Genomic DNA, 57,671 nt, shown 5'->3' on the forward strand with positions numbered 1-57,671 from the left:
ATGAAAGAAATAGTTTATAATAATAAGAGATAGAAAAAGAGGGATCGTATGAAAATAGGAATATTGGTGGACTCTTCGTCAGGTATCTTAACGCAAGATCTTGTTGGTACAAACATTGATTTAATAAATCTACACATTATCAAACAAGATGAAGAAGATTTTATAGATACACCAGAAAATGTTGAGAAACACAAAGTGTTTGATGCAATAAAAAATAACGAAAAAATATCTACAAGCCAAGCTTCTCCAGGAGAATTGATGGTGAAATATGATGAAATGTTAGGAAAGTATGACCATATAATACATATAACAATAACACCTAACCTTTCAAGTATGCACGCAACAGCATATGGGGTGGCTAATGCTCCCGAATACAAGGGTAAAGTGTCTGTTTGAGATCATGGATTAGCAGCAAATGTAATCAAATCATTAGTTTTTAAGTTCAATGATATGATAAACAACAACGTCACAGATATAACTTTGTTTGAAAAAGAATTAAGATTATGAGAGAAAAAAACTTTAGTAGTAATTGTACCTGGTGATCTTTCGAAACTAGCAAAAAGTGGTCGTGGTAAGGCTGTGCTACTTGCCTTGATGAAGATGTTTAAAACAAAAGTTGCTATTCACTGATGTGGTAAACCGAAAAAAATAGCTATGGGTAGAACAGTAGCATCAGTATTAGAAAAGGTTGCTCAATATTTTAAAAAAACTTTGGGCAATCATTTAAAAATAACCTTTTTACACACACAAGAAACCTCAAATAAAATAATAACTCAGATAAAAAATGTCATGAGTGAAAATAAAATCGAATTTGACACAGACATAGTGCCCCCAATTTATGCTTGCCATGCTGGTGTAGATACTATTGGTTTCGTCGCTTATGACGAAAAATTATTTAAAAAATAAGGCTATTATTCAAATAATATACAAAAAAACACTCAGTACGGTAGTTAACCACGAGTGTTTTTTATATGCTTTTGCTTTTTAATATTTTTTTAAAGTTAAACAAATTAAATTTTAAACTAAATTTATATCCGATCAATAACTTAAATAAGTCTTTTTTAGTAAGTTACTTTACTAATTACTGATTTTCTATATTGGCAGGGGTAGCAGGACTTGAACCCACGACACTCGGATTTGGAGTCCGATGTTCTACCAACTGAACTATACCCCTAATAAAAAAACCTTCAGTTGAAGGTTGTATTCTATATTGGCAGGGGTAGCAGGACTTGAACCCACGACACTCGGATTTGAAGTCCGATGTTCTACCAACTGAACTATACCCCTATTTTTCAACCTTTTTATTATACATTAAATTAAAAAGATTGAAGACGATTTTTTAATTCTTACTACAATTTTTACAAGTGCCGTGCATTTCTAGTTTGAAATGATCGAGTTTCATATCAATAGATGAAGCTATTAAACTAAACTGTGAAAACAAATCATTAGTTAATGAAGAACTTTCAATATGTTCGAAACTACCGCACTCATGGCACTTTACATGTATAAGTTGTGGAGCAACTGCTTCATAAATAATTTGTTTCCCGTTGATAGTATTTGCAAAAAGTAAATGCATTTCAAGAAGTAAATCAACGTTATTATAAATAGACATCACATTAACTGACCCCATTTTATTTTCAACATCACTTACAAGTTCGTTAATTGTAAAATGCTTACTTGTTGCAACACATTCAAGAACTGCCAAACGAAGAGCAGTTAATTTAATTTTTTTTTCTTTGAAAATATTAACATATTCTTCATAAAGCTTTGTGTTCATTTTATTTTACCAATGCCTCTACTGTATTCAATAAATCCCCTACGGTTTTCATATTTAATAATTGATCGTCTGATAATGTTATATTTAATTTATCTTCTAAAATTATAACCATATCCATAAGGTCTAAGGAATCCAAACCCATTGACTTAAATTCACTTTCTTTAGTTATAGACCCTTTAGCACCTTTTTCAACAAGTGCTTTTTTTATTTCTTCAAAATAATTCATTTTATCACCTTTATAATTATATATTTATAATAGTATAATTTCAATCATATATTTTAGCTGCACCCTGATAAGTAGCTTTGATGCTTCGGGTTTTATTTGGTGAATCAATACTGAAAACTAGAGATATATTTTCGTTAGTGGGTCCAAGTTTTTGAAACTCTAACATAAAATAATACTTAAACAAGGTCAATACAAAATAAGTTTGTTCAAAATCAAAATCCAACATATACATTTTTTGATTTTCTTTGAAATCTATATTATGGTTGGTATTCACAAAATCTAGCTTTTCTGCTTCCTTATCTTTTCCGTCTATGGGTACTTCGGTATTATCATTTACAATATCAACGCTACTTGTTTTAATGAATTTTCAAATTATAAGCGAAGACGTAATAATTACAGCAACTACAATAAAAGTTGGTAAAAATATTTTAAAAAATTTGCTTTTCGTTTTCATTTATAAATTTCACCCCTTTATCTATATCCAATAAATCAACTTGTAATATCTGGTCTAGGGTATAATTCAACATGTAACTGAATTTCAAATCGGTATCTAACTCTTTAACTATTTTAAAAGTATCAATAAAATAAGAATCATTTTTCAAATTATTGCTCACAGCTATTTCTAAATCATTGAAGTTTATAAACCAAATATAAAATAACGGTCCTTTATATAGAGGATTTAATATAATGCCTTCGTGACCGCTTTCATCAAGTATAACTTTGTTCGTTTTGATATCTAATTTAGTCTTATCAATAGTTTCTATTGAAAAAGAATCCCCCTCGAAATTAACTTTGTCTTCTTTTCTCTTTATAGAATAATAGTTATCTAGGTTGTCATTGCCTTTTAGATAAGATGTACTTTTAACTTTTGAGAAAGTTGCAAAACTGTTAACATAACCATCCATTAGTCTATTAACTAAAACACCAAGTGAACTATTTTCAGTATCATCCTCTTTTATATAACTATTTTTAAAATCCAACTTCGTGTTGATTATATTTATATTATTTTTAGAATTAGTTATGTTCATTTCCCTTCGCAATAAATTGATATAGTGTGATCTTTTTTCATTTTCATAGTCCATATTTATATATGCAGATATGAAGTTGTGTTCTATAAGCATTGATGATTCTTTAAAACTTTTATGTTCAATGACAGGATGCCTATCTATAAAAATATTTCCTTTAACATCACCAACTAATGGCACATCTGTTGTAACAAAATAATGCAGACTAAAGGCTATTTGATTTAACAATGTTCACCCTAACTTTTCATACTCTATCAAAACCTCCGTGAACTCATAGACACTATAATTAGGTTTTTCGTCACCCCTTGAAATACTTCCGAATCTTATGATTATATTATCTTTGGGATCTGTTCAAAGCGGGACTAAACCTTTTTCACTTCTAACGTATAATTTTATTTCGGCATTATCTATAGATACCCTTCAATACTCATTTTTACTATTCTTTTCAAAAAAATCTTTGTTGTTTTCATACACCAAGTTTAATCTAACAAAAAGTTTAAAATACCTTTTATCTCCTTTATAAAATGACTCATTTATAAAGCAAACATCTAAGCTAACTTTACTTTCGGCAGCAGTTACAACAGAAATACTATTTTTTAGAACCGTCTTTTCTTCAATAGTAATTTCATCCTTTATTTCATAATTGATGTTATCACCCCCATTAATATACTCGTATAAAAACAAGAAAATATTCAACTTATAAATTATAAAGAGCAAAATAAAAAAAGCTCCTTAAAGCTTTTCATTTTTCTATTTAATGGGGCGTATAAAGGGAATTGAACCCTCGAATGCCGGGACCACAACCCGGTGCGTTAACCACTTCGCCATATACGCCGTTTGTGTTTTTCAACTTTATAATTATACTTAAAATTTTGATTTTTTAAAATATTTTAAGAATTTTTAGTGCCTAAAAAAATAAAAAAACAGTCTCTATGAAACTGTTTGAATATAATTCTCTAAGTATACATTATGTTAAAAAAAACATAAAATTATACAAGGAGAATTTTTTAAATGGCTAATTTAAAAGGAAACAAATCAAACATCCTAAATTTTGAGACTAAAAAAGAGTTGATTATCAAGCATTTTGATCAAAATTTATCTTATAAAGACCTATCAAAAATGTACAATATTTCATATTCAACAGTTAGAAGAATGTGTGTAGATTGAGAAGTTTTTGGTGATGAATCGCTTATTTCAAAAACTGGAAAACACAATAAGCACAACGGAAAGATTAGAATCAATTCAAAAGATCCAAAAGATAAGAAAATTGCAGAACTTAATAAAAAATTGAAATGATTAGAAATGGAGAATGAGGTTTTAAAAAAGTTCAATGAACTGATGGAGAATTCAGAAAAAAAATTATAAAGTATTACAAAACTATAGATAAATATAATAACAAATACACGGTTCTTTCTTTATGTAAATTATTTAATGTCACAAGAGCGAGTTATTATCGCTGATGTGGTAAAAATAAACCGGATTATGAAATAAAAATAGATATGGACTTAGCATATAAAATAAAAAATATATTCATGATAAACAATGGCATTTATGGTGCACCCAGAATAAAAATAATTTTAAATAATCAAGGCATAGTAGTAAGTCAATCTAAAGTTGCAAGAATAATGAAATTATTTAATTTATATTCAGTTATAAGAATAAAAAAGATGTATAGAAAACCGAAAGAAGTCAAAAAAATAACTTATGGTCCTAATCATGTTAATAGAAATTGATCTTTGTATTCAAAAAATGAGCTTTGAGTTACAGATATTACATATATACCTTTCAATAAAAAATTTGCATATTTAAGTGTTTTGAAAGACGCAAACACTGGATTCATAGTAGGTCATGAGGTATCTTTAAAAAATGACATAGATATTTACAGAAAAACACTTGAGAAAGCTTCGCTTCATAGACAAGATCTATCTAAGAAACTTATTATCCATTCTGATAACGGAAATCAATATACATCTATATTTGCAAAGCGTTATGCTAAAAAAAATAATATTATAATATCATTATCTAGACCAGGTAATTCTATTGATAATGGGATGTGTGAAACCTTTTTTTCATCATTAAAAGAAGAGTGAAAAATAAAACTAAAGCAGGATGAGTTTCTCAAGTTGAAATTAGCAATCGACAATTATATAGAATTTTACAATTATGAAAGAATAATGATTAAACACAAGAGCCCTCCAGCATATGCTTATTTAGATTTCAAATTATGAAAAAAAATACTTCAAACTTGGTTGAAGTATTCTTATAAAAAACATTTTGTATACTTGACAAAATATATTTACTATGAAACTGTTAGTATTTCTGGTTTTTCTAATATTTCTTTTAACTTGGATAAAAATCTCCCTGCTTCTGCTGCATCAATTATTCTTTGATCAACAGTTAGGGTAGTATTCATGATTGCTTTTATAGCCAACTTTTCATTGTCTATTACAACTGGCTTTTTAACAACCTTACCGACACCAATGACAGCGGCATTTGGATAAAATATAGTTGGAGTTGCTTGAATTGCACCAATATTACCATAGTTAGCAACTGTAATTGTGCTTCCTTCGGTCTCATAATTGTAAAGTTCACCAGATCTTAGTCTTTGTGTCATTTCTTTGATATCAATAGCAACTTCCTTTACTGATAGTTTTTCTACAAACTTAAGAACAGGTATTATTAAGCCTTCGCTTGTTTCAGTTGCCAATCCTATATTATGATATTTTTTTATCAGTATTTCATTACTTTCAGGGTCATAACTTGAGTTAAGTTTTGGATGTTCCTCTAATGCTATAGATATTGCTTTAGCAATAAAAGCTATTGTAGGAAACTTAATGTGATTTTGTGTTTGTTTTAACATATGTTTAAGTTTTAATATAGAAGACATATCTATTTCCGTTGAGATAGTTAAAGGTGGAATATAACTTTGACTAAGTATCATCGACTTAACAGCCGCGTTTCTATTCTCATTAACTTTCTTTCTGTGAACAACCTTGTTGATATCGGTACCTTCGTAATGAAGATGACCTAAATTATTTTTTGGTTTAGAACTCTCGAAATTCACAGTTTTCATATCACCGTAATTTTTTCTTTGTTTATCAATATAATCCAAATCTTTCTCATCTGAGTTTTTTATTTGTTTTGTGAACTCTTTAATCTCTGACTTTATTAGCTCTTTAATTTCATTAATACTTGTTTTTGGACCACCAGTATTCATATTTTGCATAAGATTCTGCATAATCATATATTGCATTAGTTGAGAGAAGGTGTCACTCCCGCCCCCTAAATGGATGCCATTATTAAGTTTTTGTGTGGCTGCTGCTAGTTGATTTTGTTGAATTAAAGTATTTTGCAATTCGTTTACTTGTTTTTTCAAGAAGTTTATTGTATTCTCTGCTTCTGACTCACCAGACAAATTTTTGAAATCTCCACCTTGTTTCAATAACTCTTTTAAAAGTTGTTGATACTCATTTTTTGTAGTTTTAGTTTTTTCTAATTGCTCTCTTCTTCTTTTTTTAGCTTTAAACTCACGATAAAGTTCTTCAAAGTCATCGCTTTCCGAATCAAAATCTTCTTCTAGATTATATGTTTGTGTATCGTTTAAAGGTTTTTCGCTACGCATATCAAGTTCATTAGTTTCATGCTTATATTTTTTTTGTTTATTTGATACTAACTCTTGCTCCTTTTTAAGGTCTCTATCTTCTGACTCGATTTCTCCCTCTTTATACGCTGTGTATAAATTTGAAGCGCGTAACCATGCCTCAAACTCTTTTTTTCCTTTTGGAGTTTTATTATATGGTATATAACTTGTCTCTCCGGTTCTACCATTTTGGTATGGTACATTTGCAAAAAACTCATTGGGGATTTTGCCGCCTCGCAAAGCTTCATAAAAAGGATTGTCGTTTTGAAATATTCCTTGCTCAACCGCTCTTCTTCTATCATCAATTATATTTCTCTCATCACGTTCTTTTATTAAATTCCAACGCTTGTTTATATCATATAAACTAGTCATTCTAGACTCAGCGTAACTTTTGTTTTTCTTAGCTTCAATTTCATTTACTAATTGAGAAGGATTTTTTTTAGGCATAACGAAACCATGATGTGTTGAAACATCATTTATATCTATTGGTTCATTATCAAATTCATCATTAGATTGAGTCGATGTTTGAGACACTGCACTTTCCTCCTCTTGAGAGATTGTTTTGTTAATGTTGCTAAGCTTTTGTTGTTGTTCATTAAAGGCTTTAACATCACCGCCTACTTCATTTAGTTTTTCCACTCTTGAGGCTATAATGTTTCTTAATATTAGCGGTCTTCCTTTTTCATCTACATTAGTCATAGCATTTACTGATTCATCAATCTCTTTTGTTTCTTTGAAGTTGTTTTCTTCTAAAAGTTTTTCTTTTCTAGCTTGAATCATCTGTCTGAACTTACTAGGTCCAGCGCCATCTGAGGCAAAGATATTTTCTCCATCTTTAGAAATGAGATCACTATTTTGCATTTTTAATAATTCTTCTTTGCTAAGGTCACCTAGGGTTTTGTTTTGTGGTGCATTTTTTACCGACTTCTTTATGTTCTCTCTAATTGCTGCAAATTTATCTTTTAGATGATTTTCTTTATTTTCAAGTTTCTCAAATTTATCTTTAGAATCCATCAAATCATCTTCTGAACTAGAAAATGGTGTGATAGCTTGATTATATTTGTCATACAAAACAGCCCCTGAGAACTCATCAGCGGGTGTACTTGCAGATTGGAATTTTGAATCGTCAATATTTTCTGGAAGATAAATTCCATCGACAACAGATTCTTCATAACCTTCTTTTGTAAAATGTCTATTTTTAAATTTTGAAATTTCTTTTTCACCAATGGCAATATTTGCAAGAATGCTCCCGTTTTTAACACTGCTTCCCAGTTTGATTGTTTTAACAATCATTCCATTATAATTGGACTTAATCTTTACTTCTCCACCTTCATCTAATTTGATTAAGGCAAAATCGTCCCCAAATGCTATGTGTTCTCCTGTAAAAAGTCATTCTACTACTCTTCCTTTTGATGGTAAATTTCTAGCCCTTAAATGTACCATATGAACCTCATTCCTTTTAATTATACCATTTTGGGTATATATTAATGTCACATAATATTATATATCATTCTATAGCGATTTTAAAAGTCTCCCTTAACGATTGCTATAAATGGGAACACCATTATTCAAAGTCCACACTTTAATAATCGAAGCTAATTTAATAATTTTGAATTATTTAGGTGTTTATCATTAATTTAGTGACGTGTTTTAACGGGTTTATAATAAAAGTTATTATGCATTGGTAGGAAACGATACGCCTAGTTTTTTCAAAATAAAACAACTATAATACTAATATGTAAAGGAGAAAATATGAACGATAAATTAAGAGCACAAGACAATTTCTATGATTATATTAATAAAAAATGAATAGAGGAGAATGACTTACCTGAAGGTTATGCTTCTTGGGGAAGTTTCGAAATATTGAGGAAAAAATCGATTGATGATATTAAAGATTTAATATTTGATATGAAAAATAAATCTGATAAAGCAAGTCGAGACCAAAAACTAATAATTAATTTGTTTAATAATTATTTAAACAAAGATTTTAGAAATAAAGAAGGTTTAAAACCTATAGAAAATATTATTAAAGATATTGATAACCTAAAAAGTAAGGAAGAATTTACCAATTTCTTGATTAAAATGTTTGACAAGTATAGTTTATCTTTCTTTCATTTAAAGAGCGTTGATGCCGATTACAAAAATAGTAATTTAAGAGCACTTATGATAGGTTCAATGGACTTGGGAATGAGTGATCGAGATTTTTATGAAACAACACATCCAAGACACAAAGATATCAAAGAAGCTTATAAAATCTATATAGATAATTTATTAAAGGTATCAAAAATTAGTTTTAAAACTAAAAACCTTTTTGAATTAATATATAACTTTGAATATGAAGTATCTAGAAGTATGTTACGTAGAGAAGAATTTAGAGTACCAGAAAATATATATAACATTTTTACAATTGATGAATTGAATAATGTGTGTTCATTCATCGATTGAAGTAAATATTTGAGTGAAACTGGTTACGATAAAGCAAGCAAAATAATTGTTACTGAACCGAATTACTTAAAAAAACTAAATGAGTTGCTGGCAACTTTATCAGTTGAAGACTTAAAGGATATTTTAACTTTCAAGGTTATAGCAGGATTTTCTTCATTGACTTCTGATGAGCTATACGATATTAACTTCCAATACTCTACAATATTCACAGGTGTAAAAGAAAAACGTCCAGAAATAGAAAGAGCTGTTGAGTTTGTAAATAATAGTTTAGGGGAGTTATTAGGTAAAGAGTATGTGAAAAAACATTTCTCAGAAGATGCAAAGAACGATGTTCTAGATATAGTTAAAAAATTAATAAAAGTGTACTCAAAAAGAATACAGGACTTAACTTGAATGACAGATACTACAAAGAAAAAAGCATTAGAGAAATTAAATAATTTCACCATTAAAATTGGTTACCCTGATAAGTTCGAGAATTTTGATGATGTAGAAATTAAAACTTATGAAGAGGGTCATTCATTGATTGATAATATTCAAGCAATAAAAAAACATTTTGTGAAAAAAGAGCTTGACGAAATTAATGACCCGGTGGATAAAGAAAAATGGTATATGTACCCTCAAACTGTTAACGCTTACTATAGTCCGTCTTCAAATGAAATTTGTTTCCCGGCAGCGATACTTCAAAGTCCTTTTTATGATATTAACGAGTCTAGAGCAAAAAATCTTGGTGGGATCGGTGCTGTAATAGGTCATGAAGTAAGTCATGGATTTGATGATGAAGGTGGTAAGTTTGATAAAGATGGGAACCTTAATAATTGATGATCAGAAGAAGATTATAAACAATATAATAACTTAACTAAAAAACTAGTTGAACAATATAATTCTTATAAAATTAAAGATTCAAATGTCAATGGTACTTTAACCTTAGGTGAAAATATAGGTGACTTAAGTGGTTTAGCCGCTGCATTGGACATTTGTCTTGAAGAATGCCCAAACGACCTTAAAACTTTTTTTGAAAGCTTTGCATTTATTTGAAGAAGAAAGTCTACTGATGAACTGAAAAATACTAGGTTACTTGTCGACCCTCACTCTCCTGAAGAGTTTAGATGTAATGGAGTTTTGGTTAATATAGACAAATTCCATGAAGTGTACCAAACAAAACCTGGTGACGGGATGTATAAATCTCCAGAAGATCGAATAAAAGTTTGATAATCAAATAAAAAAATGCCTTAGCTTGAACTAGTAAATATATTTTGTCAAGTATACAAAATGTTTTTTATAAGAATACTTCAACCAAGTTTGAAGTATTTTTTTTCATAATTTGAAATCTAAATAAGCATATGCTGGAGGGCTCTTGTGTTTAATCATTATTCTTTCATAATTGTAAAATTCTATATAATTGTCGATTGCTAATTTCAACTTGAGAAACTCATCCTGCTTTAGTTTTATTTTTCACTCTTCTTTTAATGATGAAAAAAAGGTTTCACACATCCCATTATCAATAGAATTACCTGGTCTAGATAATGATATTATAATATTATTTTTTTTAGCATAACGCTTTGCAAATATAGATGTATATTGATTTCCGTTATCAGAATGGATAATAAGTTTCTTAGATAGATCTTGTCTATGAAGCGAAGCTTTCTCAAGTGTTTTTCTGTAAATATCTATGTCATTTTTTAAAGATACCTCATGACCTACTATGAATCCAGTGTTTGCGTCTTTCAAAACACTTAAATATGCAAATTTTTTATTGAAAGGTATATATGTAATATCTGTAACTCAAAGCTCATTTTTTGAATACAAAGATCAATTTCTATTAACATGATTAGGACCATAAGTTATTTTTTTGACTTCTTTCGGTTTTCTATACATCTTTTTTATTCTTATAACTGAATATAAATTAAATAATTTCATTATTCTTGCAACTTTAGATTGACTTACTACTATGCCTTGATTATTTAAAATTATTTTTATTCTGGGTGCACCATAAATGCCATTGTTTATCATGAATATATTTTTTATTTTATATGCTAAGTCCATATCTATTTTTATTTCATAATCCGGTTTATTTTTACCACATCAGCGATAATAACTCGCTCTTGTGACATTAAATAATTTACATAAAGAAAGAACCGTGTATTTGTTATTATATTTATCTATAGTTTTGTAATACTTTATAATTTTTTTTCTGAATTCTCCATCAGTTCATTGAACTTTTTTAAAACCTCATTCTCCATTTCTAATCATTTCAATTTTTTATTAAGTTCTGCAATTTTCTTATCTTTTGGATCTTTTGAATTGATTCTAATCTTTCCGTTGTGCTTATTGTGTTTTCCAGTTTTTGAAATAAGCGATTCATCACCAAAAACTTCTCAATCTACACACATTCTTCTAACTGTTGAATATGAAATATTGTACATTTTTGATAGGTCTTTATAAGATAAATTTTGATCAAAATGCTTGATAATCAACTCTTTTTTAGTCTCAAAATTTAGGATGTTTGATTTGTTTCCTTTTAAATTAGCCATTTAAAAAATTCTCCTTGTATAATTTTATGTTTTTTTTAACATAATGTATACTTAGAGAATTATATTCATAGCTTGAACTAGGGCATTTTTTTATTGTCTTTATTTTGTAAACTTTCAATAATTTGCTCATACCTTTTGTAATCATTGTTTGAAATAAGGACTCCTTTTTTCACAAGTTTTTGCAATCTCTTAGCTTCCCTTAAGTTATGTTTTACGAAACTCCTATCCATTGTGCTAAGAGTATTTAATAGATCATTCAACGCTTCTTTATTCCGCTTCGCTTCTAATCGAGTTTTGCTTTTTTGCAATCTTTCGTTAACTCGTGTTTTTTTAAGCTCGCTCTTATATTCCTCTAACTTCTTTTTTCTCTCTGTTTTACTAAGAGTTTTTAAAGAAGTTTTTCAGTTTCTCAACTCAGTATTTGTATGTATTAATAATATTTTTAAATAAAACATCATATTTTTCTTGTTTAACTTTTCGATTTTTATTCTATAATCGTGTTCTTCTTTTGAAAGAAGATTCTCATTTATATCATGTCAACGATAAAACTTTTTGTTATTTCAATTTAAATAGAACAATTGTGCAGTGATAACAATTGCACTAATGCAAAAGCAAGCTAAAGCAAAAATCAGAATTGCGTGTGTTTGGGAAATATTATTAGTTGGGAATCAAACATTACCATTTACATCTTTTAAAGTATAGTTAGTATGCAAATTCATAAACCAATACGGAAATCACATTTGAGAAGTATAGGGATTGGCATTTTGAATTGAACCTGCTTTATCTCCAAATATTTTTTCCCAACTGCTAACTCAGTGACCATTGTTATAAGTATATATATTCGAGAAGAATTTTGGTCCGTATAACCTGAATCTATATTCTCCACGAATCATGGCGTAACAAAGATAACCTAATGGGTAAAGAGTTATCCCATACATTGATAATTTACCATGTTCTCGGAAACTATAATAATAGTCACCAGAAGATATCATGAAATAATAAATCATTATAGAAGGAATTATCAAGTGTAGGATAATTGTTGAAACTCAATTAGCTTTTTGATAAGACCCAAACTCATCTTTTGATGAGACTAAACCAAGTCAAAAAACAAACATAGTAGTTGTAATATATACTGTGATAGCAAGTTCGATACCGAATGGAGGTTTTTTATTATACGCTTCCTTTAAGCACAATGCAAAAATTAAGTAAAAAACAACTAAATAATTTGATTGAGTAGTAAAGAAAGAGTAATATATATTCAATCTTTCTATTGTCGGTAAACTTGATACATTTTTTTTAGGAATATATATTTGAAATAAAAAATCAAGTATCAAAAACGCAATCATAAAAATTAAAAGAACCATTTTTATTGAAAACTCTAAATTTCTATTTATCTTCACATTTACGTACTCCTTTACTTTTGCTAAAAATTATTCTTGAAGAAAGCTAATTTCACTAAACTAATATAAAAATTATACACCTAGATATATATTTTAACGAATGAACAAATAAAATTACAAGCCTTACAAAAGAAAAAACTCAGCAACCTGAGTTTCTTATTTTATAAAAATTTTAAAGTTTCCTTGCAAATCATTAACTCTTCATCAGTACGCATTTTGAGTATTTTGTATAATGATTTAGCCGATGATATTTCTAAATGTTCATCATAAGATTTTAAATTTTGATCTTCATCTATATCCAACGGTATGATGTTAATTTTGTCTATTACTCCGCTTCTTACATCTGCAGCATTCTCGCCAATTCCAGCTGTAAACACAATTGCATCAACACTCCCGTTTAACTGATTTGTATACTTAATGATGAAATCAGCAATTTTTTGCGTATATAAATCTAATGCCATTGTGGCTTGTTTGTCTCCATTTTGAATGGCTTCTGTTATGTCTCTCATATCACTAGATATTCCCGAAAGACCTAATATACCAGACTTTTTGTTTAGTATGTCAGTTATCTCTTCAACATTCTTGTCCAACTGTTTAGCCATATATTGTAAAATTGATGGATCAATGTCACCGGTTCTTGTTCCCATTATAAGACCTGCTAGGGGTGTTAAACCCATAGTTGTATCAAAAGATTTACCCTCTTTAATACAACACATGCTAGCACCGTTACCTAAATGGCATACAATTAAGTTTAAATTTTCCTTATCTTTTTTTAATACCTCGGACATTTTTTCGGTTATATATTGATAACTAATTCCGTGAAAACCGTATTTTCTTAGGGAGAAATCTTTAAATCAAGAATAGGGAGTTGCATATAAATAGTTTTCTCTTGGCATAGTTTGATGAAAAGCGGTATCAAAACAACCCACAAGTTTTGCCCTACCCAGTTTCTTTTCAAAAGCTGTAATTGCTGTGAGAGCCCCAGGGTTATGTAATGGTGCTAGTTTGATATTTTCCTCGATTATTTTTTTATTTTCTTCTGTAAGTTCAACAGATCTTAAAATCTTATTTCCACCATGAACTACTCTGAAACCAATTCCCTTTATATCATCAAAATCTTTTATTAAGTTTAACTCTTTGAATCTTACTAGTATAGATTGAACAGCATCGTCGTGATTTTTCATTGAATCATCGAATTCAAACTTATCGGTTTTTGTTTTGATAATCAACCTACCATCAACATTAATTCTTTCTGCTATCCCCTCTACTATAGATATAGGATTATTTAAGTTTGAAGTATCAAAAAGCTTAAACTTTATAGAACTACTTCCTGCATTTACTATTAAAATCATTAATTAATTTCTCCATTTCTTTGTAAGGCTTGAAAAAGTGTTACTATGGATGTTTCATATATATCCTGAAATGTGGCTCCTCTTGAAAGATCATTTACAGGCTTATTCAAACCTAATATAAAGGGGCCGGATGCTTTGTATCCTCCCATTCTTTGTGCGATTTTATAGCCAATATTCCCAGAATTTAGGTCTGGAAAAACCATAACATCCGGTTTTTCTTTAGTAATTTTTGAGCATGAATATTTTTTATCTCTTACCTTTTTTACATAGGCGGAATCGAATTGCATTTCACCATCAAAAATAAAATCATTATTGGTTTTTTCATTCAATATATTGACAGCCTCTTTTACTTTCTCTACCATTTGACCACTACCAGATGAATTAGTTGAGTAACTTAATAAGGATACCTGGACATCCTTAACGTTCATATCTTTAGCAAAGTTTGCGGCCATAACAGAAATCTCAGCAAGCTGTCTTGGTGATGGGTCTACATTTAATGCACAATCAGTAAAGATTATTTGTTCTTCGTCTTTTGAAAGAATAAGAACTGAAGAAGCAATAGAATAACTATCAGAAGTTTTTATGATTTGTAATGTAGGTCTTAAAGTATCTGCAGTAGTGTAACTCAAACCACAAACCATACAATCAGCCTCTCCTAACTTAACAAGTAATGCTCCAAAATAATTTCTTTTTGTAACTAAATTTAATGCTTCTTCTTCTGTAATCTTTCCTTTTCTTATCTCCATTAAGAGATTAACCATAGACTTGTCAACTTCTCCAACGATATAAGTTTTTATTTTGCTATTTAAAGTACTAGGTATTTCATTCTTATTGTCGTAAAGCAATATAACATTTGCAAGTTCTTCTTCTATAATTTTGTTTGCCACTTGAACTATCTCTGTTTCTGTTCCCTCAGGAAAAACGATAGTCTTTTTATTTTTATTTTTTTTTATTAAAACGTTTAAGTCACTTATAGAATACATTTATTTTCTCCTTACTTATATTTATAATCGTTAATTTCTTTCAAACGTGTCGAAGAAATTTCTCTTTTGTTTGTATCAGCTATAAACAAGATTGTTTCTAAATCATGAAATATTTTTTTATTCGCATCTGCTAATTCTATTTCATAGTCAAGGTCACTTTTATCTCTTATTCCTCTAATTAAGTAGTTTACACCTAAGTTCCGGGCAAATTCACCCGTCAAAACATCCTTGTTTTCTAAAACTATACAATTCCCCAAACCTTTTACACTTTCTTCTATTTGAGATCTTCTACTCGAAAGGTTAGGGTTTGTATTTTTAAAAATGTTTTTAGTTATTACAATATAGACAACTTCAAAAAGCTTGCAGGCTTTTTTTAACACCTCTAAATGTCCTTCATGAAAAGGGTCAAAACTACCTGGGTAAATTGCTTTCATTAACTCACTCTCCTATATTTACTTTATTTTAAGACAAATATAGGAAAAAACTTTTTTATTATAAAATTTAGGTAAAATTATATTGTTTCGGAGGAAATTATGAGACTTTTAATGATTGATATTGGAAATACAACTGTTGATATTAGATTGTGAGACTCAGAAACCAACATTACTAGCGAGGTATTCAAAGCATTATCTAAAAGTAATGAATACCGTTCTTCAAATATTATTATCAAAAAAATAGAAAGCTTAAAACTTTCTTTTGATGCTGTAATATACGTTTCAGTGGTACCTCAATGAAACGATGTTGTTAGAGCACTAGCACATAAGAAAAAAGTTAAATTATATAATGTTAGAGAAGAAAAGTTAGTTACAAACGAGACTTTTTTAGTAGACGACGTTAGAAGAATTGGTGCTGACTTTATTGCTAATTATTTTGGAACCCTTAATAGTTACAACTATAAAAATTTTATTATCGTATCAATGGGTACCGCGACAACTTTATCGATTATTAATGATAAGAAATTTGTTGGTACAACAATTTCACCAGGTCTGGAATCAGGGATGAAAGGATTAATTCAAAATTGTGCATTATTAGAGAAACAAGATTATACATTATCTAACTTAAATTTTGGAAAAAACACATTTGACGCTATAAGTGTCGGAACCTATAACGGCCATTATTTAATGGTAAAAGGGCTTCTAAAAGAACTTACCAATTTCATGAATATTGATGGTGTTATATTTACGGGCGGATACGCCCTAACATATAAGAAAAATATCGAAACGGATAAGTTCATATATGACGAATCACTCATTTTTAAGGGTCTTATATCAATCTTCTTGAGTCTCAACAAAAAGTAAAATTATAAAATTTATAATTAAAGATTATAAATTTTATAATTTAGTATATAATTTTATCAGGAGGAATTAATAATGAAAAAAGAACACAATGTTCCAGAACATAGCAATGAAGAGAAATTAAAAGATCATTATCATGGAAAACATCACTTTGACTCTAAAGGTCAACACGATGATATTGAAGATAAGGATTTTGCTTTCATAAACACTTTATTAATTACTGGTAAACGAAATATGATATACAAACTTGTACTAGCAGGTTTTTTTATGGCCTTGGCATTTATTTGTACTATCTTAGACGGGTATATAGGAGAAAAGTTTTTAAGTATCCCTACTCCTGCGGGTATGATAAGTGTGCGTTACTTAGATGTGACAATCATAATATTATCTATTGGTAGTTTAGGACCAGTAATATCAAGCTTAGTAGCATTTGTTGTCCCTTATGTACATTTCGCTGTTCATTCGGAACACAGTATTTACTCAATAGTCTTAGATTCATTTGGATATGTCTTACTTATATGGCTAATGTGAACATTTTATTATGTAATATCAAGGAATTCATACTACCATAAAGACCCTGTTAAAAAGAAAGACTTGTTTAAAAGATGAATGCCAATTATACCGTTTGTGCTAATTAGTTCGGCAATATTCGCATTTATAGTTGTTTTATCACTTTATTTGAGTGAAATAACAGGTGCTGAAGGTCACGATCACGAAGGTCACGATCACGAAGGTCACGATCACGAAGGTCACGATCACGAAGGTCACGATCACGAAAATGAAGTTAATTGGGATTCATTTAAACAAAAATACTTTATTACATTTATAGTATTTTTCTTTATTGAGGTTTTAAGATTTACAATAGTTTACGTCTTATATGCAGCAATAGAACCTAAATTAAAATTATTGAATCATAAATATAGATAAACATCAAAAAAACACTTCTCGGAGTGCTTGAAGATGTTTTTTTTTATTATAAAAATTTTTAGCATTTCAGTAGATTAAGTACTTAAAAAATACGCCTATCTGGGCGTATTATTACAAAAGCTTTATTCTATTTATCTTTCCCTAACTTTTTAATGGGTTTTCCATAATATGCATCTAAATAAATATTTTTGATATCTTCTATCAAGGGGTATCTTGGATTAGCACCAGTACATTGGTCGTCAAATGCATCCTCTGCCATACTATCCAATGATTCTAAGAATTTGTTTTCGTCTACTCCATACATTTTAAAAGATGAATGTAACTCTACTTCTTTTGTTAATGATTGTATGGCCATTATTAATCCGTCAACTAGTTCCTCATTAGTTTTACCATTAATATTTAAATGTCTTGCCATTTTAGCATACTTCTCAAGAGAGTTTTGTGTTTCGAACTGAGAGAAATAAGTTTGTTTTCCGCCATCTATAATACAACCAGCATTATATCTTATTACATAGGGTAGTAAGATTGCATTTGCTGCGCCATGGACAACACCGTGGTAACCTCCAACTTTATGTGATAAAGAGTGAACAATTCCTAAGAAAGCATTTGCAAATGATATCCCAGCAAAAGTTGCACCGTTCATAACCTTCTCACGCGCTTCTCTATCATTTGTTCCGTTATGATAAGCTCTAGAAAAATAGTTTAATATATTTTGAGCACCTTGTACGGCGTAACCATCAGTGTAATCCGTAGCCATAATTGATACATAGGCTTCCATACAATGAGTCAAAGCATCTAATGCAGGTGCATTCGTTGCGTTTTTTGGTACTGACAATGTTAATTCAGGGTCAATGATTGCCATTTGCGGTGTTAATGAATAATCAGCCAAAGGATATTTTTTATGATTTTTATCATCAGTGATTACAGAAAATGGTGTGACTTCTGAACCAGTTCCAGATGTTGTGGGTATACAAATCATCTTAGCTTTTTTTCCTGTGTTTGGATACTTAACAATTCTTTTTCTTATGTCTGCAAATGTTAATGATAATTCAGCAAAGTTTAGTTTATCGCCATCATTTTCATACATCAATCACATTAGTTTAGCGGCATCCATTGATGAACCACCACCAAAGCCAATGATAACATCTGGTGCAAATAGTGCCATTTCTTTTGCACCTGCCTCAGTTGTAGAAAGCATTGGATTTGGTTCAACCCTATCAAAAATAGCATATTTTATTTTCATTGTGTCTAATACAGAAGTTATTTTTTTACCATATAATTGATTAATGATTTTGTCTGTTACTATATAAACTTTCTGAGTCCCTCATTCTTTAAGATCTTCAAGTGCAACACTTAGTGAACCAAACTTATGATAGATTCTCTCAGGTATTCTTAACCATTGCATATTATCCCTTCTTTCTACAACAGTTTTGATATTTAATAAGTTTAAAGGACCTACATTTTCAGAGAACGAATTGCCCCCGTGAGTACCACAACCAAGTGTTAAACTTGGCTCTAAACCAAAGTTATACATATCTCCAATTCCTCCGAATGCAGATGGTTGATTTATAAGCAATCTACCAGGGTTCAAAGTTTTAAAAAGCTCGAGTGATTTTTTTTGCTTGTTTAAGTCTGTTCATAACGAAGCTGTATGACCAGGACCCATCTTTAATATGTCCCTAGCTTTTTCAACGGCACTTTCTATATTATTTGCTTTATAGATTGAAGCATAGGTTGATAATTTCTCATGAGCCAACGCTTCTTTGTAAGAAGTGTCTTCCGCTTCAACCAGAATAAATCTAATATTTTTTGGAATTTTAATACCAACAAGTTCAGCTACTTTTTGTGCGTTTTGCCCCACTAATTCAGAGTTAAGTAGACCAAATTTACCTTCTTTGAACATTGCTTTTCGAAACTTTTGTTTTTCTTCTTCAGTTCTTACTATATAAGTATTTTTACTTTCAAATGACTTAATAACTTTTTCGTATATAGTATCTATAACTATCAAGGAATTCTCAGTAGCACAAACAACCCCGTTATCAAAAGTATTAGATTGAATAATTGATGATGTAGCCATATCGATATTGGCAGTATCATCTATAATGGCTGGTGCATTTCCTGAACCAACACCAATTGCAGGTACCCCAGAACAGTATGCTGATTTCACCATACCCGGACCTCCGGTTGCTAAAATAATATTTGAATTTTTCATAACATACTCAGTTTTTTCTAATGAAGGTTCATCTACTCAACCAATAAAGCCTTTTGGTGCACCGGCTTTTATTGCTGCCTCTAAGACTATTCGGCTGGCTTCAATCGTACTTCTTTTAGCACCTGGATGTGGTGAAATAATGATACAATTTCTAGTTTTGATTGCTAACAAACACTTAAAAATGGCAGTAGATGTTGGGTTTGTAGTAGGTATAACAGCACCTATCACTCCTATTGGTTCATATACTTTCTCGATACCAAGACTATTATCAGAGTAAAATGTACCTACAGTTTGTAAATCTTTAAATTTATTATAGATGAACTCACTTGCATAATGATTTTTTAATATTTTGTCTTCAATAATACCCATACCAGTTTCTTGCTTTGCCATTTTTGCTAAAGCAATTCTGTTTTCATTAGCCGCAATAGCAGCTGCCTTGAATATTTTGTCGACTTTCTCCTGAGAGAAAGATGAAAACTCTTCGTAAGCTTTTTGTGCTTCCTTGAATATTTTAGATAACTTTTCCATTTGCATTATCCTTCATTAAGTAAGATCCCTTACTTATCCTTCCATAATAATTATGACACTTCCTGATAAATACTACCGCTTTATTTTAAAAAAATAGAACTTTTTCCAAAGTAAAAAAAACTATAGGATAATTAAAGTTAAAAAAACACCTTTGTAAGGTGTTCATATGCGCATATGATATTGTATATTAACGTTTTGAGAATTGAGGCGCTCTACGAGCTCCATATAAACCATACTTTTTACGTTCTTTAACACGAGCGTCACGAGTTAACAAGCCTTTGCTTCTTAGTTCTGCTTTGTAATCCTTACTTGCCTCTAAAAGTGCTCTTGCTATACCTAAACGGGCCGCTCCAGCTTGACCTGTGAAACCTCCACCTTTAACCATAACTCTAATTGAAAAGTCTTCTTTTGTTCCAGTTGCCACAAGTGGTAATTCCATTTCTTGTACTAATGTTGCGTATGGGAAAAAGTCTAGAGCTTTTAAGCCATTAACGATTATTTCACCATTTCCAGGAGTTAAAATAACTTGGGCAACAGAAGATTTTCTTCTACCTGTACCTCTGTACATTGCTTCATTTTTCTTTATTGCCATTATTTATTATCTCCTTTTTTTGAACTTAACACTAAAACTTCTGGATTTTGTGCCTGATGTGGATGTTCTGGGCCTGCATAAACATGCAATGCACGATACTGGTTTGAACCTTGAACATTTTTTGGTAACATTAGACGAACAGCTCTTTCCACAATTCTTTCTGGAAACAATTGACGTTGAGTTTTAACATTTCTTGATTTCAATCCACCTGGGTGCATTGAGTGATGATAATAATTCTTGTCATTTTCTTTTTTTCCAGTTAAGACTACTTTTTCAGCATTTATAACAATTACATGATCTCCATTATTGATGTGTGGTGTAAAAGTTGGTTTGTGTTTTCCTCTTAATATTGTTGCAACCTCAGTAGATAATCTACCTAAAATTGCATCAGTTGCGTCAACTACATATCACTTTTTGGCAATGTCTGCCGTTTTAATTAGTGTAGTTTGTTTCATGTGCTTTTTTCTCCTTCGCTTCCGGGGCTAGTGAGTAAGCAAATATATTATATATTATTTTTTAAATTTTTGTATAATTAGGTATTAAAAACTGAGTAAAAACAATAAAAAAAAACGCTTTTGCGTTTTTTTGTAGTCGTTGTAGCTATCATATATTATGCAGTTTTCCCTTATTACACTATGGAATTATTCAAAAAAACTGCAGCAATACATACTACCTACTGATTTATTAGACGTTATATAATTCAAAACGACTACATTTATATTTTACACAAACAAATCAATTAATATGTAATTTTATACAAAATTAGTCCCCTTGGGTCTGCAATGTATGGGAGTTTATTAGCTTCCTTATTAAGGACTTTGATTATATCTGATTTCTCAATCTTGTTTAATGCATATGCAAATGCTGCTCCAAGGATCATCCTAATTTGATATCTTATGAAACCTTTCGCTACAAACTCAATTGTATAAATGTCCTTTGAAAACTTTAGTGTTATATCTTTTATTTCACGTTTAGTATTTATTACATCGGCCTCTAACTTTGTTAGACCTGAAAAATTGATAAAATCGTGCTCTCCAATAAATAACTTTAATGCTTCGTTTAGTTTTTCGAAGTTTAAGGGTCTCTTTGGAACATAATAAAAGCGGTCTTCAAAAACCGATCTTTTATTAGTTTTGATAATGTATTTATATATTTTTTCTTTACAGTTTCTTACCTTAAAAGAAGCGTCCACAGATTCAAAGTCCTTAATCATTATTCCGAGTGGTAATGAACTATTTATAGCTCTTATAAAACCAGGAAAAATGGGTTTAAAATCTAGTTCTATTCAAACTTTTTGGTCCTTTGCGTGTACTCCAGAATCTGTTTTAGAAGCCCCGACTAGTCTAAAACTCGTACCTTTTGTAACTTTGAAGATAGCTTTTTCTAAAGCTCCTTGTATTGTTTTTTGGTTTGATTGTTTTGCTCATCCACAAAAATCTGTTCCATCATATTCTAAGGTGAAAACATAGTAATTCTTCATTAAATATCAAGTATTTTATCTAGTCTTGGCATTTTAATCACATTTAGAACATCAAAGTAACCATGACTATAGATGAATAAAAATACTATTATAGACATAACAGATATGAAAATAAATCAATCTCAAATTCTAAATTTCACTTGGCGATATCTGGTTCTTTTTGCGTGTGGATCATATCCTCTTGAGTCCATTGCGTATGCTAGGTCTTCAGCCTTTTGAAACGCTGAAACTAATAATGGTATTATTAAAGACGTCATTGACTTGACTTTATCCGCTAATTTACCATTTTTAAAATCTATCCCCCTAGAGGATTGTGCTTTCATTATCCTTCCAGCCTCATCGATTAGCGTTGGTATCATTCTTAAAGCAATCGAAATGATTGTAGAAAATATATAAACTGGTATACCAATTAACTTTAGTGGTCACAATAAGTCTTCAATTGCTAATGTCAACTCTAATGGTTGTGTGGTTCCAGTCAAAATAGTGGTTAAAGTTATCATCAAGAATATTCTTAATGTCATATATGAAGCTCTATAAAATGCTTTTTCAGATATATAAATTTTTTTTCAATTAAAAATATATCCGGACTCATTAGACTCACCTCATCTTGCGCTTTGAGAGAGCATTTTTCAATCAATGTTTTCAGAAGCTAAGGGTGCTAACATAAAAAAATTAATTAAAATCAACACAATAAAGATAAACAATATCGGGGTAAATAATTTTCACAGCATTTTAAAATTTAGTTTACTTACGAAAAACAATCCCATAATTAGAGTACCGGCTATTGCAAAACCCGTAAAACCAATTTTAAGAAAAATAATAACAATAAGACAAAGAATCATGAAAAGTTTAATTCTTGGATCCATTTTATGAATTATAGAGTTATGTGGCATGTATCTACCAAAAACCATTCTCATACTATTTTCCCCCTAATTTTGTTCTAGATTCTTTTATTGCAAGTGCTAATTCCTTAATTGTTCTAAATTCCTTTGCGGTAATGTCAATTCCCTTTTCTTTAAGACCATGAGCCACTTTATATAATTTAGGTGGTTCTATTTCAATCTTTTCAAGCAATTCCTTGTTTGAAAAGATTTTAAATGGGGAATCCTTTGCAATAACCCTACCTTTATGCATCACAATAACTTCATCAGCGATCTGCAATACATGGTCCATGTTATGGGTAACTATAACAATTCTTTTTTTCTTTTCTTTATTCAAGTTGTAAAATAAACGCATAAAGTCTTCTTCACCTTGCGGGTCTAAACCACCAGTAGGCTCATCTAATACCAATGTGTTTCCGTCCATAGCAATTATCCCTGCAATAGCCACTCTTCTTTTTTGACCACCAGATAAGTCGAATGGACTTCTTTTTGCGTAATCAGTTGGCAAATCAACCATCTTAAGTAGATCTGGTACTTTTTTCAAACTTTCTTCTTTGTCTGCTCCAAGGTTTATAGGTCCAAAGGCGATGTCTTTTTCAATTGTATCTTGAAATAGTTGGTACTCAGGAAATTGAAATACTAAACCAACTTCTCTTCTCAAGTCTTTAACTTCTTTAATTTTTTTAGTTGAAGCTAAAATTGGGTAATTCCCAACGATTGTACGTCCGGTTTCTGTTGTTATTAAACCATTAGTCAACTGAATTAGGGTTGATTTACCTGAACCTGTCATTCCAATTACGGCTGTTATTTTACCCTTTTGTATTGTTAAATTAGTTCCGTTAAGTGCTCGAAACTCAAAAGGTGTATTGATACCGTAAGTAAATGAAACGTTTTCTAACTTAATTTCACCCGAGAAATCAAAATACGTATTTTTAGCTTTCGCAAGTTTTTTCTTGTAAGACTTTTTATCGCTATTAGTTTTTGTTTCGAGGTTATTATATCAACTTCTTACTTCATTTACTCTTTCTGGAGTGTTTTGTAAATCTGCCTTCTTGTAATCTTTCAACTCTTTTTGATATTCTTTTTGTTTAGATAAGTCACTCTTAATATTAGCTATTATTTCTTTGTGTTTTTGTTTTCTTATTTTAGTTTGTTTTTTTTGATTGATAGCTAATTCACGAACATGATTTTTGTATTTTGTTTTTGAAGCTTTTTTTTCAACTATTAGTTTTGCTTTCTCTTCGGGTGTAGCATCTCTTAATTTTGACATATTTTATTCACTAACTCCTCTAAGTTATTACTATGCTCTAGCTTTATTCCTAGCTCCTCAAGAGCCTCTTCAACCTGAGCAACAAAAGGAATATCTAGGTGTATTGAACGGAGAAAATCTTTGTCGGCCAGAATTTCCTTTGGAGAACCAAATTTTACCAGTTCCCCTTTATTCATAACCATTACTTTATCCGCATTAAGAATTTCATCCATATCGTGCGTAATCGAAAAGATAGTTTTCTCTCTTGTGTTTTTTAATTCAACCATTATATTTTTTACTTCTGTTTTTCCTTTTGGATCTAACATACTTGTAGCTTCATCAAAAATTAATATATCTGGTGAAAGAGCTAAGGCAGATGCGATAGCAACTCTTTGTTTTTGTCCTCCCGACAACATTAGTGGCTCGTGATCTAAGAATTCATGCATATTTACTTTTTTAGCGGACGCCTCGATGATGTCACCCATTTTTGATGGTGCCATTCTTCTATTTTCCAAACCAAAAGCAATATCATCTCTAACTGTTGATCCTATAAACTGGTTATCAGGGTTCTGAAAAACAATTCCTAAAAATTTTCTTGCTATATTTATGTTACTTCCAGTAACTCTATTTCCATAAATATCTATGCTCCCAGCTGTTGGTTGCAAAACACCAATAATTATTTTTGAAAGGGTTGATTTACCACTCCCGTTATGTCCAATTATAGTTACATAATCCCCGTGTTTTACTTCTAAACTAACTTCCTTAACAGCCAATGGGTAGTCTTCACGATATTTAAAAGAAACATTAGTTAATTTAAGTGCGATGTCACTTAATTTAGTTAACTCTCCACTATGACCTCGGTCTTTTATTGCATTTTTGGCTTCTTTGTAAATGTATTGAGCTGTCTTATAATGTTCATAGCTTTTTCAATATTCTTCGCTGCCTTTTTTATGCTTATTAAGTTTTTGTGCTTCCATTTTGAAATTATCCAAAAATATTTTAGTGTTAGCAAAGTTTTTAAACTCAGTTTTCATATTTTTATATTCGAGTTCATATTTTTTTACAAAATCTTTATCAACATCTCTTTTTGCATATTTTGCCTTTGCCACAATTACTCTTTGACTTGAACGAACTAATTTATCATTGTATTCGTTTAGTTTTAATTTAAAATCGTTTAAATCTTTAGTTGTCAAAACTTTCATTACTTCAACATTACTATTTTCCATAAATTTAGTCCTTTCATACATTTTTGATTATATCAAATATGTTAACAAAATAAATTATATTTTATATAATTTAGAGTTAAAATCAAGTATATTTTGTAATATAATTAAAAATTAAGCTTTTAACCAACTCTATTTTATACTAATTTTACACTTATTGGTTTATAATATCTGCTAAAAAGGTAGGTATTAATATCTCACAAACTACTTATTTTAAAAGAGGTATTCATTATGTTAGGAACTAAGAACGTATATAATTAAAAAAAAGATGAACACATCTTTATTTGATTATATTTTTACATGAATTAGTTTGAATAAACTCTTTTAAGTTTTCAAAGCTTATCTCCACCATATTTTTAACGGCTTCATCAGTAAAACTTCCAATATGAGGAGTGATCAAAACTCTTGGTTTTAATGAAAGTAACTTTTCGTAAGTTGCATTATTGAGGTCTTTGACATGTGTTTTAAAGAAAACCTCACTCTCGTTAGTTAAAGTATCTAAGCACACAGACTTTATATGTTGAACTTCTAAAGCGCTAAGTAGGTCATTGTAGTTGATAAGTTCCCCTCTTGCAGCATTTATAAGTATTACACCCTTTTTCATCATTGCTATTGAGTCTTTATTTATAAACTCTTCATTTTGGCCTTTGATAAGCGGGCAATGAAGTGTAATCAAGTCTGATTTCACCAATAGTTCATTTAATGATGTATATTCAATAATTCCTTTGGCATCTGAGCGTGGAAATATATCGTAACCAAGTACTTGGGCACCTAAACTTTTTCAAGCTTTAGCAGTTTCAAAACCAATTCTACCTGTTCCTATTACTCCAATGGTAGAATTTCTTACTTCTTTAGAGAAATAATTATTATCAATTAGAAAGTCTTTTTTATTCATTTTATCCGCCATTAAATTTAAATTTCTTATCATGTACAAACCCATAGAGAGAGCTAACTCACTAACGGCATTTGGTGAATAATATGGTACATATGCTGTTTTTATTTCTAATTTCTTTGCTGCATCAATGTCTATATGATTAACTCCAACGGTTCTAGTAAAGCAATATTCTACTCCCTTGTTTTTCATGTAAGTCAGGTTTTTTTCATCAGCAATACAGTTAGCTCTTAAAAGAACAACATTGTGGCCATCTATTAAATTAACATTACTATGGTTCAATAATTCTTTTGTAAATGTTAATTCATAATTGTATTTCTTATTTACATCGTTGAAGATTTTTTCTCCAACATCTCGCACACCAAAACATATAATTCGCATAAAAATTTCTCCTTTAAGTCACAACTCCAAATATGGGTAGAACACTAATAGCTGTAACGACTACTACCCATATTGGTAAAGTTATGACAGATAATAAAGTAGATAAAGTAGTAAGGTTACTAGATAGATTTGCTCCCTTTTGATAAGAAATCGAGTACGCTACTACCACATTAGCTGGTGGGGAAGCTGTTAGTATTACCAATGAAACTAGTTGAATGTTTGTCAGTTTGAATCAACCGGTCTGATAACCAATAAAAGCAAATACCATAACAAACATTAATATTATCAAAGGTGCCACTAAAACTTTTATAACCGATGCGTATCATACTGTTTTGTCTTTTATAGCTTCTTTCAAATTACCCTTATTCATTGTCATACCAATAGCAAGTCAAGCTAATGGAGTGCAAATAGTTTGTAATGTAGAAATAATTTTAAACGATGGTGGAAACAAAAGATCAAAACGTAAGGGCGAATCTAGGACTTTTTCTTTGACTTTTGAGCCGTTAGACATCGTCGAAGTCATCGTTCTTCCTAAATCTAGACAACGAATCCCTGGTATTAATTGTGTTGATCAAATAAATAAACCAATAAATGTACATATCAATATAGGGTTGCAGAAAATATTTTTTAGGGTCTGCTTCCTAATTTTTTTATTTTCAATTACTTCGACTTCATTCATATCTTTTCTTTTTTTTGTAACTATTAGAGGTTTTTTACTCATAACTATGAAAGCAAACGAGTATAAAAAAACTCTATAAGGAACGTTAAATACATTCGTTGTTAGTTTGCTAGCATTAGCCTCAGTTCCTTCAAAAAGGGCTGTTACAACTGGTATCCCAAAAAACGTTGTAGAAGCAAACGCAATACACATTGCTAGTGTGTCTTTGATGTCCTTTTCGTACTTTAAGAAAAATATTTTTGAAGATACAGACATAATAGCATAAAATGCAAAACCAATAATTATTACTACAAGCTCACCTTTAAGGTTATCAAGAGTAATGTCTGAATCAGCATTTTGTACTAAAAAACCGCTTAAAGCTAGTGCAGGTAGTCCAACAAGCATTACTATTTTTATTAAGACTTTCTCTCACTCAGCTTTAAATATTCCTTTGAATGCTAATAAATAACCCATACCAATAACAAAAATTGTCGCAAATATAGCTGACCATATCCCTCATGACCCAAGAGTTGTAATTAGAGCATCCGAAACTTTACTATATATCATTTTATTCCGAGCCTTTATCTTTCTATTTAAAGTATACTCGAAATATTACTTTCTATTTGGTTATTTTTGGAATTTTTTTCTATATTAGCATTTATTTTTAGCTGTCTCTAGACACTCGATAAGTATACTTTTGAAGTGTTTATCTTTTAATATATTGTGGCCAGCAATTGTTGGACCACCCGCAACACATACTTCGTCAATTAGTTCATCAAGTGACTTCTCCGATGTAAATGCATTTTCTATGGAATTCATAATGCACTCTTTTAAGAACACTTGACTCTCCTGTTTTGTAAATCCGTTCATAAGTGAAAACTCTTCAAAACCCTTAAGAAATTCGAATATAAATGCTGGTGAAGTACCCGTTAGAGCTACAAACGCAGGAAAGATTTCTTCTTTTATCTCATAAATACTACCAAATTTTTTTATTAATGATATACCGTAATTTAATAGATCCGTATTCTCGCCATGTATGGCAAAACTGGTTGTTGATTTTAAATTCATTGCATTCATATTTGGAATTATTCTGATTATATTGATATCATAACCTACTAATTTTTTTAGATGTTCAATTTTCAATGCATTTACCATACTGATTAATAACATTCCCTCGAGGTTCACACATTTCATATTCATAAAGAGTTCTTCAACATCAGCTGGTCTAACCCCAATGATAATGATGTCAAACTTATGTGCATTTATTTCTTCTATTGATTTTAGTGCTTTACATTTATATTTGTTTTTAAGTTCTTCACTCCTTTTTCAAGTTCTATTCAAAATATAAATTTCATCTTGATTTTGGTTGTTTAAAGATAAGGCTTTTAAAATAGCTTCTGCCATTCTACCTACCCCAATAAATAAAATTTTTTTCATAGTAAATCCTCCTAATGTAATCATAAACAAAAAAAATGTCCGTCTGGACATTTGTTTAAACTAGCTCTATGATACACATAGGTGCATTATCACCACGACGACTATCAAGTTTCAAAATTCTTGTGTAGCCACCATTTCTTGTTTTAAATCTTTTAGAAAGACTTGTAAATAACTTTTGTAATGCTGTTTCCTTTTCTGATGCATTTGTGTGTCTCAATCATGCAGCTGCTTGTCTTCTAGCATGTAAATCCCCACGTTTTGCAAGTGTAATCATATGGTCAAAGTGCTTTCTTAACTCTTTTGCTCTTGTTTCAGTAATTTCTAGTTTTTCTGAAATAATTAGTTCAGTAGTTAAGTTCCTCATTAAAGCGACTCTTCAAGCTGTGTTTTTTCCTTGTTTTTGAATGTATGACATATCAAGTACACCTCTCTAGTCTTGTTTAAAAGTTAATCCTAATTGGACCACTTTATCTTTGATTTCTTTTAATGATTTTCTACCCAAGTTTCTAATTTCTTGAATATCATCTTCACTACGTGATACTAAATCTCGTAATGTATTGATGTTTGCTCTTTTTAAACAATTTAAACTTCTTTGTGTAAAGTCTAAATCTTCAATTAAACGATCTAATTCTTTTTCGTCTTCTTCATTAGATACCCCAATGACATTAAGTTCATTGATTTCATCGTTTAGATTTACGAAGAATTGTAAATGTTCAACTAAAACTTTTGAAGCGGTTGCAACAGCATCGCTTGCACTAATAGTTCCATCAGTTTCAACTTGTAAAGTTAGCTTTTCTAAATCTACAGATTTACCAATTTTAGTAGCATCGACGTGATAAGCCACTTGAACTATTGGAGAATAGTTTGAATCAATTGTAATTGAATCCGCTGTTATTTTCTCTTTTTTGTTGTCTTTGAATGAACGATAACCTCTTGAGTTTTTTGCAAATAAAGTTAAATTTAAAGCTCCACCGTCAGCAATTGTACATATATGTAAATCTTTATTGATTATTTCCACTCCCGTAGGAACTTCAATATCTCCTGCTTTTACATCTCCAACTGTCTGAGAGTTTATTGTTAATTCTACAACTTCATCATCTTCAAATATTTTTTCATCAATTTTAAGTGCTAATTTTTTAATGTTTAGAATTATACGACTAACATTTTCAACTATACCTTCAATTGATGTAAATTCATGAGCTGCACCTGCAAGTTTAATTGCATATACAGCTGCACCTGGTGTTGAACTAAGAAGAGTTCTTCTTATTGCGTTACCAAGCGTGGTACCAAAACCTCTTTCCAAAGGTTCTACTTTAAATTCCCCATAGTTTTTATTTTTTTCTTCTTTTAATAAAGTAAATTCTGGTCTTGCGAATTGTTTCATTTAATTATTAACCTCTTGGGCGTTTACGGGGACGCACACCGTTATGAGGAATTGGTGTAGTATCTTTAATTGATGTAATTTCTAATCCGATACCTTGTAAACTTCTTACAGCGGCATCTCTTCCTGGACCTGGTCCTTTAACTTCTACTGAAATTGTTCTGACTCCGTTATCCATTGCCCCTTTACCAGCGGCTTCAGCTATCATTTGAGCTGCATATGGTGTTGATTTTTTGCTTCCTTTGAAACCTAGGGCTCCAGCGCTTGATCAAGATAATACATTACCTTGTTCATCAGAAACAGTTACGATTGTGTTGTTGAAAGTAGAGTGAATGTGAGCTATACCTTTAGCAATATTTTTTTTGACTTTTTTACGATTGTTATTTTGTTTGTGATTTGCCATTGTTTAAACTCTCCTACTATTTTTTCTTATTAGCCACAGTTTTACGAGGGCCTTTTCTGGTACGTGCATTTTGTTTAGTTGATTGTCCACGTACAGGTAGTCCCTTTCTGTGTCTCATTCCTCTATAACTTCCAATTTCCATCAATCGTTTGATATTTAATGCTGTTTCTCTTCTTAAATCTCCCTCAGTTTTTCATTTTGAAATTTCTTGCGAGATTGCTTTAATATTATCTTCTGTTAAATCCTTAACTCTAATATCTTCGCTTACTTTTGCAGCCTCTAGGATTTTTTGTGATCTTGATAAACCAATACCATAAATGTAAGTTAGAGCGATAACTACTCTTTTTTCGTTAGGTATCTCTACCCCATTAATACGAGCCATTATTCTTTTCCTTTCTAAATAAAATTAAAATATCTTTAAAATTATTGATTAACCTTGACGTTGTTTATGTTTTGGTTGTTCACAAATAATCATTACACGGCCTTTACGTCTAATTACACGACATTTATCGCATATTTTTTTGACAGATGATCTAACTTTCATCTATTTAACCTCCTGATTTTTGTTCTAATTATTACTTACCATTTTTGAAACGGTAAGTAATTCTTCCACGTGTTGGGTCATATGGTGAAATTGCTATAGTGACTTTATCACCTGGTAAAATGCGGATGTAATTCATGCGGATTTTACCAGACACGTGGGCGTCTATTACTATATCATTTTCTAATTTCACCTTAAAAGCAGCGTTGGGTAATACCTCAACAACAACTCCTTCAACTTCTAAATGATCTTCTTTTGCCATTAATTTTCCTCCTTTGGTGTAAATAAAGTTAATATTTCTGGGTCTCCCTCAGTAACCAAAATTGTATGTTCGAAGTGAGCTGTCATGCTACCATCACTAGATGACACTGTTCACTTGTCATCTCCAACCACAGTTTTGTTAGTACCAATTTGAACCATTGGTTCAATACATATTGCCATTCCAGGAATTAGTCTCATTCCTGTATTTTGAACACCCACATTTGGAACATATGGGTCTTCGTGCATCTCTAAACCTATACCGTGACCGGAATAATCTGTTGGCAATTGAAAACCATATCCTTCAATAAAATTTTGAACAGTTGCTGAGATGGTTCCGATGCGCACACCGGCTCTTACCTGTTCAATTGCCAAGAATAGTGACTTTTCGGTCACATCTATTAGTTTATCATATAAATTAGTGCTTTTGGTTCCACAAATAGTGGTAAATGCAGAATCCGCATGGTATCCCTCATAAATACATCCAGCATCAATTGAAACAATGTCTCCGTCCAGCAAAACTCGATCGGTTGGAATTCCGTGGATTAGTTGTTCATTGATTGATATGCAAATATGTGCTGGATAACCATAATAATCTTTGAAATTACTTTTACAACCTTTTTCAGTTATAAAATCAATAAAAAACTTATCTAGTTCTAGGCAATTTACGCCTGGCTTGATCAGTTTTTTTAGGTTATACAATGCTTCTCCTAAAACTTTTCCTGCAACCCTCATTTTTTCTATTTGAGTTGAGTTTTTAATAGTTACTGCCATTAGAATCCCAACTCAGAAGCTATTTGATTATAAACTTCTTGGGGGCTAAGGTTAGAAGAATTAACAGAGATTAATTTCTCAGCGTAAAATTCTACTAAAGGAGCCGTTTCTTTTTGATAAGCATCTAATCTAACTTTTATTTTATCTTGTGAATCATCGGGTCTGGTTATTAACTTTCCTGAGTCATAATCACAGATGCCCTCTATTTTAGGTTTTCTATTTTTTATATGAAAACTCCTTTTGCACACTTCACAAACCCTTCTACCAGTTAAACGATCCATCAATATTGACTCATCCACTTCAATATAAATTACTTTTTCTATTGACGAATCTAGTTCTGCAAGCATTTCATCAAGGGCGTGTGCTTGATCAATAGTTCTAGGGAAACCATCAAATATCAATTTTTGGTGTTTTGATTTCAAGTAGTCTTTAACCATAGCATTAGTCACTAAATCGGGCACTAATTGACCTTCATTCATATATTTTTTTGCTTCTATACCGAGATTTGTGTTGTTGTTAATGTTTTTTCTAAATAAATCACCCGTTGATAGTTGGGTGAATCCATTTTTTTCACATAAAAGTTCTGATTGAGTACCTTTTCCGCTACCTGGTGCACCAAGTAAAATAATATTCATTTTTCTTTCTCCTTCATTATCAAATATGAGAGTTTGTGTTTTCCTTTACATCTGAGAACTTTTCTTGTTTTTTATCAATAAATGATTGTTGTATTAGTCGACCTTTTAATTGTTGTACTGTTTGAATTGCAACAGATATTAAAATTATCAACCCTGTTCCCCCAACTGCTAATGAGCTGGGTAAATCAGTTAATTTACTAATCACGTATGGTAGGACTGCGATACCAGCCAAGAAAAATGCGCCTAAAAAACTTAATCTATTAATTGTTCCTTGTAGGAATTTTTCAGTTTCTTTTCCAGGTTTGATTCCGGGAATAAACGTTCCTGATTTCTTGAAATTCTCTGCGATTTTCTCGGGATTTATCTGAACTTGTGCGTAAAGGAACGTAAACAATATCGTTAAAGTACCATAAATTCCTATACCTCATCATGTTCCAAAAGACAAGTAAGTTTGTGTAAAGTTGTAAAATGCACTATTTTGACCCATTATTTGTGCAATGGTTACTGGTGTTGATATAATTGCCGAAGCAAATATTACTGGTATAACTCCCGCATTATTAAGTTTTAATGGGAGATAAGGGGTGTGGTCCTTGGAGTCAACCAAACCAGAACCAGTTTGTTGAATCGGCACTTTTCTCTCAGCTTCGTTCATCAAAACAACTACAAATATAACCAAGAAGAATGCTACTAAGTAAATTAAAAACTTAAGTATTCCATCAAATAATATAGTTGGGTCATTTTTTGGAGCTATTCAAAACTTGAAAGTGTTTATGAAGTTTTCTGGCATTTTTGCGACAATACCAGTGAAAATGATTATTGAAACACCATTTCCAATACCTCTTATTGTAATTTGATCGGCAATTCATAACATCAAGAATGTTCCACCAAGCATTACTAATGGTATTAATACATAATAAAATCACGCAGGTCCAGTTCCAAGTTCATTTGTTCCTCACTTAGCAGAGATTAAACCCTGAGAAGTTAATGTAAAAATTGTTGCAACAGATTGCATCAAAGCAAATGGTATTGTTAGTACCTTTGTTAATTTATCTAACTTTCTTCTTCCACGTTCTCCAGATTTACTTCATCTCGATAGTACTGGAATAACATCTGTTGATAACAATTGAACGATAATTGAAGCGGTAATATATGGAGAAACCCCAAGTGCCAATATTGAGAATTGTCCAATTGAACCCCCTCCAAGGGTAGAAAGTAGTTGGAAAAACTCTTGATCACTAATACCACTTTTAAATGAATCCTCTATTTTAATACCTGGTACAGTTAGAAGGGAACCTGCTCGAATTAAAATAAGCACTATCAAAGTAAAAACGATTCGTTTTATAAGGTCTTTATTTCTTATGAAGAAATTAGAACTTTTTGCGAATTCGTTTTTTTCTTTAGTTGATTTGGCTTTTTTTATTTTTTTAATTTTTGCAGCCACCTAAATCACCTCAATAGTTCCCCCGGCAGCTTTTATAGCTTCCTGAGCATTTTTTGATATTTTGTTAACTTTTATATTAACAGCTTTAGTAATTTTACCATTTCCTAGCACTTTTACTAATGTTTTTTCAGATTTTATAACTTTTTTTTCAATTAAAGTACTATGATTAACATCTGTTAATCCCAGTTTTTCAATAGTATCTAAATTTAATATTGTAAATTCTTTTCTATTCAAACTTGTAAATCCAATTTTTGGTAATCTTCTGAATAAAGGAGTTTGTCCTCCTTCAAATCCTGGTCTAACGCCTCCACCTGAACGTGAGTTTTGACCTTTATGTCCTCTAGTTGATGTCTTACCTTTTCCAGAAGCCATACCACGACCAACGCGGGTAGCTTCCTTTTTGCTTCCTGGTGTATATTTTAATTCATGTAGTTTCATAAAAATTTACCTCCAATAAACTTATTTAAGTTCAACTTTCTTTTCAACTTGAGACATCCCTCTTAATCTTGCAATTTGTTCAGCTGTTTGCATTTCTTTTAAACCTTCTAATGTAGCTCTAATCATATTGATAGGTGTATTTGATCCCAATGATTTAGTATAAACGTCTGAAATTCCAGCTAATTCAATAACAGCACGAGCTGGTCCACCAGCAATAACACCAGTACCTTTTTTAGCAGGCTTAATTAGAACTCTACCGGCACCAAAGTGACCGATTACATCATGTGGAACTGTAGTTCCCGCCAAGGGAACTCTTACCAATGATTTTCTAGCTTCTTTTATAGCCTTTTTAATTGCATCAGGAACTTCGTTAGCTTTACCAGTACCAAGTCCAACTCTACCTTTTTTATCACCAATAACAACAACTGCTGCAAATCTAAATCTACGTCCACCTTTTGTAACTTTTGTAACACGATTAATGGTTACAACTCTTTCTTCAAATGGGTTATCTTCTTTATTTCTTGCAAACCTATTGTCTCTTCTTGGTCTATCACCTGGGTTTTTTGAATCCTTTTTAAACTCTGGTTTGTGGTTCGCTGATCTTGTTTGTGGTTTTCTTGATTCAGTACCAGCATTTGAAGTTGGTGCTGAAGCTATTTTTTTATCTTCTGCCATTTTTCATAGTCTCCTTTAATTAGAATTTCATTCCGTTTTCTTTTGCTGATTCTGCAAACGCTTTAACTTTTCCGTGGAATAAATAACCTCCACGATCAAATACTACATTAGTGATTTTTTTGCTTTTTGCTTTTTGAGCAATATCTTTTCCCACAGCGATTGCGGCTTCAATATTACGTCCATTTTTAAGTCCCATTTTTATAGATGATGACGATACTAATGTTACTCCATTAACGTCATCGATAATTTGTGCATAGAAGTATGAGTTAGATTTAAATACATTCAACCTTGGTCTTTCACTTGTTCCAGACACTTTTTTTCTGATTCTGAAGTGTCTTCTTTTTCTTGCTTCTGCCTTAGTGTATTTCATGATTTATTCTCCTTAAGAACAGCCTATTTACCAGCTGCTTTACCTTCTTTTCGAATGATTTTTTCATCTTTGTATTTAACCCCTTTACCTTTATAAGGTTCAGGTCTTCTATATGCTCTAATATTTGCAGCAACTTCTCCAACTAGTTGTTTGTCAATTCCTGCAACTTTTATTTCTGTTGGTTTTGGGACTTCGATTGTTATACCATCAGGAATAATGTATTCAACTGGGTGTGAAAAACCTAAAGAAAGGTTAACTTTATTACCAGCTAGTGCGGCACGGTAACCAACACCCACTATTTCTAATTGTTTTACAAAACCTTCACTTACACCGGTTAACATTCCTTGAATTAAAGAATTAGTTGTTCCATGTAATTGTTTTGTGTGTTTTTGTTCATTTTTTCTAATAGTTGATATTTCTGCTTCGTTTACTTTAATTTCAATTAAAGGAGAGAAAGTTTGTTTTAATTCTCCTTTTGGTCCTTTAATAGTTACAACATTATTAGGTTCAATCTTAACTTCAACTCCGGCTGGTATTGCTAATATTCTGTTTCCTATACGTGACATATATAAAACCTCCTATTATCAGACAAATGCAAGAACTTCTCCACCAGTATTTTTCTGGCGAGCTTCTTTATCTGTCATTATTCCTTGTGAAGTAGATACGATTGCAATTCCTAAGCCGTTAAGCACGTTTGGGATCTCGTTAGCAGTAGAGTATACACGTAATCCTGGTTTTGAAATTCTTTTTAGTCCTTTTATGACTCTAATTTTCCCTTTGTATTTTAAGCTAATTGTGATATCTTTTTTGAAATCGTTTTCAACTTTGAAGTCTTCTATGAATCCTTCTTTTTTTAAGATGTTTGCGATTTCCACTTTAATTTTACTTCCGGGAATCACAACTTCTTTATGGAAACGTTGATTTGCGTTTCTTATTCTAGTAAGCATATCTGCTATTACATCTGTTGTCATATTATCAATTTCCTTTCACTATCATGATGCTTTTTTAATACCTGGGATTTGTCCTTTGTATGCAAAATCTCTAAAGCACACACGGCATAAATTGAACTTTCTTAACACTGAATGTGGTCTTCCACAGTTTCCACAACGTGTATATTCTCTAACTTTGAACTTTTGAACTTTAGCTTGTTTAACTTTTAATGATTTTTTTGCCATTTTTCAATTCTCCCTTTTACTTAACGAAAGGCATTCCTATTTTTTGAATTAAAGAAAATGCATCGTCCTTGTTTGTTGCTGTTGTAACAATTGTTATATCCATTCCACGAACTTTTTTTACTTTATCGTAATCGATTTCAGGGAATATAATTTGTTCTTTTATACCCATTGTATAATTTCCATGTTTATCGAAGCTTGTTTTTGGAACTCCTCTAAAGTCACGAACTCGTGGTAGAGCAACTGAGATTAATCTATCAAGAAACTCATACATTCTTCTACCTCTTAAAGTAACCTTAGCACCAATTGGCATACCTTCACGTAATTTAAAGGCTGCTAGTGATTTTTTAGCTTTGGTAATTAGTGGTTTTTGCCCTGTGATAAGAGCTAACTCTGCTGCAGCATCATCGATTCTTTTTGAATCTTGCACTGCATCTCCAATACCTGTGTTAATTACTATTTTTGATATTTTTGGAACTTGCATTACTGATTTGAATTGTTTTTCTTTGAATAGTTCAGGAACTATTTTTTCTTTATATAATTTTTCTAATCTACTTAGATTTTCATTCGCCATATAAACTATTTCCTTCTCTATTTAAGTTCTGCTTTTGATTTTTTAGCAACCCTTATTTTTTTTCCATCAGTAATTTTGTAACCAACTCTTGTTCCACTATCTTTGTTTTTTGGGTCTTGGATGGCAACATTAGAGATTGCAACCGAGATTGGAATTTCTCTAATTCCACCCTCTTGATCGGTTTGCGAAGGTTTAAAATGTTTAGTTCCAGTAACACCTTCAACTCAAACTCTCTCTTTATTTTTTGATAACTTAGTAACTGGTCCTATTTTACCTTTGTGGTTTCCTGCGATAACTTTTACAACGTCACCTTTTAATATTTTAGATTTATTCATAAAAGTTCCTCCTATAATACTTCTGGAGCAAGAGACGCGATTTTAGAAAAACCTCTGTCTTTTACTTCACGAGCGATTGGACCAAAAATACGTGTTCCCCTTGGGGTTTTATCATCTTTTACTATAACAGCGGCATTTTCTGAGAACTTGATGTATGTACCATCTGCTCTTCTTAATCCCCTAACTGTTCTTACTATTACTGCTTTAACAACTTGACCTTTTTTTACAGCTCCTCCAGGAGTTGCTGATTTTACTGTAGCCACAACTATGTCACCGATATTTGTGAATTTTCTAACACTTCCACCTAAGTTTCGTATAACTAATATTTCTTTAGCACCAGAATTGTCTGCGATTTTTAATCTTGACTCTGTTTGTATCATGATTTTATACCTCTCTTGTGCAACTAAATAATTGCTTTTTCTACAATTCTTATTAATCTAAAGTTTTTAGTTCTACTTAAAGGACGTGTTTCCATAATTTCTACTCTGTCACCCATCGCTGCCTGACCACTTTCGTCATGAGCTTTGTATTTTTTAGAGTACTTAACACGTTTTTTATAAATTGGGTGGTTCTTGTAAGTTTCAACTAATACAGTAATTGTTTTGTCCATCTTATCAGACACAACTCTACCAGTATAAACTTTTCTCAAATTTCTTTCCATAATTATTTGGCTCCTCCATCGGCTTTTTTAATAGTTTTCTTTGCAGCAGCTTTTTTGTTTGCTTCGTCAATTTGTTTTTTTGCTTCTTGAGCATTTGAACCAAAAACATAAGTTTTTGCTTCTTTAGGTTTTTTTGATAACTTTAAGTCAATTCCTTCGATTCCTTCACCTTTGATAGATCCTACTTTGATTGACTTAACTTTAACATCAGATAGGGCAGCTTTACCCTTACCTGTTGCTTTAGCTTCTCCAGTTTCTAGTACTGGTGCTTCAACTTCAACCTTAGGTTTAGCAGGTTTTTTTACTTGCGCAGTAGTTTTCCCTTTTGCAATTGGTTTAACCTCTTCAACCTTAGGTTTAGCAGTGGTTGTTTTTTTAGGTTTAGTTTCTTCAACCGACTTAGTAGTAGTTGTTTTTGTTTTTTCAGTAGCTTTTGCTTTAGTTGTTGCTGTTTTTTTAGGTTTAGATTCCTCGTTAGGCTTTTCGTCAGAAACCTCAACTATCTCATCTACATTTAAAGCTGCTTCCATAGCGGTTGCGATTGCCTCGTCAGAAACCTCATTTGATTGAACACCACTTTGTTCTGCTTGTAGTTTTTCAATCATTTCTTTTTGTTTTTTACGTACTTCTTTTCCTGCTTTTTCAGCTGCTTCAACGGCTTTGTTGTAATCAATTTTTACAACCTTGTTAGTGTCTTCACCGGCAGCTTTTCTTTCTTGAAGTATTGTATTAATACGCGCAATATTTTTTCTTAGATCCTTGATTTTATGTGTTTGCTCTAAACTACCAATAGCCGCTTGATATCTTAACGCAAATAACTCGGCACGGTTATCTTCACGTAAAGCTATTAATTCATCTACTATTTTAGTTCTTAGTTCTAACACAATGTCAACTGTTTTAGACATTATTCATCACCTCTCTTAACAATTTTGCAACGTACAGGCAGTTTGTGCATTGCTAGACGCAATGCTTCACGAGCCACTTCTTCTGATACTCCAGCTACTTCAAACATAAACTGACCGTTTTTAACAACTGCTACTCATTCTTCAGGAGATCCTTTACCTGAACCCATACGTACCTCTAATGGTTTTTTAGTTTTCGCCATATGAGGGAATATTCTAATTCAAACTTTTCCAAAACGTTTCATATAACGAGTCATAGCAATACGAGCAGATTCAATTTGTCTTGAAGTAATTCACGCTCCATCTAATGACATTAGACCGTACTCTCCAAACTCAATAAACTTTCCACCTTTTGCTTTACCTTCATAACTCACTCTGTGAGGACGACGGTATTTAACTCTTTTTGGCATTAACATAATTATTTAGCCTCCCTTGGTGACTTATCTAATTTCTTGTCTGCAATAACTTTGCTTTGGTTTTGGTTTTGTTTTCCAATAATTTCTCCATGGTTAATTCAAACTTTAACTCCGATTTGTCCGTATGTAGTTCTTGCTTCATATAAGGCATAATCAATATCACTTCTTAATGTAGATAGAGGAACAGATCCCTCAAGGTAACCTTCTGTACGAGCCATTTCAACTCCACCAAGTCTTCCTGATACTGAAGTTTTGATACCCTTTGCTCCTGCTTTTAAAGCTTTTCTGATTGCTAACTTTTGTACAGTTCTAAATGATGCACGATTTGTAATTTGTTCACCAATGAACTGAGCAACTAATCTAGAGTCTACATCTGGATTTTTAATTTCCACAACATTTACTTTGATAGCTGCGTTTCTTTCCTTAATTGTTTTTTTAACTGTTAATACAATATTCTCAACGTTTTTTCCTTCTTGACCAAGAACGATAGCCGGACGAGCAGAACGAATAATTAAGATGATTTCTTTTTTTGTTCTTTCGATTTCAATTTTCGAAACAGCTGCGTTTTTAAGTAACTTTGCAACTGCTTTTCTAATTTTGATATCCTGGTGTAATCATTTAACATATTCACCTTTTTCAGCATATCATCTATTGTCTCAACTTCTAATAATACCTATACGTAGTACGTTAGGAGATACTTTTTGTCCCATACTCTATTTCCTTTCCTATCTTTCGTCACTCACAATAATTGTAATGTGACTTGTTCTTTTCAAGATTTCATATGCTCTACCATGAGCTCTTGGTCTAAAACGTTTTAATGTTGGTCCTTCATTAACGAAGGCTGTTTTTACAAATAATTGATCAGCTTCCATACCATTATTATTAACGGCATTTGCTACAGCTGAGTTTAATAATTTTAATACTGGTCCTGAAGATCTTTTATCTTGGTTTTGAAGAATTGCTATTGCTTCTGCTATTTTTTTACTTCTAATTGAGTCGATAACTAGTCTAACTTTTCTCGGTGCTGTTCTAATCATTGTTAACTTTGCTTTTGCTTCCATATTTATTCAAAAACTCCTTTAATGATTATTTTTTCTTTTTCTTGTCATCACCGTGTCCACCAAACTTACGCGTTGGTGAGAATTCTCCTAGTTTGTGACCGACCATATCTTCTGTAACATAAACAGAAATAAATTCTTTACCGTTGTATACCCCAAATGTGTGCCCTACAAAACTTGGGAATATTGTTGATCTACGAGACCAAGTTTTAATTAACTCTTTTTTACCATCCATTGCTTCTACTTTTTTAAGTAAGTAGTCATCAGCGAATGGACCTTTTTTTAATGATCTAGACATAATCTATAATTCCTCCTATTTTGCATTTCTTCTTCTAACAATTAGTTTTGAAGAAGCTTTTTTCTTATCTCGTGTTTTAACTCCAAGAGCTTTTTTACCTCATGGAGTTAATGGAGCTTTACGTCCAATAGGTGCACGACCTTCACCACCACCATGTGGGTGATCAATTGGGTTCATTACAGACCCACGAACTGTAGGTCTGATTCCTCTTCAACGGTTTCTTCCTGCTTTTCCTCAATTAACTAAGCTGTATTCTTCATTACCAACTTCACCGATTGTTGCATAACATTCGGCTAAAACTTTTCTTACTTCTCCAGAACCTAATCGTAAAGTAACATACTTTTCATCGTCGTCTTTTCCAAGTATTTGTACTGAACTACCTGCACTACGTGCTATTTGTCCACCTTTACCAGGTCTTAATTCAACATTATGAACAAGTGTTCCTTCTGGAATGTTTTTAAGAGGTGCTGCGTTACCAATTTTTATATCGGCATTAGCAGATGAAATAATTTCTTGACCTACTTTCATTCCTTTTGCAAACAGAATGTATCTTTTTTCTCCATCAACATAGTTGATCAAACAAATAAATGCATTTCTATTTGGGTCGTATTCGATTGAAGCAATCTTACCAGTTATATCTAGTTTATTACGTTTAAAATCAATTATACGATACTTTCTTTTGTGACCCCCACCTTTGTGGCGAGTGGTTATTTGACCGTGATTATTTCTTCCAGCCTTTTCATTAATTTTTCCTAATAATGATTGCTCAGGCTTTGAAGTTGTAAGGATACTATAATCTAAGCTGGTCATATTTCTACGACCGTTAGTCGTAGGCTTGTATTTCTTGATTGGCATAATTATCCTCCTTGTATCGCCTTATCCTATTTCAAAGTTGTATTACTACAAGTCTGATAGAATATCTAACTTCTCTCCATCTTTTAAAACTATGATGGCTTTTTTGTAAGAAACTGTTTTACCAACAAATTTCCCCATTCTTTTATCTTTTCCGTCATAGTTCATGGTTCTTACAGCCTTCACTTTAACTTGAAATATTTCTTCGAATGTTTTTTTAATTTGAGTTTTGTTTGCTCTTTTATCCACAACAAATGTGTATGCACCATCTTGTTGACCTAAATAAGTCTTTTCAGTCAACAGCGGTTTTTTAATAACTTCTGTTAAATGCATTATGCATACACCTCCTCAATACGATTAACAGCTTCTTCAGTAACCACTAATTTATTAGCGTTTAATAAGTCGAAGATGTTCATTTTTTGAAAATTTAGTGTTTTTACATTTGGAATATTTCCAGAAGATTTTACAACTAATTCTTCATGTTCTTTTGTTACTATTAATACCTTTTGATTATCAATCTTAACATTTTCCATAACTTTCAACATATCTTTTGTTGAAGGTTTTGAAAAAATGAATTTGTCTAAAATAACTAAGTTTGATTCTTTTGCTTTAATACTTAAAGCACTTCTTATTGCTAATTTTCTAACTTTTTTATTTACTGCTTTTTTATAGTTGATGTTTGGTGTTGGACCAAATGCTACTCCACCACCTCTTCATTGAGGTGCTCTAATAGAACCTTGACGGGCACGTCCTGTACCTTTTTGTCTTCAAGGTTTTCTTCCACCACCTCTTACTTCGGCTCTAGTTTTTGTTTTTCTTGTTCCTTGTCTCATTGCTGCTTGTTGTGAAATCACTGTATCGTATATTGCTTGTTGGTGTGGTTCTAATCCTCAAACTTTATCGTTCAAGTCTATTTCTTTAACAGATCCACCGTTAACATCTAAAACTTTTGCTTTCATGTTAATTTCCTCCAATTATTCAGCTGCTACTGCTGAATCCTCATTAGTTGGTGAGGTTGCAGATGCATTTGATTCTTTTCTTACTAATAGTGAAGCAGCTTCTTTTGTTTTAATTCCTTTAGCATTTTGTTTAATTACTAAAAAACCTTTTTTTGGACCTGGAACTGATCCTCTAACTAAAACTAAATTTCTTTCAACATCAACTTTTATAACTTCAAGGTTTTGTATTGTCACTTGTTCATGACCCATATGACCTGCCATTTTTTTTGATTTGAAAATTCTGTTGATAATGGCTCCCATTGAACCAATCCCGCGGTGATAACCTGACCCGTGACCCATTGGTCCTCTTGCATAGTTATGACGCTTAATTGCTCCTGCAAAACCTTTTCCTTTTGATATCCCTGTTACGTCGACAAATTCACCAGCATTGAATACGTCAGCTATATTTATTTCAGCTCCAATTTCGTATCCGTTCATATCTCTGATTTCTTTAACGAAGCGCTTAGGTTCTGAGTTAGCTTTTTTAAAGTTACCCATATCTGGTTTATTGATTAAGTTAGCTCTTTTATTGATTGTTCCAAGTTTAATCGCGTTGTAACCATCTTTTTCCACTGTTTTAACTTGTAAAACCTTGTTTGTTTCAACTGAGATTACAGTTACAGGTATTAATTTACCGTGTTCACTAAAAACCTGAGTCATTTCTAACTTACGTCCTAAGATTCCTTTCATGTGATATTTCCTCCTGAGTTTTTATGATAATCATGTATATCTTGTTAATTTTTATAATTTGATTTCGATATTAACACCTGAAGGTAATTGAACTCTAGTTAATGAGTCCATAGTTTTAGGTGTTGGTTCAACGATTTCAAGTATTCTTTTATGTGTTCTCATTTCAAACTGTTCTCTACTATCTTTATATTTATGAGTAGCTCTCAGTATGGTTATGATTTGTTTTTCTGTTGGTAATGGAATTGGTCCACGTACCTTCGCTCCTGTTGATTCTGCTGCTTCAATAATTTTGGCAATAGATTGATCAACAATCGCGTGGTCGTAACCCTTCAATTTAATTTTAATTTTTTGTTGAGCCATTTTATCCTCCTTAACCTTGACAACGGGTATGTGTGTGTTGTCTATATGAACACAAAATATACATGCTTTTTGATTATGCCATACAACATTTTTGGAGTCAAGTGAAATATCAATAAAGTGAAATATATTTTGATGTTATATCTAATTGATAATAATTATGCACATAATGAAATGAACCTATGAAAATGCTAAATTCAACTCGCGATATTTTGAAACAGTAGTTCAAGAGATGTTAAATCAAGTATATAAAAGTTATATACTTGATGGGTTTTAAACAAAAAAACTCTCTTCAAGAGAAGAGTAGTTTTAATATATCTTTAGATTACACAAGAATCACATTCGTAGTTCTCACTGTCTTCAAGAACTTCTTGACGAACACGTACATAATATATTGAAGCACAACCTTGTTTGAAAGCTTTAATATAGGCTTTATTCAAATCACGAGTTGTTGCAGTGTCTGTCATAAATAAAGTTAGAGAAATAGCTTGATCGATATGTTGTTGAGCTGCAGCAACAATGTCAATTATTGGGTCTGGTCCTAATTCGTAAGCCCCTAATGCATAGTATTGCATATTTTCGAAGTTTATTTTGTATGCTGGTACATACAAACGTCCTAGTTTTCCTTCTTTTCTCACTTCAATTGGTGCAACAACTGGTTGCAAACTTGGAGTACATGAAGATAAATAACTTATTGATCCAGTTGGAGCAACAGCCATTAAATGTGAATTTGCCATTCCTGATATTTTTATTTTTTCAACTAAATCGATTCAATCTTGTTTAGTTGGAATTGTTATATTGTACTTGTTAAATAGTTCTTTAACTTTATCGGTTCCGGGTTTTCATTTTGTTTCTTCACAAGTTGTGTACTTCTCAAAATAAGAACCGTCTGCAAACTTAGATTTTTTGAAACCTGCAAAAGTGCCAAAAGTTTCTGCTAATTTGTTAGAAGCCTTAAATGCATGAAATGCCACTGTATAGAAAAACATATTTGTAAAATCAACAGCTTCTGGTGAATTATAGTAAATATGATTTACAGCTAGAAAACCATGTAAGTTCATAGCCCCTAAACCAACAGCATGATTATTTTTATTACCGTTTTCGATAGATGGTGAGCTAGAAAGATCACTATTACGTGATACTTGATCTAAAGCATATATTGATTGGAAAATTACTTCTGAGAATTCTTCTCCACTCTCCATAACCTTATCAATGTTTAAACTTCCTAAATTACAACAAATGTCTTCACCAATTTCTTTAAAACTCAAGTCTGTATTATATTCACTTTTAGTACTTACTTGAACAATTTCACTACATAAGTTACTCATAACAATTCTACCAGGGTGTGCATTACGGTTATTTACTGTGTCATCAAACAATAAGTAAGGGTAACCACTTTCAAAATGCAATTCTGCGATTGTTTGAAATAATTTTCTTGCATTGATGTATGTTTTTGTTATTTCTGGGTTTTCCACCATATTATGATACTCTTCAGTTATAGAAATATCACTCATTGGTTTTTTATAAACCCTTTCAACATCATATGGACTAAATAAAGCCATTTCTTTATTTTCTCTTGCTAACTCAAATGTAATATCTGGAACAACAACACCCAATGATAATGATTTAATACGGATTTTTTCGTCCGCATTTTCACGTTTTGTATCTAAAAACGACATTATATCTGGATGGTGAACATTTAAATAAACAGCTCCCGCTCCCTGTCTTTGACCTAATTGGTTTGCATAAGAAAAAGAGTCTTCCAATATTTTCATAATAGGGATTACACCAGTTGCTTGGTTTTTAATATTTTTTATAGGAGCACCGAACTCACGAATATTTGTTAAACATAGAGCAACACCACCACCACGCTTAGAAAGTTGAAGTGAGCTTGTGATAGTTCTACAAATAGACTCCATATTATCTTCTGTTCTTAATAAGTAACAAGAAATATATTCTCCTCTTTGTTTTTTACCCGCATTTAAAAATGTAGGAGTTGCAGGTTGGAAACGACCTAGCATCATCTGTTTTAAAATAGATTTTGCTTTTTCAAAACTACCTGCCCCAAAGAATAAACTATTCATAACTACTCTATCTTCATAGTTTTCTAAATAAGTTTTTCCATCAAAACTTTTTAGACCATAAGCATTAAAAAATTTCATGATTCCCATAAAACTAGGGAACTCGTGTTTATAACTATAAGCTTCCTTTAACAAGCTATCTATTTCTTCAATTGTGTACTTATTGGTAATTTCTTCATCATAATATTTATTTTCTATTAGATATTCGAATCGTTCTTTTGTATTGTTAAATTTCATCATATTTGGAATTATATGATTTTTCATATAAGACCTAGCTGCTTCAAGATCCAATTTAAAATTATCATTACCTTTGTCAAATAATTTTGACTTGGCATTTAAAGCTATATAGTCATCTGATTCTGAAGTTCCAGATAACGTGTTGATTTCTTTAGTATTCATTATATTTCTATCCTTCCATTCAAAAATCTCTTAGGATTTTGCCAATTGTTTCTACGTCATATTCCGTACCAAGAAGTTCAAACTGATACAGTAGTGGTACTTTAAGTTTTTTTGATAATATAGGTCCAGCTATAGCAAATGTATCTCCAAAGTTTGTATTCCCTGAAGCAATAACCCCTCTACAGTATTTTCTGTTATTTGGGTTATTTAAAAACTTGATTACTTGTTTGGGTACAGCGCCTTTGGTATCATCACCGCCACCGCCATATGTCGGAACAACTAAAACATAATCTTCATTCACTAAGATTTCTTCAGTTAATTCACACGGTATTCGTGTATTTTTATAATCGAATTTGTTTATGAACCTGTGGGTGTTATTTGATATTGATGAAAAATATACTAAATGTATTTCTCCTTTTGGTCTAACAACTTCTTTGTCAGAGACTCTTATAACATCATCATGCACCTTTATTACCCCTTACCTAAAATTCTCAATCTTCGTCTTCTGTTTCCTCAGTAATACCCATGATATATGAAGAACCGTTACCTGAGAAAAAGTCGTGGTTTTCATCTGCTCTGGCTGATAATTGAGCAAAAATTTCTGGTTGTATTCTTGTCTCTTCTTCTGTGAAAATAGAGTCATAACCTAAATTTTGTAAGAATTTACCAGCATTATATAAACTAAATCGTATAGCATCTTCTGCCAAACCAAATCCTTCATATAATTCTTGTAAGTATTTTTTCTCTAGTTCTATAACTTTTTTCAATAAATCAAAAACAAACTCTTTGATTTCTAATTGTTTATCAGCATCTAGTTTTGCAACTTTTTTTTGAAATTTGTAACCACTGTAGTAGTTATGAATAACTTTATCTCTTAATATCAACCTAATTATGTCTGATGTATTTGGTAATTTACCTCTTGAAGAAAGATAAAATGGTAAATAAAATCCCCCGTACAATAAGAAACCAGGCATCATTGCGGCTGCAACTTTTGATTTTAAAGGATCGTCACCCATATAATATGGAATTAAGATTTTAGCTCTTTTTTGTAATGCTTCATTTTCAATTACTCATTCATGTGCTTCTTCAATTTGTTCACTAGAACAAAGAGTAGAAAAGATAGTTCCATATGATCTTGCATGAACTGCAACCATAAATGCGAAGTTGGTATATATAACTTGTTCATGATCTGTTAATGAGTGAGGTAATTGTGCTGTGTCACCAACAGTTGCTTGAATAGTATCTAAAAGTGTTAATCCAGTAAAGGTTCTTGTTATTAGTTGTTGTCATTCTGGGTTAAGTGTTTTTCAAGATACTAAGTCGTTAGAAACTGGTATTTTTTCGGGTAATCAAAAGTTTTGTGTGATTCTAGTTCAAACTTCAAGGTCTTTTTCATCGTTTATTGTATTTCAATTAACAGATCTCATTTTACCCCTGAAACCATTCATTGCATATTCTAATGGAGAAAGTGATCTTTCATAGTAGTTATTTTTATTATTACTTTTTGCCATATATTCCTTTCCTGTAAACGAATACTATTATACTTATCGTTATTAAATGCTAAATTCGCTTACTAATTTGAACAACTAAAGACGATTTTATAAAATTTCCTTAAATGTAAGGTTTATAGAAGTTAAAGTTTGAGTTATGTTTAAATATTGTTTTTAAAAAACAATATACTATCATTATAAAAATAAATGTTAATTTTCCTATTGGTAATAGGAATAAGATTCAAAACCCAAGCACTTCTAATATTTAGTTGTAGATTGATAATACTACATTATTCAATATTCCTCAATTTAAAAAACAGAAAAAATTTGATAAATTTTCTAACCATAAATGCTAAAAACGCAAATTTTTTGCTTATTTTTTGGAAAAAAAATACTGATTTTTTTCCAATCAGTATTTCTATTTACTATTTCATCTAAATGAAAAGTATCCCCCAAGGAGTAGAAGACTCGGATAAATTATTGAAGTTACGCAACATATTCATAAGTTAAAACCGAAGCTCACCGCCCCTTGAGCTCTAACCCTCTCAATATTTGTCAACACTTCCTTTGCTGGTTCAGAAGAGAACAAAGTTGATGTTCCAATCATACCAAATCACACCGGGTGTTTTTCAGGTATTAAGTAACTAAAGTACACAATCCATTTATTGAGTGCTAATAGTGAAGGTGGTAAAAAATTATCAGAAAATACAATGCAAAATAATGTTAAAACAATTGTTACACTTTGGGAAATGGCAACAGACTTAATTAAACCACTAATGATAGTTCCTAAAGCAATACATATAATTATATTCATCGATACAGAAAATAATATCATCGACCACCCATCATATCCAAGTAGTTGAAAAGTTAGAGCAATACTTGCATTTCCGTCTTTCGAACCAACAAGAGTTGCCCCTAAAATACTTATAATAATAACTCCTGCTAAAAATGATAGTAAACCTAATAAAAATGTAAAGGTTCATATAGTTAGTAAAAATTCGAATCTAGATACTCCAGCACTATGTATTCTTTTTAAAAACACTGAGTTTTTTCACTCAGATATTGTTATGTTTACTAAAAATACAATAGAGTATGTAGGTATCATCATAAACAAGAATAAATTATGAGGTTTGATCGGTTCGTCAGAAGTTCTGTGTGCATACAGGGTGTAACAAACAACAAATATCATGGGTACAAAAAATACATAAACATAGGTTCTAAAGTTTTTTAATACTGATGTTGATAATATCAAAAAGTTATTTAAAAACTTTTTGTTAACTCTTAGAAAGTCAGCTTTAAAATCTTTTTTTTCAACCATTATTTTAGTCCCCCATTATAATAAGTTATTAATAAGTTCCTTACGCTTTTGTAATTCTTCTTAACATCGTCGATGGTTGCTGAATAATAAACAGAACCCTTATCCAAAATGATTAGTTTATCGCATAATTCTTCAACTTCTTCTGGTATATGCGAAATTATAAGCATCGTTTTTTGTTGTTTTTTCAACTCTTTAAAATATGCAACTAATTTAAGTTGCATTTTTAAGTCTAATCCTGTGATCATTTCATCCAAACATATATAATCTGGATTATTTAAGACTGCTAACAAAGTATTTAATCTTTGTTTTTGTCCACCTGATAGTTCATTCAAGTCCTTATTTATGAAATCTTCTATTTCAAAAATTTTAATAATCTTTTGAACTTCTTCTCTCTTGAACGCACTTCAGTCCGATTTAAAATATTTTATAAGTGTTTTACAGTTTAAACCTTTGGGTCAAATACCTTCTTGAAACTGTATACCAACTTTCTTGTAACCATCTTTTTTGCCGTCTATTTCAACAGTTCCAGATGTGGGTTTTAGTTGACCTACTACGATCTCCATTAGAGTAGTCTTACCAGAACCGTTTGAACCAAGAAGTCCAACTACTTCTCCTTTATTGATTGTTATACTTATGTCGTTTAGTACGTTTGTTTTACCGAACTTTTTTGATACATTTTTGATTTCTATCATGATAGTTCCTTTACTATAAACTAATTTTTTTTCAAGTTTCTTTATCTTTTAACACAGCATTATTAGTAACTTTTATAAACAATTCTTTAGTGCTGTTTGAGATGTTTTTTATGTAATAATTATCTTTATTACTTTCTCCGACTCTAATCAATTCATTCTTTTCATTTTTTATGTACACTTCGTAAAATGAATACAAGTCATCAGGATTAAATAAATTTTCAAAGTTTAGTCTTATATTGTACAAATCATTATTTCTCTCAACAATATATTCAGAGCTTAATTTAGTATTTGCTGGACTTTCTTTTTTTATTTCACTTTGCTGTACAGATAATTCTCCTACACTTACTTTGAAATCTTTTTTCTTTGCTGTAAAAGAAAGCCCGATTTTGCTTATTTTACCAGTTACTTTTCTAGTAATTTGACGTCAACCGTCTCCTAAATCTTTATCAGATTTATTTTCTTTAACTAATTCATTACCGCTAGTTGATGTAACTGCTATATCAAAACTCTCTGCTGAATCTTTATCTGCTTTATAAACAAGTGAGATTTCTTTTTCACCAGTTGTATAATTTGCACCCATAATATTTCAAGTGTATGATTGACCTTCTTCAAAAGTAGCGTTAGATATTTCCCCTTTACTGTCGTAACCAGAACCAAGAGTGATCGAATTCCCTTTCATATAAGGGTCATAGTAATCATAATACCCACTAATATTTCCAACATTATCTTCTTTTGAAGGACTATAGCCTGATTGTGAGTTTTTAGTAATCATCCATTTATATGTTGGTTGTACATCCGCTAAATTTGTGTTACTTCAAGGATAATTTTCAATTGTTTTTCTAGAACCATTATGTTGTGAAACAAACTTGCGTCCTTGTCCTGTTGAAAAGTTAGTAAAGAAGTAAGGATTTTCGTCATTTAGAACTGTCTTCTCTTGAACTATATTCCCTACACCATAACTTTTATCTTTTAAACTCTCATCGTCATTTGGATTTCAGGAAACTGAACCTTTGTCATTTTCTGATAACTTTTTATTTTTTCCTGTGTAAAGCATATCATCATATGAATTTGCTGCAACAAGACCGTAAGTATCATTATCAATCTTGCTTATATTTTTGTGAGAATCCATTTCTCTGCTGGCTAGGTCGTATGGAACGTTAGAAGCGAACATAGAGATTGAATTTCATGCCTTTTCAGTATCTCATTCTGGATTCTGTGAATCCTTGTTGTTTTTTTGCATATAAGCTAATTCTCTAACATCTCTAGTACCGATTCTTTTTTGATTATAAAAGATGTCACCGCCTACTCAACCACCTGGATTATACATATTGAATATATTGAAACGTTCATCCGAAGAAGCAAGCCCTTTTTCCACTAGGTACTTTTTAGAGTTTCTTGGGTATACATAAAAGTCAGTTAAAAAGTAGTCACTATTTTCACGTAATTCACATGCTTCGATATCAAAACATGCCTTTTTTTCATTCATTTCTAATGTACCGTTGTTTTTATATGTAAACATTAATAAGTTTTTAACGTTCTCATCTGTGCTCTTTTTAACTTTTTCTCTATATTGTTCAAGTATCTCAATAACTATTCTGTAATCTAAGACCAAATTATTAGTTGCCCCGTTTGGTTCATTGTTTCAAAACCAACCATCAAATCCATAGCTAGCTGCCATTTCAATTAGTTTATCCACAATTATATAATTACCGTTGCCATCTTTTTCTAAAAAGTCTTTTAGCATCGATTTTGTAAGGCCGTGATAACCATCTAAAAATATGTTACCTAATATTTTAGTTCCGTTTAAATGTGCTTTTTCCACTTGATTAGCTGCTGGAGGGATAATAATTCCTTCAGATGCAGCCCCTGCTCAAGATACTAAAATATCATTATATTGATAGTTATTAAATCCTCTTTCATAAGTTCTTTTTTTACCAATAATTGTGTTTTCATTTGAAGTGGATTCAATTATAGTTGCCATATTCATTTCTTTGATCTTTTCATCTTGAGTATTTACTCATTTACCAGCAACTTTTGTAGTCTTTTGTAATTTTATTCTAGACTTATTGTATTTTGCATCATTATCATTCGTTGGAGACCAATCTTTGATACTATTTATGCTTGTAAATACATCTTTTCTAGAAACTAACCCTAAATCTGATTTGAAATTTCCGTTAGGCAAAAACTTAGAGTTCAACGGAACACCTGTTGTTGCTTGTTTTTCTACTTCACTTTTTATCTTGTGAGCAGTTGAGAAGTTACTGAAATCTAAGTAACTATTTTTGTTTTTAATGTCTAGTTTACCAAGATCTTCGACACTATTACTTGGTAAATCATACTTGTAAGAATCATATCCTTCAAAGTAAGGTTCTTCCTTACTCCATGAATAATCTTCAATTTTTGATAAGTCTGTCCCCATCAAGTTCGCCTTAGCGGCTTTTGAAGAGCAAGAAATTGCTCCCAATGAAGATGAAGTCAGTAATACTGCAGAAAGCAGTCCACTTAATAATTTTTTCATCATTTTATTCCCCTTAATACTTATTATAAATAAAAAAGTGTTTTTACAACACTTTTTTAGGTAAATAAATATTTAATTTTAAAATAATTTTAGTTATTAAAAACTATTATTTTACCTTGAGCAAAGGTTTTATTTCCTCCACCCTTTACATTAAACTCTTTTTTATTTTTTAATATTTCAATTGCACTATATTCATTTGTGATTGAGTTATCACAACTTGATATAAAAAGATTGTCTTTTTTATTGATAATTTCTAAAACAAGTCTTTCGTGCTTATTTTGTAAATAATCCGAAAGAGTTTTCATTTCTTTCATATCTAATTCGCTTACCTCAAGAGCTAAAAAATTAATGTTATTTTTGTTTTCGGGTTTAAATTCTTTATAAGAACTTATTTTCTTGTCGATAATTAATTCTTCCACTTTAATTTGATATAACTTGAAGGCATTTTTTAGTTTATTAACTTTGTCTTTTAATAATTGTAAATTTTCTCTTTTTTCTTTTAGAGCAAGTATTGTTTGAATATCTCCTAAAATATTATCATCAGCTAAAACTAATTTATAACTTTCAAACTTTTGAACTAAAGGGCGAATTTCTTCTTTCTGTTTACGGAATTCTTCTTGTATGAACTCGTTTACCTTTTTGTGACTAGTTAGTGCATTGTAACGATACACACCACTTCCCTTAGATTCTACATCTCTAATTAATAAGTCTTCGACATCTTTTGAATTTTCTACGTGTGTTCCTCCACAAAGTTCGCAAGAATAGTTTCCAAACTTAATAACTCTTACTTCGCTATCATATTTTTCTGTAAACAAGGCTAGTGCCTTGTGTTTTTCTATCGCTTCTTCTAAAGAACAATAAATTATTTCCCTAGGTATTTGATTATTGATTTCTCTAGTAACTGACTCATGAATTTTTGTTAATTCTTCTTGTGTAGGTAGTCTGTTAAATGATATATCAATTCTCAATCCATTTTCATCATTATAGCTTCCGCATTGTAACGCTTCTTCTCCAAGCACTTCTCTTATACCAGCTTGTAAAAGATGAGTTCCTGAGTGATTTTTCATTGTATAGTATCGTTTTTCTTTATCAATTACGGCTTTTATTTTATCATTAAGTGATAATGAACCGTTGACGTCAACCTTATGGATGTGTTGCTTATTAGGACCCAATTGAACATCTATTACGATATGTTTATTTCCTCGTTCATCAATAATGTAACCTCTATCAGAAGATTGTCCTCCTTTTTCTGCGTAAAAAGGAGTCTTGCTTAAAGTTAAAAAAACAATTTGATTTTCAACTTTATTCAAAGGTTCATCATTTTCAAACATGAAGTTAATTGTTGTATCAACTTCATCAACTTCATAACCTACAAATTCACTATTTATTTCTAAACTAGTAAGAATTGCTGATTGTTTATTTCAAGCTTTGTCTTCTCTTCTTGAATGTCTAGCAAGTGTTTTTGCCTCTTCAAGTAATTCATTAAACTCTTCAATATCAATTACAACTCCCATTTCATTTGCAATTTCTTTTGTTAGTTCAATAGGAAATCCGAATGATTCAAATAGTAGCAAAGCTTTTTTTCCTGATACTCGTTTTTCAGTTAAGATTATTTCTTCTAAACTTTCATATCCCTTAGCTAACGTTCTTGCGAATCTATTTTCTTCATTTTTTATAACATCTATAATTAGTTCTTTTTTTTCCACAAGGTATGGATAAAAATCTTTCATTATATCAATAACGGTTTCTACCAATTTGTATAGAAAAGTTTTTTTTATACCGATTTTTTGTCCGTATACAGCACTTCTACGTATTAACCTTCTTATTATGTAACCACGGTCTTTATTACCTGGAAATACACCATCACCGATTGCAAATACAGAAGCTCGTATATGATCAGCAATCACCTTAAATGAAGTATTTATTTTTGTTTGTCTTTTATCTTCTTTAAAGTAATTTTCTATTGAGTACTTATAGGTATTTTCACATATTTCTTCTATTTTTTTTATTATAGGAAAGAATAAGTCAGTTTCGAAGTTAGTTGGAGTATCTTGAAATATTGATGCCATTCTTTCTAAACCTGCACCGGTATCTATATTTTTTCTTGGAAGCTCTGTATAATTATTATTTCCATCATTGTTATATTGTGAAAATACAATGTTTCAGATTTCTATATAGCGGTCATTCTCTAAATCATCTTTTAAAAGTTTAGTACCTAAGTTTTGAGGATCTCAAATAGGCCCTCGATCAAAGAAAATTTCTGTATTTGGTCCGCAAGGACCTTGGCCTACGTCTCAAAAGTTTGTGTCTCTTGTTCCTTTAAAAATGTGATCTTTTTTTATACCAACTTCGTTTATTCAAATATCATAGGCTTCTTCGTCTTCTTCGAATACTGTAATATATAGTAAATTAGGCTCTATTGCAAAGCCTTTTTTTGATGTAAGGAGTTCTCACGCCATGAGTATTGCATCTTTTTTGAAATAATCTCCAATAGAAAAATTTCCTAGCATTTCAAACATTGTTTGGTGTCTAGCTGTTACTCCCACATTTTCAATATCATTAGTACGTATTGACTTCTGTGAATTTGTAAGTCTTGGAGATGGTGGATTCATTCTACCATCAAAATATGGTTTTAATGTTGCTACTCCTGAATTAATTCATAATAAACTAGGGTCATCAACCGGCACTAGACTAACTGGCTCAAGAAAATGATGTCCCTTGCTTTTGAAAAAATCAATTCATATATTTCTTATTTCATTTGCTTTTAAACTTCTCATAGTTTTTCTCCTTATATTAACAAAGTAATTTTAGCATAGAGGTGTTATATTTCCTGTATATAATTTGCCCAACAAAAAAAAAAAAAAAAAGCGATACGCTTTTTAAAAGTTTATAGGTTTTCCGAACTCCAAAGCTTCTGCTGCCTCTCCGATCGCCTCGCTCAAAGTTGGGTGAGGATGTATTGCTCTTGAGAGTTCAGTTATGGTTCCTTCACATTCCATTAATGTTGTGATTTCAGAAATCATATCCGTTGCAGTGTTACAAATTATATGTGCACCAAGAACTTGCTTGTGTTCTGGTTCGCAAATAATCTTCACAAAACCATCGGTATTACCATCAGCAAGTGCTTTACCTATTGCTGCGAATGGAAATTTATAAGCCTGGTACTTGATATTTTTAGACTTAACTTGTTCCTCAGTAAATCCAACCGAAGCAACTTCTGGGTGGGTATATATACAACTAGGTACTCTATCAAAGTTCATGATAATATCTTCAGCTTTATCGTTTCCAAGTTTACGAGCTATTCTATTAGCTGCAATTAGCCCTTCATGTGAAGCTACGTGTGCTAACATAATTTTTCCAGTAACATCACCAATCGCATATACACCATCAATATTTGTCTCACAATACTCATTGATATTTATATGCCCTTTATCGTTTTTCTCTATACCTAAATTATCAAATCCACTAGTTACTACTTTTCTACCAACTGATTGCAAACAATAATCAGCTTTAATTGTGTGTAATTTTCCATCTTTTTCATAAACAACTGAACCATCTTTAAACTCCTTGGTATTTGCTCCAGTAATTATTTCTAAATTTCCACGCTCTAAAAGAATCTTTGTCATTTCTTTTGAAACATCGTCATCAAGCATTTCAAGAATCTTAGGTAAAAATTGTAAGATTGTGACTTTTGATCCTAATCTTTTATAAACGCAGGCAAATTCAATACCGATAACACCTCCACCGATCACGATAAGTTCTTTAGGAATTTCGGATAATGCAAGTGCTCCAGTTGAATCTATCAATCAGTTTTTTTCAGCAGCTTCTTTTGCTCCTGGAATATTTAACGTATTAGGAACACTACCTGTTGCAATAATTAAATTGTCGGTTGTGTAAACTACTTCCCCTACTTTGATGTTATTTTTGTCTATTGCTATTGCTTCTCCCTCAACTGTATCTACCTTATTTTTACGTAATAAGCCTTTAACACCAGTTGTGAGTTTATCAACTATTCCATTTTTACGATCTTGAATTGCTTTTCAATCAGCTTTAACGCCTTTTAAATCAACTTTTATACCATAGTTAGAAGCATGTCTTGTGATTTGTTCGTAAAGATCGGCGGATTTTAATAAACTTTTTGTAGGAATACAACCTATATTCAAACAAACACCACCATATTTATTTTTCTCAATTACAAGAGTTTTTAATCCAAGTTGAGAACACTTAATAGCACAAACATATCCACCAACACCAGCACCTACTATGATCACATCATAATGCTTTGTGGGATCTTTTGGTGAAAATTTGGGAGCATTAGGTGGAGTTTCATTGTTTCCATGAACTACACCTAACGGACTAAATTCTTTTAATACTCTCATCACTTTTTGAGGGACATTATCTGGTCGTGGTGGGACTCTTCTAGCTGTTGCATTTCTAGGAGGAATTAACTCGTTTGAAACTGGAGTCGCTCCAACTACAGAGGCATTTTCTTCTACTGGTTCTGCATTTGAGGCGTCAACTTTTGGTGCAGCTGCCTCAGGAGAATCCTTACCATCATCTATTTCTACTACAATGTCACCAACTTTTATTTCTTGATTTGGTTCAATAAGTATTTTAGAGATTATTCCATCAACTGGTGCAAAAATATCTGATGTAACTTTATCAGTTTCTACATTGAACAATGGATCACCCATTTTAACACTATCACCAACTTTTACTATTACTTCGGTAACAAGCCCTTCGGTTAGACCTTCACCGATGTCTGCAAATTTAACTTTAAACATACTATTCTCCTTTTATTAATATAAGT

Annotated in this window: 64 protein-coding genes, 3 tRNA genes and 2 pseudogenes (2 of these 69 cut by a window edge); 7 read left to right on the top strand and 62 right to left on the bottom strand. The window is 31.2% G+C overall.

Features of this window, described 5'->3' with window-relative positions; genetic code table 4:
• Positions 1–13: the 3' end of a DegV family protein gene (locus SAPIS_RS04480; RefSeq protein ID WP_023790086.1), read on the top strand. The gene continues 821 nt to the left of window position 1, outside the view; 13 of the gene's 834 nt are visible here — the last part of the coding sequence; its start codon lies off the left edge, out of view; it ends in the stop codon at positions 11–13.
• A 35-nt stretch (positions 14–48) separates the two neighbouring features.
• A complete protein-coding gene (locus SAPIS_RS04485; RefSeq protein WP_023790088.1) occupies positions 49–906 on the top strand; it encodes a DegV family protein in 858 nt (285 codons plus the stop codon).
• A gap of 192 nt (positions 907–1,098) precedes the next feature.
• On the opposite strand, the gene SAPIS_RS04490 is transcribed toward SAPIS_RS04485, so the two are convergent.
• The 7 genes from SAPIS_RS04490 to SAPIS_RS04520 all read right to left on the bottom strand — a co-directional run bounded on the left by SAPIS_RS04490 (position 1,099) and on the right by SAPIS_RS04520 (position 3,862).
• Positions 1,099–1,174, bottom strand: a tRNA-Trp gene (locus SAPIS_RS04490).
• Positions 1,175–1,211: 37 nt separating this feature from the next.
• Positions 1,212–1,287 (bottom strand) — tRNA-Trp (locus SAPIS_RS04495).
• 52 nt (positions 1,288–1,339) lie between these two features.
• The gene (locus tag SAPIS_RS04500; protein WP_023790090.1) at positions 1,340–1,777 is read right to left on the bottom strand and encodes a Fur family transcriptional regulator; all 438 of its coding nucleotides are present in this window, start codon (positions 1,775–1,777) and stop codon (positions 1,340–1,342) included.
• A gap of 1 nt (position 1,778) precedes the next feature.
• On the bottom strand, positions 1,779–2,003 hold the full coding sequence (locus SAPIS_RS04505; protein ID WP_023790092.1) for an acyl carrier protein: 225 nt from the start codon (positions 2,001–2,003) through the stop codon (positions 1,779–1,781).
• Between the two features lie 16 nt (positions 2,004–2,019).
• Positions 2,020–2,457 (bottom strand): hypothetical protein, encoded by a 438-nt coding sequence (locus tag SAPIS_RS04510; protein WP_023790094.1) that lies wholly within the window; start codon positions 2,455–2,457, stop codon positions 2,020–2,022.
• Complete coding sequence (locus SAPIS_RS04515; protein WP_023790096.1) at positions 2,432–3,745, bottom strand: hypothetical protein; 1,314 nt, start codon at positions 3,743–3,745, stop codon at positions 2,432–2,434. Before SAPIS_RS04515 ends, SAPIS_RS04510 begins: the two co-directional genes overlap by 26 nt.
• A 41-nt stretch (positions 3,746–3,786) precedes the next feature.
• Positions 3,787–3,862: transfer RNA gene (locus SAPIS_RS04520), tRNA-His, on the bottom strand.
• A gap of 177 nt (positions 3,863–4,039) precedes the next feature.
• Between SAPIS_RS04520 and SAPIS_RS04525 the strand changes: the two genes are divergently transcribed.
• Together SAPIS_RS04525 and SAPIS_RS05555 are read left to right on the top strand one after the other, a co-directional pair.
• Positions 4,040–4,393: a helix-turn-helix domain-containing protein gene (locus SAPIS_RS04525; protein ID WP_023789092.1), complete on the top strand. Its 354-nt coding sequence runs from the start codon at positions 4,040–4,042 to the stop codon at positions 4,391–4,393.
• Positions 4,321–5,220, top strand: a pseudogene (locus tag SAPIS_RS05555) (IS3 family transposase); the annotation flags it as partial. The gene SAPIS_RS04525 and the pseudogene SAPIS_RS05555, both read left to right, overlap by 73 nt.
• A 107-nt stretch (positions 5,221–5,327) precedes the next feature.
• On the opposite strand, the gene SAPIS_RS05520 reads toward SAPIS_RS05555, so the two are convergent.
• Positions 5,328–8,111, bottom strand: a complete 2,784-nt coding sequence (locus SAPIS_RS05520; RefSeq protein WP_023790098.1) for a 2-oxo acid dehydrogenase subunit E2 — start codon at positions 8,109–8,111, stop codon at positions 5,328–5,330.
• A 309-nt stretch (positions 8,112–8,420) separates the two neighbouring features.
• Between SAPIS_RS05520 and SAPIS_RS04535 the strand changes: the two genes are divergently transcribed.
• Complete coding sequence (locus SAPIS_RS04535; protein ID WP_023790100.1) at positions 8,421–10,325, top strand: M13 family metallopeptidase; 1,905 nt, start codon at positions 8,421–8,423, stop codon at positions 10,323–10,325.
• A 27-nt stretch (positions 10,326–10,352) separates the two neighbouring features.
• Here the strand turns inward: SAPIS_RS04535 and SAPIS_RS04540 are convergent, their stop codons facing one another.
• From SAPIS_RS04540 to coaD, 6 genes are all read right to left on the bottom strand, one after another.
• Positions 10,353–11,363, bottom strand: a complete 1,011-nt coding sequence (locus tag SAPIS_RS04540; RefSeq protein ID WP_041612627.1) for an IS3 family transposase — start codon at positions 11,361–11,363, stop codon at positions 10,353–10,355.
• The gene (locus SAPIS_RS04545; RefSeq protein WP_023789092.1) at positions 11,291–11,644 is read right to left on the bottom strand and encodes a helix-turn-helix domain-containing protein; all 354 of its coding nucleotides are present in this window, start codon (positions 11,642–11,644) and stop codon (positions 11,291–11,293) included. The genes SAPIS_RS04540 and SAPIS_RS04545 overlap by 73 nt, the downstream gene beginning before the upstream one ends.
• A gap of 77 nt (positions 11,645–11,721) precedes the next feature.
• Complete coding sequence (locus tag SAPIS_RS05245; RefSeq protein ID WP_023790104.1) at positions 11,722–13,044, bottom strand: Pr6Pr family membrane protein; 1,323 nt, start codon at positions 13,042–13,044, stop codon at positions 11,722–11,724.
• Positions 13,045–13,205: 161 nt separating this feature from the next.
• Entirely contained in the window at positions 13,206–14,396 is a 1,191-nt protein-coding gene (locus SAPIS_RS04555) for an acetate kinase (protein ID WP_023790106.1), read from the bottom strand.
• A complete protein-coding gene (pta, locus tag SAPIS_RS04560; protein ID WP_023790108.1) occupies positions 14,396–15,379 on the bottom strand; it encodes a phosphate acetyltransferase in 984 nt (327 codons plus the stop codon). The genes SAPIS_RS04555 and pta overlap by 1 nt, the downstream gene beginning before the upstream one ends.
• A gap of 11 nt (positions 15,380–15,390) precedes the next feature.
• Positions 15,391–15,813 (bottom strand): pantetheine-phosphate adenylyltransferase, encoded by a 423-nt coding sequence (gene coaD, locus SAPIS_RS04565; protein ID WP_023790110.1) that lies wholly within the window; start codon positions 15,811–15,813, stop codon positions 15,391–15,393.
• Positions 15,814–15,912: 99 nt separating this feature from the next.
• On the opposite strand from coaD, the gene SAPIS_RS04570 reads away from it, so the two are divergent.
• Together SAPIS_RS04570 and SAPIS_RS04575 are read left to right on the top strand one after the other, a co-directional pair.
• Positions 15,913–16,677, top strand: coding sequence for a type III pantothenate kinase (locus SAPIS_RS04570; RefSeq protein WP_023790113.1), 765 nt, complete (start codon positions 15,913–15,915; stop codon positions 16,675–16,677).
• A 72-nt stretch (positions 16,678–16,749) separates the two neighbouring features.
• Complete coding sequence (locus SAPIS_RS04575; protein ID WP_023790115.1) at positions 16,750–17,601, top strand: hypothetical protein; 852 nt, start codon at positions 16,750–16,752, stop codon at positions 17,599–17,601.
• A gap of 127 nt (positions 17,602–17,728) precedes the next feature.
• Here the strand turns inward: SAPIS_RS04575 and adhE are convergent, their stop codons facing one another.
• From adhE to SAPIS_RS04815, 48 genes and pseudogenes are all read right to left on the bottom strand, one after another.
• Positions 17,729–20,347, bottom strand: a complete 2,619-nt coding sequence (gene adhE, locus SAPIS_RS04580; RefSeq protein WP_041612628.1) for a bifunctional acetaldehyde-CoA/alcohol dehydrogenase — start codon at positions 20,345–20,347, stop codon at positions 17,729–17,731.
• Between the two features lie 181 nt (positions 20,348–20,528).
• Complete coding sequence (gene rpsI, locus SAPIS_RS04585; protein WP_023790119.1) at positions 20,529–20,933, bottom strand: 30S ribosomal protein S9; 405 nt, start codon at positions 20,931–20,933, stop codon at positions 20,529–20,531.
• Complete coding sequence (gene rplM / locus SAPIS_RS04590) at positions 20,933–21,388, bottom strand: 50S ribosomal protein L13 (RefSeq protein ID WP_023790121.1); 456 nt, start codon at positions 21,386–21,388, stop codon at positions 20,933–20,935. Before rplM ends, rpsI begins: the two co-directional genes overlap by 1 nt.
• Positions 21,389–21,672: 284 nt before the next feature.
• Positions 21,673–22,413 carry a tRNA pseudouridine(38-40) synthase TruA gene (truA, locus tag SAPIS_RS04595; protein WP_023790123.1) on the bottom strand — a complete coding sequence of 247 codons (741 nt, stop codon included), beginning with the start codon at positions 22,411–22,413 and terminating at the stop codon, positions 21,673–21,675.
• Entirely contained in the window at positions 22,413–23,279 is an 867-nt protein-coding gene (locus tag SAPIS_RS04600) for an energy-coupling factor transporter transmembrane component T family protein (RefSeq protein ID WP_407636229.1), read from the bottom strand. The genes truA and SAPIS_RS04600 overlap by 1 nt, the downstream gene beginning before the upstream one ends.
• A gap of 52 nt (positions 23,280–23,331) precedes the next feature.
• Positions 23,332–24,198 carry an energy-coupling factor transporter ATPase gene (locus tag SAPIS_RS04605; RefSeq protein WP_041612764.1) on the bottom strand — a complete coding sequence of 289 codons (867 nt, stop codon included), beginning with the start codon at positions 24,196–24,198 and terminating at the stop codon, positions 23,332–23,334.
• 353 nt (positions 24,199–24,551) lie between these two features.
• Entirely contained in the window at positions 24,552–25,769 is a 1,218-nt protein-coding gene (locus SAPIS_RS04610; protein ID WP_023790129.1) for an energy-coupling factor transporter ATPase, read from the bottom strand.
• A 277-nt stretch (positions 25,770–26,046) separates the two neighbouring features.
• Positions 26,047–27,039, bottom strand: a complete 993-nt coding sequence (locus SAPIS_RS04615; RefSeq protein ID WP_023790131.1) for an NAD(P)-dependent oxidoreductase — start codon at positions 27,037–27,039, stop codon at positions 26,047–26,049.
• Between the two features lie 13 nt (positions 27,040–27,052).
• Complete coding sequence (locus tag SAPIS_RS04620; RefSeq protein ID WP_023790133.1) at positions 27,053–28,264, bottom strand: AEC family transporter; 1,212 nt, start codon at positions 28,262–28,264, stop codon at positions 27,053–27,055.
• A gap of 84 nt (positions 28,265–28,348) precedes the next feature.
• Positions 28,349–29,134 (bottom strand): pyrroline-5-carboxylate reductase family protein, encoded by a 786-nt coding sequence (locus SAPIS_RS04625; RefSeq protein WP_023790135.1) that lies wholly within the window; start codon positions 29,132–29,134, stop codon positions 28,349–28,351.
• A 55-nt stretch (positions 29,135–29,189) separates the two neighbouring features.
• Positions 29,190–29,549, bottom strand: a complete 360-nt coding sequence (gene rplQ / locus SAPIS_RS04630; RefSeq protein ID WP_023790137.1) for a 50S ribosomal protein L17 — start codon at positions 29,547–29,549, stop codon at positions 29,190–29,192.
• Positions 29,550–29,564: 15 nt separating this feature from the next.
• A complete protein-coding gene (locus SAPIS_RS04635; protein WP_023790139.1) occupies positions 29,565–30,518 on the bottom strand; it encodes a DNA-directed RNA polymerase subunit alpha in 954 nt (317 codons plus the stop codon).
• A 7-nt stretch (positions 30,519–30,525) separates the two neighbouring features.
• Positions 30,526–30,918: a 30S ribosomal protein S11 gene (gene rpsK, locus SAPIS_RS04640; RefSeq protein ID WP_023790141.1), complete on the bottom strand. Its 393-nt coding sequence runs from the start codon at positions 30,916–30,918 to the stop codon at positions 30,526–30,528.
• A gap of 16 nt (positions 30,919–30,934) precedes the next feature.
• Positions 30,935–31,300: a 30S ribosomal protein S13 gene (gene rpsM / locus SAPIS_RS04645; protein ID WP_023790143.1), complete on the bottom strand. Its 366-nt coding sequence runs from the start codon at positions 31,298–31,300 to the stop codon at positions 30,935–30,937.
• A 48-nt stretch (positions 31,301–31,348) separates the two neighbouring features.
• Positions 31,349–31,462, bottom strand: coding sequence for a 50S ribosomal protein L36 (rpmJ, locus tag SAPIS_RS04650; protein WP_020834730.1), 114 nt, complete (start codon positions 31,460–31,462; stop codon positions 31,349–31,351).
• Between the two features lie 31 nt (positions 31,463–31,493).
• Entirely contained in the window at positions 31,494–31,721 is a 228-nt protein-coding gene (gene infA, locus SAPIS_RS04655) for a translation initiation factor IF-1 (RefSeq protein WP_023790145.1), read from the bottom strand.
• Positions 31,721–32,491: a type I methionyl aminopeptidase gene (map, locus tag SAPIS_RS04660; protein WP_023790147.1), complete on the bottom strand. Its 771-nt coding sequence runs from the start codon at positions 32,489–32,491 to the stop codon at positions 31,721–31,723. Before map ends, infA begins: the two co-directional genes overlap by 1 nt.
• A complete protein-coding gene (locus SAPIS_RS04665; RefSeq protein ID WP_023790149.1) occupies positions 32,491–33,126 on the bottom strand; it encodes an adenylate kinase in 636 nt (211 codons plus the stop codon). Before SAPIS_RS04665 ends, map begins: the two co-directional genes overlap by 1 nt.
• 16 nt (positions 33,127–33,142) lie before the next feature.
• Positions 33,143–34,567: a preprotein translocase subunit SecY gene (gene secY / locus SAPIS_RS04670; RefSeq protein WP_023790151.1), complete on the bottom strand. Its 1,425-nt coding sequence runs from the start codon at positions 34,565–34,567 to the stop codon at positions 33,143–33,145.
• Positions 34,568–35,005 carry a 50S ribosomal protein L15 gene (rplO, locus tag SAPIS_RS04675; RefSeq protein WP_023790153.1) on the bottom strand — a complete coding sequence of 146 codons (438 nt, stop codon included), beginning with the start codon at positions 35,003–35,005 and terminating at the stop codon, positions 34,568–34,570.
• Between the two features lie 21 nt (positions 35,006–35,026).
• Positions 35,027–35,680 (bottom strand): 30S ribosomal protein S5, encoded by a 654-nt coding sequence (rpsE, locus tag SAPIS_RS04680; RefSeq protein WP_023790155.1) that lies wholly within the window; start codon positions 35,678–35,680, stop codon positions 35,027–35,029.
• 19 nt (positions 35,681–35,699) lie between these two features.
• Positions 35,700–36,050: a 50S ribosomal protein L18 gene (gene rplR / locus SAPIS_RS04685; RefSeq protein ID WP_023790157.1), complete on the bottom strand. Its 351-nt coding sequence runs from the start codon at positions 36,048–36,050 to the stop codon at positions 35,700–35,702.
• 23 nt (positions 36,051–36,073) lie between these two features.
• The gene (rplF, locus tag SAPIS_RS04690; RefSeq protein WP_023790159.1) at positions 36,074–36,616 is read right to left on the bottom strand and encodes a 50S ribosomal protein L6; all 543 of its coding nucleotides are present in this window, start codon (positions 36,614–36,616) and stop codon (positions 36,074–36,076) included.
• A gap of 15 nt (positions 36,617–36,631) precedes the next feature.
• Positions 36,632–37,021: a 30S ribosomal protein S8 gene (gene rpsH / locus SAPIS_RS04695; protein ID WP_023790161.1), complete on the bottom strand. Its 390-nt coding sequence runs from the start codon at positions 37,019–37,021 to the stop codon at positions 36,632–36,634.
• Between the two features lie 18 nt (positions 37,022–37,039).
• Positions 37,040–37,225, bottom strand: coding sequence for a type Z 30S ribosomal protein S14 (locus SAPIS_RS04700; RefSeq protein ID WP_023790163.1), 186 nt, complete (start codon positions 37,223–37,225; stop codon positions 37,040–37,042).
• A gap of 16 nt (positions 37,226–37,241) precedes the next feature.
• A complete protein-coding gene (rplE, locus tag SAPIS_RS04705; RefSeq protein ID WP_023790165.1) occupies positions 37,242–37,796 on the bottom strand; it encodes a 50S ribosomal protein L5 in 555 nt (184 codons plus the stop codon).
• A 17-nt stretch (positions 37,797–37,813) separates the two neighbouring features.
• Positions 37,814–38,131: a 50S ribosomal protein L24 gene (rplX, locus tag SAPIS_RS04710; RefSeq protein ID WP_023790167.1), complete on the bottom strand. Its 318-nt coding sequence runs from the start codon at positions 38,129–38,131 to the stop codon at positions 37,814–37,816.
• 11 nt (positions 38,132–38,142) lie between these two features.
• Positions 38,143–38,511, bottom strand: coding sequence for a 50S ribosomal protein L14 (rplN, locus tag SAPIS_RS04715; protein ID WP_023790169.1), 369 nt, complete (start codon positions 38,509–38,511; stop codon positions 38,143–38,145).
• A 23-nt stretch (positions 38,512–38,534) separates the two neighbouring features.
• Entirely contained in the window at positions 38,535–38,795 is a 261-nt protein-coding gene (rpsQ, locus tag SAPIS_RS04720) for a 30S ribosomal protein S17 (RefSeq protein ID WP_084203634.1), read from the bottom strand.
• Positions 38,796–39,310: 515 nt separating this feature from the next.
• Positions 39,311–39,697: pseudogene (gene rpmC, locus SAPIS_RS05610) on the bottom strand (50S ribosomal protein L29); the annotation flags it as partial.
• Entirely contained in the window at positions 39,697–40,110 is a 414-nt protein-coding gene (rplP, locus tag SAPIS_RS04730) for a 50S ribosomal protein L16 (protein WP_023790175.1), read from the bottom strand. The pseudogene rpmC and the gene rplP, both read right to left, overlap by 1 nt.
• A 2-nt stretch (positions 40,111–40,112) precedes the next feature.
• A complete protein-coding gene (rpsC, locus tag SAPIS_RS04735; protein ID WP_023790177.1) occupies positions 40,113–40,820 on the bottom strand; it encodes a 30S ribosomal protein S3 in 708 nt (235 codons plus the stop codon).
• Positions 40,821–40,835: 15 nt separating this feature from the next.
• Positions 40,836–41,171: a 50S ribosomal protein L22 gene (gene rplV, locus SAPIS_RS04740; protein WP_023790179.1), complete on the bottom strand. Its 336-nt coding sequence runs from the start codon at positions 41,169–41,171 to the stop codon at positions 40,836–40,838.
• A 25-nt stretch (positions 41,172–41,196) separates the two neighbouring features.
• On the bottom strand, positions 41,197–41,466 hold the full coding sequence (gene rpsS, locus SAPIS_RS04745; protein ID WP_023790181.1) for a 30S ribosomal protein S19: 270 nt from the start codon (positions 41,464–41,466) through the stop codon (positions 41,197–41,199).
• 15 nt (positions 41,467–41,481) lie between these two features.
• Positions 41,482–42,321 carry a 50S ribosomal protein L2 gene (gene rplB, locus SAPIS_RS04750; protein WP_023790183.1) on the bottom strand — a complete coding sequence of 280 codons (840 nt, stop codon included), beginning with the start codon at positions 42,319–42,321 and terminating at the stop codon, positions 41,482–41,484.
• 45 nt (positions 42,322–42,366) lie between these two features.
• Complete coding sequence (rplW, locus tag SAPIS_RS04755; protein WP_023790185.1) at positions 42,367–42,651, bottom strand: 50S ribosomal protein L23; 285 nt, start codon at positions 42,649–42,651, stop codon at positions 42,367–42,369.
• Complete coding sequence (rplD, locus tag SAPIS_RS04760) at positions 42,651–43,277, bottom strand: 50S ribosomal protein L4 (RefSeq protein WP_023790187.1); 627 nt, start codon at positions 43,275–43,277, stop codon at positions 42,651–42,653. The genes rplW and rplD overlap by 1 nt, the downstream gene beginning before the upstream one ends.
• A gap of 15 nt (positions 43,278–43,292) precedes the next feature.
• Entirely contained in the window at positions 43,293–44,006 is a 714-nt protein-coding gene (rplC, locus tag SAPIS_RS04765) for a 50S ribosomal protein L3 (protein ID WP_023790189.1), read from the bottom strand.
• Positions 44,007–44,057: 51 nt separating this feature from the next.
• Positions 44,058–44,366 carry a 30S ribosomal protein S10 gene (rpsJ, locus tag SAPIS_RS04770; RefSeq protein WP_023790191.1) on the bottom strand — a complete coding sequence of 103 codons (309 nt, stop codon included), beginning with the start codon at positions 44,364–44,366 and terminating at the stop codon, positions 44,058–44,060.
• A 317-nt stretch (positions 44,367–44,683) separates the two neighbouring features.
• Entirely contained in the window at positions 44,684–46,843 is a 2,160-nt protein-coding gene (gene nrdE, locus SAPIS_RS04775) for a class 1b ribonucleoside-diphosphate reductase subunit alpha (RefSeq protein ID WP_023790193.1), read from the bottom strand.
• A gap of 7 nt (positions 46,844–46,850) precedes the next feature.
• The gene (nrdI, locus tag SAPIS_RS04780; protein ID WP_023790195.1) at positions 46,851–47,309 is read right to left on the bottom strand and encodes a class Ib ribonucleoside-diphosphate reductase assembly flavoprotein NrdI; all 459 of its coding nucleotides are present in this window, start codon (positions 47,307–47,309) and stop codon (positions 46,851–46,853) included.
• Between the two features lie 16 nt (positions 47,310–47,325).
• Positions 47,326–48,354, bottom strand: coding sequence for a class 1b ribonucleoside-diphosphate reductase subunit beta (nrdF, locus tag SAPIS_RS04785; protein ID WP_023790197.1), 1,029 nt, complete (start codon positions 48,352–48,354; stop codon positions 47,326–47,328).
• A 397-nt stretch (positions 48,355–48,751) separates the two neighbouring features.
• Positions 48,752–49,651: an ABC transporter permease gene (locus SAPIS_RS04790; protein ID WP_023790199.1), complete on the bottom strand. Its 900-nt coding sequence runs from the start codon at positions 49,649–49,651 to the stop codon at positions 48,752–48,754.
• A complete protein-coding gene (locus SAPIS_RS04795; RefSeq protein ID WP_023790201.1) occupies positions 49,651–50,343 on the bottom strand; it encodes an ABC transporter ATP-binding protein in 693 nt (230 codons plus the stop codon). Before SAPIS_RS04795 ends, SAPIS_RS04790 begins: the two co-directional genes overlap by 1 nt.
• Positions 50,344–50,356: 13 nt before the next feature.
• On the bottom strand, positions 50,357–52,861 hold the full coding sequence (locus SAPIS_RS04800) for an endo-beta-N-acetylglucosaminidase (RefSeq protein WP_041612631.1): 2,505 nt from the start codon (positions 52,859–52,861) through the stop codon (positions 50,357–50,359).
• A gap of 89 nt (positions 52,862–52,950) precedes the next feature.
• Complete coding sequence (alaS, locus tag SAPIS_RS04805) at positions 52,951–55,638, bottom strand: alanine--tRNA ligase (protein ID WP_023790205.1); 2,688 nt, start codon at positions 55,636–55,638, stop codon at positions 52,951–52,953.
• A 102-nt stretch (positions 55,639–55,740) separates the two neighbouring features.
• A complete protein-coding gene (lpdA, locus tag SAPIS_RS04810; protein ID WP_023790207.1) occupies positions 55,741–57,645 on the bottom strand; it encodes a dihydrolipoyl dehydrogenase in 1,905 nt (634 codons plus the stop codon).
• A 1-nt stretch (position 57,646) separates the two neighbouring features.
• A protein-coding gene (locus SAPIS_RS04815; protein ID WP_023790209.1) for a dihydrolipoamide acetyltransferase family protein crosses the window boundary here: on the bottom strand, positions 57,647–57,671 show its end. The gene runs 920 nt beyond the window's last position; only the last 25 of its 945 coding nucleotides appear in the window; the start codon falls outside the window, past its right edge; its stop codon occupies positions 57,647–57,649.

The organism is Spiroplasma apis B31 (assembly GCF_000500935.1).
In the GTDB taxonomy this organism is placed as follows: domain Bacteria; phylum Bacillota_I; class Bacilli_A; order Mycoplasmatales; family Mycoplasmataceae; genus Spiroplasma_A; species Spiroplasma_A apis.